Origin of the sequence: Flavobacterium aureirubrum (genome assembly GCF_038739835.1) — a bacterium.
GTDB classification, from domain to species: domain Bacteria; phylum Bacteroidota; class Bacteroidia; order Flavobacteriales; family Flavobacteriaceae; genus Flavobacterium; species Flavobacterium aureirubrum.
In genome coordinates this window covers 1-42,808 of record NZ_JBCGDO010000023.1, presented here as the reverse complement: position 1 = coordinate 42,808, position 42,808 = coordinate 1, and the positions used below count along the sequence as shown (strand labels likewise).

Sequence of the window (42,808 nt, the reverse complement as noted above, 5' to 3'; positions counted from 1 at the left end):
TATTAAACTGACTTCGCTCAATTAAATTTGGAATTTCACTTAGAGAAATCTGTTTAAAAAGTGAATTTTCACTATCAATAGACATAAATTCAGCTGTAAAACTCAATGCAACCACTTCTAAATCAGTCATTTTTGGCTTTCTACCAATTCCTGATTTGAACTCTAACTCAAAATTCAAAGAACTTAAAACTTCTAAAACTCTAAAATAATTTTTAACTATATTTGTCATAAATATTGGTTGTTTGGCGACTTCAAGATACTGAATTTCAGTATCTTGACCAACATTTGTTTAATTTATTTTACTTCAAATAATTTCACCCAACGGGTTAATTTATAATATTTACGACGGTTTGATTTAATAGCACAAAATTATTATTTTCGATTTTGAAATTGCGATACGAACCCAAAATAACTTTTATAATCTATAATTTGACAACGATAATAATTAAAAAAATGAAAGTAAATATTAAAATGCTATACTTAGGAATGTTAATTCCAACAGTTCTTTTTGCTCAAGTTGAAAATAGAGCCACATTGTCACATACCTATTATGCGCCGTCATCAAACGACAATTTAAATGCTGTTGAACAATCTAATATTGATTTTCAGTATTTTTTAAAAAGCAAAGTAATAGCAAAAAAAATTAGATGGGATAATAATTTTGCCTATCGTTCACTAGCTATAGACGATGCAGTAACCAAAAATCTATTTGATGTAGCTTATACTTCCTCATTTGTTTACACCAAAACAGCAAAAAACTTCTTAATTGGTTCAGCTCGAATAAATGTAAGAAGCCAATATAACACAGCGATTACTTCTGATGCTCTTTTTCCATCGTTGTCCTTCGGTTATATGAGACAATCGCAAACCAATAAAGCCATTAGATGGGCAGCTGGAATTAATTACAATAACGACTTTGGAAAAAATGTCATTCTCCCATTCTTTATTTTTAATTACGAAACCCAAAAGATGCGCTTCAATGCCACTTTGCCAAGTTCTATTTTGCTGCTATTTAGAGAAAATAAAAATTGGTATTATGGACTAAATGCTACATTAAACGCCTCAATTTTTGAGGTGGAAGACAATGCTTATGATAGACTACAAATTTTAAATGCGAACTTTTTTGCCTTCACACAAGTAAAACTTTACAAAAAGCTTTGGTTTGAAGTTAAACCGGGAATTACTTTAAGGCGTGATTTTAATTTTTTACAAAGCAATTTTGATCCTGTAAATGATGCTGCTAAAAATAAACTGGATCCAAATTTTGTGCTCACCTCAGGTTTACTTTATAAGATAAATTGATTGATGTAGTTCAAAGGCCAATATAAAATCTATTGAATAATTTCATTATTTTTTATTGTGTTCTAATTTAACGAAAACGTTTGAAATTTTAAGTTTTAAATACTATTTTTGTGCACTAAATGGATAAAAATACAATCATCATATTAAAAAAAGCTTATGAACTTTAATTTAACCGAAGAGCATTTAATGATACAACAGGCAGCAAAAGATTTTGCTCAAGCAGAATTGTTGCCAGGCGTTATTGAACGAGACGAACATTCTAAATTCCCCACAGAACAAGTCAAAATGATGGCTGAATTAGGTTTTATGGGGATGATGGTCGATCCAAAATATGGTGGTTCTGGTTTAGATGCTATTTCCTATTGCTTAGCATTAATTGAAATTTCCAAAGTCGATGCCTCTGCGGCGGTGATTATGTCTGTAAATAATTCTTTGGTTTGTGCAGGACTTGAAAAATATGGCAACGAAGAGCAAAAAATGAAATATTTAGTGCCTTTGGCCAAAGGAGAAGTAATCGGTGCTTTTTGTCTTTCTGAGCCAGAAGCAGGAAGTGATGCGAGTTCGCAAAAAACTACTGCTAAAGACATGGGCGATTACTATTTGCTAAACGGAACTAAAAACTGGATAACTAATGGAGGAACAGCCTCAACCTATTTAGTACTGGCGCAAACCGATGTTGAAAAAGGGCACAAAGGTATCAATGCTTTTATCGTAGAAAAAAGTTGGTCAGGTTTTGAAATTGGTCCAAAAGAAAAGAAAATGGGAATCCGCGGAAGCGATACCCATTCTTTAATGTTCACCGATGTGAAAGTTCCAAAAGAAAACAGAATTGGCGCTGATGGTTTTGGTTTCAATTTTGCCATGAATGTATTAAATGGCGGAAGAATTGGTATCGCTTCACAAGCTTTAGGCATTGCAACAGGCGCTTATGAATTGGCATTAAAGTATTCACAAGAAAGAAAAGCATTTGGCAAAGAGATTTTCAAACACCAAGCTATTGCCTTTAAATTAGCCGATATGTATGTAAAAATTACGGCTGCTAAATTATTAATTATGAAAGCGGCGTGTGAAAGAGATGAAGGCAAAGATATTGCGCACTCTGGTGCAATGGCAAAATTATATGCTTCAGAAATTGCTCTAGAAGTAGCCAATGAAGCCGTTCAAATTCATGGAGGAAACGGTTATGTGGCCGAATATCATGTAGAACGAATGATGCGCGATTCTAAAATTACTCAAATCTATGAAGGAACGTCAGAAATTCAAAGAATTGTAATTTCAAGAGGACTGGTTTCGTAGTATTGACTTTTTTAAAAAGTTAAAAGTTTTTATTAATTCAAACTATTTTACAAACCCTTTTAGGCAACTAAAAGGGTTTTGTTTTACCTTAGCATTCAGAAAAAAAATACATGAAAAACATTATCATCACAGGAACATCGCGCGGCATTGGATATGAATTGGCTTTACAATTTGCTAATGCAGGCCACCAAGTCTTGGCCATTTCCAGAAAAATTCCTCAAGTTTTAATCGAAAACCAAAACATCATTTGCCTTTCGGTTGACTTAGGAAAAGAAGAGGAGTTAGCTGAGATTGAAAAATTTCTTTCTCATACATGGAAAAAAGTCGACATTGTCATTCATAATGCAGGAAGTTTGTTGAACAAGCCCTTTTCGCAAACCACACAAGAAGATTTTGAAAATGTGTATAAAGTCAATGTTTTTGGAGTTGCCAATTTGACTAGAATCGCATTACCCTATTTACAAAAAGGAGGTCATGTAGTAACGATAAGTTCGATGGGAGGCATTCAGGGCAGCATGAAATTTCCTGGATTGGCAGCCTATAGTTCTAGCAAAGGTGCAGTAATAACATTATCAGAATTATTAGCAGAAGAATATAAAGAACAAGGCATTGCGTTCAATGTTTTAGCACTTGGAGCAGTGAATACTGAAATGCTGCAAGAAGCTTTTCCGGGCTATGAAGCACCAATTTCGGCAACAGAAATGGCCGATTATATTTTTAACTTTGCTTTGACTGGAAATAAATATCACAATGGGAAAATCATTGAGGTTTCCAGTTCAACACCTTAAAAATATAGTGTCGTTAGAATTGGAAAACAAAACCTGACGATAGAAGTGAGAAGTTGGACGATAGAAATGCATCATCAGACGATGGAAGTAAGCCTTCAGACGATGGAAGTAGACTGCCAGACAATAGAAGTAGACTGCCAGACAATAGAAGTAGACTGTCAGACGATGGAAGTAGACTGTCAGACGATGGAAGTAGACTGTCAGACGATGGAAGTAGACTGTCAGACGATGGAAGTAGACTGTCAGACGATGGATTTAAGAAAACAGACGATATTTGTAAGATTTAAGGTAATAAATTAGCAGAACATGAGCGAAGTTTTATCAAAATATTTACCAGAACATGCTGTAGCTAGTTGTTTTGAATTAATCAAAACCAATAATGTGCATTTAAAAATCGTTAATGAACGGCAAACTCGTCATGGTGATTATCGGAGAGCAATAGGAGGAAAGCACGAAATTACTGTTAATGCTAATTTAAATAAATACCGCTTTTTGATAACGTTGGTTCACGAAATCGCTCACTTGGTGGCTTATGAAAAATATGGTCGAATGATAAAACCACATGGCAATGAGTGGAAACATACCTTTCAACGATTGATGGTTTCGTTCATTCGTCCCGAGATTTTTCCACATTCGGTTTTGCCTTTGGTTGCTAATCATTTTAGAAATCCTTCGGCAAGTAGCGATACTGATGCTCGATTGGCATTTGCTCTGAAACAATTTGACGAAAGAAAGCCTGATATTCATTTTATTCACGAAGTACCAAGCGGCAGTATATTTAGAATTAAAAATGGGAGAATTTTTCAGAAAAAAGGACTTCGAGTAAAACGCTATGAATGTTTGGAAGTGAAAACTGGAAGATTGTATTTGTTCAATGCTAATGCGGAGGTGGAAATTTTACCTAGTTGATAGTTAAAAAAACTCTGCAAATTAGTACCTTAGCAACTTAGTTATTTTTTATAAAATGAACAAAAATTATTACGCCATATTAATGGCTGGCGGTGTGGGTTCGCGCTTTTGGCCAGTTTCAACAACAGCATTTCCAAAACAGTTTCACGACATGTTGGGTTCGGGAGATACTCTGATACAAAAGACATTCAGTCGTTTATCAAAATTGATTCCAGTAGAAAATATTTTGATTTTAACCAATGAACGCTATAATGATTTGGTTCTAGAACAACTGCCAATGGTTAAGCAAAAACAAGTTTTGTTAGAACCAGCGATGCGCAACACGGCACCATGTATTTTATATGCATCGCTAAAAATTCAGAAACAGAATCCTGATGCCGTTATGGTCGTGGCACCAAGCGATCATTGGATTGAAGATGAAACCGCTTTTGCTGCTAATTTGCAACAGTGTTTTGACTTTTGTCAAAAAGAAAATGCGTTGATGACATTGGGCATTCAGCCTACATTTCCCAATACTGGTTTCGGTTATATTGAGTTTGATAAATCCGATACAAATCCTATTAAAAAAGTAAATCAGTTTCGCGAAAAACCCGATTATGAAACGGCAAAATCATTTCTTGAGCAAGGCAATTTCCTGTGGAATGGCGGTATTTTTATTTGGAGTGTGAAATCAGTTACAGCTGCTTTTGGCAAGTTTCAACCGCAGATGAATGTTTTGTTTCAAAAAGGGTTTGAATGCTATAATACTGAAAACGAAAAGCAGTTTATTAACGATAATTATGCTATGGCAGAAAATATTTCGATTGATTATGCTGTGATGGAAAAAGCAGATAATGTGTATGTTTTACCAGCTACTTTCGATTGGAATGACCTTGGTACTTGGGGACAATTACATGAAAAAATTGATAAAGACGAGAATAATAATGGTGTTATCAATGCGAAAGTAATTCTTGAAAATGCGTCAAATAATATTGTTCGCTCTGACGCTAATAAAATTATTGTAATTGATGGTTTACACGATTACATAATTGTGGACAAAGAAGGTGTTTTAATGATTTATCCCAAAAGTAAAGAGCAAGATATTAAGCGAATTACGGCTTTGGCTAACAAATTATAATTATATCAAAACAATTTTACGCAACCAAAATTATTTTAATGTATCTTTCCGTTATATAATTAGTATAAAAATTTGTAAATGAATAATTTGAAGTTGGGTTTTTCTTTGTTTTTCTTGCTAATAGCTCAGTTGACCTTTAGTCAATTATCAAATTTTACACTTACTGTAACAAAAACAGATGAAACTTGTACTGCAAACGGTTCTCTAAGTTTTTCTGTTTTAAATACAACTAGTGGTTCTTCTATTGTTTATTCTATTTATCGACTACCTAATACTACAACTCCAATTGCCGTTTTAGCAACCAATACATTTGGTGGATTAATTGCTGGAAATTACCGTGTTGTTGCTACTCAATCATTAGGCACTCAAAGCGGTTCTCAACAGCAAGATGTCACTATAAATTATTCGGGTGTTACTTTAACTTATCAATTAACAAGTACCAACGAAATGTGTGGTAATGATGGAACGATAACTGTAAATATAGGCACTGGAACAGCAGTAAATTATGAAATATTTGCTGGACCAATGGTAAGACCGTCGCAAACTTCAAATGTTTTTACTGGATTAACTAACGGTGTTTATCAAATAAGAGTTTTTGATAATTGCGGTGAAGGTGTTGTTCAAACGTATACTTTATTAGAATCTAATACTAATTTAATTTTTACTTTGACAAATCCTGTTTTTATGTCTTGTAGCACTTTGAGGATTGGAGCCAATATAACAACATTTATACCTACTACAAACACACCTCCAGGAGTAATTAAATATCCATTGCAAGTAACAACTACTGTTTTTCCTCCTGGCGGTGGAGCATCTATTGTCTATAATCAAACCATAAATAGCGGGAATAGTTTTAATCAAACAATCACCTATTATAGTCAACCTTATAACTATACTTTCACCATAACAGATGGTTGTGGAACTATTTATAACTTGAATGGAACTGTTCAATTATCAATACCTTCTTCTTCTTATCAAGTATTACCACAAGATTGTACTTATAAACAAGTTCGATTTTCAAATGTAACTTCTGTTTCACTAACAGCAGCTCCAACAACTTATCCAAATCCGTTGCCTCAAAATTTTTCTTCTGATTCTAATAATATTGTAACAGTTTCCAATTTATTGGCAGGAACCTACGTTTTTAATGCAATAAATATTTGTGGAGTTCAACAAATTTATTCCATAACAATAATAATTACACCTTTTGCTCCGCCATCTACAACAGTTTATAATGTTAACTGTTTTACGGGTTCATTATTAATTTTTAATATTCAGCAATTAATTATGACTTCCTCGCCCACTTCTTATGGTATTGCCATGCCTTATGATTATACAAGTATAATAAATTCACAAAATTATACTGGTTTTTTAAACTTGCCAGTTGGAACTTATACTTTTTCATATATTGATTTATGTGGACAACTTGGTAACTTGGTAGTAGATATAGTACCTACTCCTCAAACTCCTATAGCTAATGTTTTAGAAGGTTGTCAAGATGGATTTGGTTCGGTTCAAATTACGGGATCATTTTCTTCAATAATTATGACTTCTGCTCCTTCTTCTTATAGCGCTTCATTGCCTAATAATTTAACGAGCAGTCTTATTTTGGGAAATTCGAAACTTTCCCTTGACATGCTTCCTCCTGGAGAATATGTTTTTCAATCAACAGATCCTTGTAATAATCCTTTCACAACAACTGTAACCATAGTAGGATATAGCGATACTTCTAGTGTTGTAATTTCACCAAATTGTGGTTCTTTTAATTTGAATTTAATTCATACTAGCACGAATGCAAGCAGTACCTCTTTTTGGTTACAAAAATTTAATGCTACTACAAATACTTGGGGTCATCCTCAAACTGGTATTCAATATGTAGTTGGAACAGTTCCTACTGGATTAAATTCGGTTTCACTTATTAACAATAGTATTAATTTCAATTTGGCTTTTTTGGGACAATTTAGGGTATTAAAAGTTAATACTAGTTATGCCGCTAATAATTCAGCTCCCGTTAATTGTTTTAAAGTCATTAATGAATTTGAGTTTACAGGATTACCAAGAATTACTGATGTTTATTCCATATCATGTGGAACCACTTTTGAAGTTCTTATTATAGCCGAAGGTTTTAATCCGCTACAATATAGGATAACTACAAAAAATGGTTTGCCTTTTATAGTTGATAATGGGAATTTGAATATCTTTTCAAATTTGCAACCAGCAACTTATAATTTTCAAGTGGAAGATGGATGTGGGAATATATTAAATAGCCTATTTGAAATTGTAAATTCAAATCCCTTAACAATAACTGCAGAGAATATTTCGTGTGATGGACAAAATACATCTTTAACAGTACCTAATTTTCCTTTTTTCAATTATCAATGGTGGAAAGGGTCTAATACAACTACAATTCTAAGTACAACAAACACACTCAGTTTTACACCTTTTAATGCAAATTTAAACAACGGAACCTACCACGTCAGAATAACCTATGCAGGTAATCCAAATTCGTGCTTAAACCAAGTGCTGGATTATACTTTTTCGATAAACAATATACCACCATTTGCTGGACAAGGCGGCAATTATGCTTATTGTGGAAATCAAGGAACTATAAATTTATTTACATTGCTAACTGGAAATTATGATGCTAATGGGGTTTGGACGGAAACTACCAATAGCGGAACATTAAATAATAACAATTGGAATTCTACTACTGTTCCACTTGGTTTTTATCAATTTAAATATCGTGTTACAGGAAATTGTAATTTGTTTGATGAATCGGTAATAAATATTACTTTACGAAGCAACCCCCAAAGCCCAACTGCAAGTTCAGATCCAGTAGTATGTAATAATGGAAATCTCAACCTTTATGCAAACCTTATTCCTAACGCCACTTATTATTGGACAGGTCCAAACGGATTTACTTCCAATGTGCGAAATCCCACTATAAACCCAGCTGATTTATCAAATACAGGAATTTATTTCGTTCAAGTTATTGATCAATTCAATTGTGTGTCACAACCTTCAAATGTAGATGTCACTGTTACCTTAAACCCAGAGTTCACAATAGATAGTTCCTGCATTGAGAATAGATTTGTAATGACGGCTATACCAATTCAAAGTTCTTATGATCCTGATACTGTTACTTATAATTGGACTGGACCAAATAATTTTTTTAGTGCATCAGCTATTTGTGATATAACAGGTCAGCAAACTGGCGAATATACCTTGATAATTACTAACGGTGAAGGATGTTCAGGAACAAATTCATATAATGCATCGCTTACTTTATGTTCTATTCCACAAGGTGTCTCAGCCAATAATGATGGTGATAATGATACTTTTAATTTATCAGGATTTGGAGGTGTTGAACTTAAAATATTCAATCGATATGGAATGGTAGTTTATGAACTTAATAATTATATAAATGAATGGAATGGGCAAGATTACAATGGGAACATGTTGCCAAGTTCTACATATTATTATTTGATAAAATTACCAACAGGGGAAACAAAAACGGGTTGGGTTTATTTAATATATTGATTTTATTCTTCTCCTTTATTCTGTGCTTTTCTGATTTTTTTGAAAAGATTGGATGAATACACAAAATCGGTTATCGCTTCATTATCAGTTTTGAAAATGTCTTTTTTAGTGCCTTCCCATGCTAAAATTCCTTCTTTTAGAAAAATAATTTTGTCGCCAATTTCCATCACCGAGTTCATATCGTGCGTATTTACTACAGTGGTAATATTATATTCAACTGTAATTTCATGAATTAAATTATCGATAACAATGGCAGTTTTTGGATCCAGTCCAGAATTGGGTTCATCACAAAACAAGTATTTTGGATTATTTACAATGGCACGAGCAATAGCCACACGTTTTTGCATTCCACCCGAAATTTCCGATGGTTTTTTAGTATTAGCATTTACTAAATTAACTCTATTAATAACAAAATTCACTCGTTCTCTAATTTCTTCTGCCGATTTATTGGTAAACATAGTTAAAGGGAAACCTACATTTTCCTCTACTGTCATGCTATCAAATAGCGCGCTTCCTTGAAAGACCATACCTATTTCTGTTCGGAGTGTTCTCTTTTCATCGGGTGTTAAATTGGCATAAATTCTTCCATCGAAAGAAATCGTGCCTTTGTCTGGCGAATGAATTCCTAGTAAACTTTTTAGTAAAACGGTCTTTCCAGAACCACTTTGACCAATAATTAAATTGGTCTTTCCAGTGTCAAAAATGGTAGAAATGCCTTTCAACACTTTTGAATTCCCAAAGGATTTTTCGATGTCTTTTACTTCTATCATTTAGGTTAAGAGTAATTGGGTTAAAATATAATTGACCAGAATGATGGTAACCGATGTCCATACAAAAGAAACGGTACTTGCTTTTCCCACTTCGAGTGCGCCGCCTTTCATATAAAATCCGTGAAATGAAGGAATAGTGGCGAGCAACATTCCAAAAATAAATGTTTTGATAAAAGCATAAGCCACATGAAACGGTATAAATTCTTGTTGTAGTCCTTGAATAAAATCACCGCTAGAACCAAAGCCGCCATAAACGGCAGCAACCCAACCACCGAGAATTCCAAGAAACATACTAATTCCTATGATAAACGGATAGAGCAGTAGAGCAATTATTTTTGGGAAAACCAAATAATTCAATGAATTTACACCCATCACTTCTAGCGCATCAATTTGCTCGGTTACACGCATGGTTCCAATACTCGAAGTGATGAAAGAGCCCATTTTTCCTGCCATAATTATAGAGATAAATGTGGGAGCAAATTCCAATATTACTGATTGTCTAGTAGCAAATCCGATGAGGTATTTTGGGATTAAAGGATTGGTAAGATTTAAGGCTGTTTGAATGGAAACTACACCACCAACAAAGAAAGAAATGAATGCTACAATCCCCAAAGAGTCAATAATTAAATCATCAACTTCCTTAAAAATTAATTTTCTCATCGCAGTCCATTTTGTTGGTTTGTTAAAAACTTCCTTTAACATCAAGAAGTATTTCCCAATTTGCGATAAATAGCGCAGTAGCATCATAAATTTTAAATATTGGTAAAAATAGTTATTAGTTGCGAGTTATGTGTTTTTACTTTAAAACAATTTTTCTTTCATCTTTTGCAATCTGTAATTCCGAATGAATTTAGCTTGTTCTGTCGTAACCAAAAGTGGTTTTTTTTCTGATTTTGCTTTCCAAAAACCTTTGATATAATCAATAAATAATAATGGCTTTTTCTTCAGTAAGGCTAATTTTGCAGAAGCAATTGCTGTTATCCAAAATCCGTAACCTAGAGTATAAAAAGCTGCACCTTGCTTGTATCGCGCGGTTTTGTTATAATTTGCTCCAGTTGGTTTAAGATGTTTTACTTTCAAAGTGGCATCGGTTATTACTTTCCAATTGTAAAATTTACAAAGTAATTCATCAACAGTATCCCAACCCATGGCTGGTTTTAATCCGCCAATTTGTTTAAAAGTTTCCTTTCTGTAGGCTTTAAAAGCGCCGCGAATATGGTCTTTATCCGTTAAGTTTTCTAGTATCCATGTGCCGTTTTTTTCGATATAAGCAAATCCGCCAGCCATTCCAATTTTGTTATCCGATTGAAAATGGGAAGTAATTGTTTCAAAATAATTGGATGGAAAAATCAAATCCGCATCGACTTTTACAATGAAATCGTAATCTTCATCTAGCGTTTCCAATCCTGTTTGAAATGCTTGAATAACTTTACTTCCGGGTAAATGTATTGCATCTGAGGTTTTGTTGACCAAATAAATAAACGAATGTTTATCACAAAACGATTGAATGATTTCTTCAGTTTTATCAGTAGAACCATCATTAACCACCACAACTTTTGAAGGTAAAACGGTTTGTTCCACTATTGATTGCAAGGTCAGCGAAATAAACTTTTCTTCGTTGTATGTAGGAATGATGATATAGTAGTTCATCGGAAAAATAATTGATATTGATTTTTGCAATTGATATTGTTATTGACGAACCGCATAAACCAAATAATACCTCGGTGTAAACCATCGCAATAACGGACGGAAACCGAATTTTTTAACAGGATGTGTAAATTTCACGCTATCTATAATTTTGAAACCTATTTTTTCTAATAACCAGTCTAACTGCCAGTCTTCAAACTCATGATAATGTCTATCCCATTTGTCTGTTTTACTTCTATAGGCTGGAGAAAACCATAAACGTAGCGGAATTGAAATTAGTATTTTATCACATTTTATGTTTTCTAAAACAGTATAAGGATTTAATAAATGTTCAAAAATTTCAAAACCAGTGAATACTTCATAGGTTGCTTTTCGCAGCGCTGACTGGTCATTGTCTATGTCTTCACCTGTAGTATTAATCACTTTATAACCATTGTCTTCCATGATTTTCGAAAACGGATTTGGAACTCCTAAGTCAAAAATGGTTTCAGAAGTTTTGACGTGTTTTTTTAAAAAATCTAATGTGATGTTGAAGCGTTTGCTAGGATATGTCTTCTCGTACATTTAGTTTGCAAGTTTTAAGGGTGTAAAGTTACAGATAAATTATACTTTGTATGACACTAGATTTAGTTCTTCCTAAAAATTAAAATCTCTAGGCTCACCATTAAGTTCTCTTCCACCAAGAATAGATTTCGTATACATGTCATCTAACTCGCCAAAAAAATCTTTATCGCCTCTTATGACAAAACCCATTTTCCGGTTTAGTAGATATTGTTCATAAGCTAAGGGCAGGTGTTCGGCTATTTTTTTTGCATAATAACTATTATAGGCTGCAACGACTGCCTCTTTTATATTGTTATTACTTTTTATTGGGATGGACTCATTCTGCTCTATTAACTCTCTAAATATATCCTCGTAGTGAAAAGTGTCTTCTGTATCATCCATAGCCATTTTGTAGTAGTGATAACGCTTTTGTGTTTCATAATCCTCGAAGTGGTCAAATAAATAAGCGGTTACCTCGTCGTTATATGAACTTAAATAGGGACGATTGTCTGTTAACTTAATCGGTTGGTCTTTTAGTTTTTCTTTGATTTTTTTATTCTCATGCTCACGCCATATTTTTATGTAAAATTCCTCTTTTTCACCCCTAATATCTGGAAGTAGTAATAGTTTTGACGACCCTGTTTTATTAAAATGATATTGGTACCATGTTGGTATGCTGTTATCGTCCTTTTTCTCACTACTAAGATAAACCTCTTTTATTGAGTCGTAATCTTGCCAATTTTCTGCAGAGAAACCGTTTGCAAAATCTATCTTAGATTTTAACAAAAATGTTTTGTACATTTTGATTTCTGCTTCTGATATGGGTTTTACGAGGGGACAGTTAAAAATTTCATTTTCCCACTTATGAAAATCGATACATTTTTCAATGAAATTTAATTTTATCTCCTCGGCACGCCATTGGCACTGCAAATCAAAAAGTTTTTTTTGTAGAATGGCTTTTAGGTGCTCATGGGCTATATCAATCCATTTAGAACGTTGCTCTTCATCTATTTGAATATACATATCACCATAGCGGTAGACTTGATACTTTTGGTTGATATAATGAACAATAAAATCCTCTGCCGATTTTTTTTGATAATTTGACAAGTAAAGTTGCAACTGCTCGTTTTGGTCTATTTCGTTGCGCCATTTGATTTTGAGTTCTTTCTCTTCTTCAAGTAGCTGCCGGTCTTTGGCTAGTTTTTCTTTGGTATACTTATCAATCTTAGAATCGTAATCTTGCTCGTCCATAACCTAGTAATTTTTTGTTATACTAAAATACTATTTATTTTAAAAAGCCAGTTTTTTTTTCAAATTTTTTATGATTTGATTTACATTTTATAAACTATGGCATTCACATTCATTCCTGCGCCAACCGATGCGAAAAGAAGGACATCGCCTTTTTGAATACTTTGATTTTCAAGTTGCCCTTTTATCAACATATCATATAATGTGGGAACTGTGGCAACGCTCGAATTGCCTAGTTTATGAATACTCATAGGCATTACGCCTTCGGGCATTTTTTGGTCATAAAGCTTATAAAAGCGTTGCACAATAGCTTCATCCATTTTTTCATTGGCTTGATGTATCAGTATTTTTTTTACTTCATTAATACCAACGCCACTGTTATCAAGACACGCTTTCATGGCTTTGGGTACATTACTCAAGGCAAATTCATAAATTTTTCTACCATGCATTTTAATAAAGCGAACATCAGGGTCGTGTGATTTATTAAATGAATTACCAAAAAATAAATAATAAGCTTCATCATAAGTAAAGGTGGCCGACTCATGTGCCAATATTCCACCTTCGTCCTCAGTAGCTTCAATTATCGTAGCTCCAGCGCCGTCAGAATAAATCATGCTATCGCGGTCATGCAAATCAACCACTCTTGATAACGTTTCTGCTCCAATAACCAAACATTTTTTAGCCATGCCTGCTTTAATAAAAGCTTGGGCTTGTATCACGCCTTCCACCCAGCCAGGACAACCAAAAAGCATGTCGTAGCAAACACATTTTGGATTTTTTATTCTTAAATCATATTTAACTCTCGACGCTAAACTGGGTAACAAATCGGTTTGGATGGCACCTTTTTTTACATTCCCAAAGTTGTGGGCAAAAATGATATAATCTAGTGTTTCAGGGTCAATAGTAGCATTTTCTATCGCTCTTCTTGCAGCAATAGTCGCAATATCAGAAGTTTGTAAATCGTCAGAGGCATAGCGACGTTCTTCAATGCCAGTGATATCATAAAATTTTTCAGTAATCACTTCATTAGGCAGCGGAAAAGCGGTGCCATCATCATTAAGGAAAACATGTTTTATAAAATCTTTATTGGTCACTATTTCTGTAGGAATATAGCAGCCCGAACCTGTTATTTTTATTTGCATGACAATCAATTTAATTGGCTAAATTAAATATTAATAATGTAATAACATACCTCGAACTACTATGCGCGCATATAATTACGAAATAAATTATTTTAGCACTTTTTTTTGCGTAATTTACATTATTTAAATCTTTTTATTGCATACTTACTATTGCTTTTGTTAAAAGAAGAATTAGGTCTTTTTTTCTTGTGCAATTTTAATTTGCAGGATCGTCGCAATGCTCAGTGCTTGTGTTTTAATTTGCTCCGCTTTTTCACCTTTAAAATTTTCGTCAACCGCTGTGTTAAAATGGTTGAGCCAGATAGTAAACAGTTCCTTCGATAAATATTCTTTAGCGTTTATGTCCAAATGAACTTGCGTCAAGTTTTTAGTATAACCGCCAGTACCCAAAATGGCTTGCGACCAAAACGTAACCAATATCGGCAAATGTGCTTCGATTTTAATCTTTACCACATCAGTAAAGATGTAGCTGATTTTTTCATCGGCTAACAGTTTTTTATAAAACTCATCAACCAGTAGGTATAAATCGTCTTGGTTTTGGATGTCGTTCATTTTCTTTTTTTTTGGAGCTATTTCCCGCTTTCCGTTACAATCTTTTCTTTTTTTAGTAGAAAAAAAAGAAAAGGATTTCCACTTCAATCGGGGCTAGAGCAGTAGTACAACTCATACCATGAAAAAACTATCACAATCTTCCAAACAAATATACAAATACTTGTTAGAAAGGTAGCTGTTATATATTCTGAACTATGCAACATCATAACGTGTCGGAATAACCAATCAAGTAAAATAGAAAATTATTCCGCGGCAACAACCATAAAGTGAGCCTCAGTTTTTAGTCCCAAGCCTTCGGCGGACAAAAAGTTGTTGCCCACCTTATCAACAAGCCCTATTGCGGATAAATTAACTCGAGAAAAAAACGACATATAACCCTTATTCAAAGTTGTTAATAACTTTATGATGCTTTACATAGGAACGGGTGTTAGCCGTTCGGTTTTTTTAAAATCTATATCCAATTCTTAAGTGTAAATTAATTGTCGCTTCACTTTCGTTGTCTAAATAACCAGCTTGTTTCGCAAAAATATAACGGTAACCAATTCCAATTCCGGTTTCATAGTTGAAATGTTTTCCAATATTTCTTCTTATTCCCCAAGTAGGTACAATTGAAATATCACTAATAATATTTATAGTATCATAATTTGAAATTACAAACCAATCTGGATGATAACTTGTTTTAAGTGAAATAAAATTTCCGCTATTTCCGTCAATTCTTTTCGATTTGCTTACTCTTTTATTCAGATTATAATACCATCTTGGTTCAGCAGTTATAACTGGCGTCATTAAAAATCCCGTTTTGTCATAAAAATCTCCGCCCCAAATTCCACTATCAAATCCTATTTCACTTCGTAATGCAATTTGATTAGTTAGTTTTTTTTCGTTATGTGCCCATATACCAAATAAACCTGTTTGAATTCCATATACAGATTTTTCAACACTCGCATTTTGAGATTTTATAGTTAAAGTTAAACTTATTAAGGCTAAAGTCAAAATTGTTTTTTTCATAAAGCTTGTTTTAAATTTTCTTATTTAATTGGTTTTCCGTTTTCGTTCCGCCAAACTGACAGCTAACGTTTAATTGCTTGATATTGTGACGGTTTATGGAAAGTTTTTTTCCATAACCAACCAAGCGAAGTTATGAAAAGTAAACAAACAATTTAAAGAAAAACTAGCCATGAGTTTTAGCAAGTGTTAGGCAATCGCCATATTAGATATTATACTTTTTTAAGGTTTCATTAAAATTTCTAGACTTTATAAAATTTTGCTTTTTCTTATTGACTTGAATTATTTCTAAAAAGCCAAGTTCAACGAGAGTTTTTAAATCTGTTCTAGCTGTATAGTTCGATATATTAAATCTCGATTCAATTTCTTTTGTATTAAAAACTCTATCGCCATCATCATTCATAATTTTAAGTATTTGAGATGTTCTATCGTTAACATTTGGAATTTTTATGAACTTTGCGGCTTGGAACACTTCTCTTTGTTTTCTACTTATATATTCTTTTAATGCATCATATGCTTTTTCCATAGTTTTTATATGGTAAGTTATGAAATACCCTAAATCATTCTGATCATTTTCGGTATATAAATATGCTTTTTCATATTGAGTTTTTGTGTCTTTAATGATTCGTGATATTGATAAGTATTCAGTTAACCAATATCCTTGTTTTAACATATACCAATAAAACAACGCTCTTGCAGTTCTTCCATTACCATCGGTAAATGGGTGAATCCAACCAATCATAAAATGAATAATACAGCCTTTTATAATTGGATGAATAAAAGTTTCGGTATCAGAATTGCAGAAATCACATAAATCTTTTATTAGTACATTTAATTCCTCTTTTAGTGGAGGCGTATGAACAATTTCACTATTTGAATAATCTAAAACATGTACTTCATCATTATCTCTAAATTTTCCTTCATCTTCAAAATCTTCTAATGTATTATTGGATATTAATTTATGTACATATAAAATTTTCTCTGGAGTAATATCTTCATTTTTATGCTGAACAATGTGTTTCATAGTAATGAAGTTATTCATAATCATTTGTTCAGATTTATTTTTAGGTTTTTTTTCTTGTTGAATTATTTCCTTTGCTTTCTTCCGAGTAGTATTTGCACCTTCCATTTGACTACTAGAGATTGCTTCTTCCATGATTGAACTAATTACGAATTTAGTTTTATCTGTTTCAGCTATTCCGATGTTACTTCCTAATGTACCTCCAATATGTAAATCGAATTGATGTAATGTTCTTTGCATATAATCGGTTATCATATAACTAAAGACATGATTACCAAATTTTAAATTGTTACTTCTTATATAGCGAAATAATTTTACAGCATTCCATAATTCTTCTGATTTACAATCTGTTGATTTATACTTAATTTTATCCCAATAAAGATAATCGTCCTGGATGCTTTTTAGTGTTCCATTACTCTGAAATTTAATCATTAACGAAATAGTATCATCATTTTTAATGTATGGTGGAGCAGTTTCAATCATATTCAGTTTATCTTTTTTAAAACAAAAATAGTAAAAATTGCGAGATTTTGATAAAATCTCGCAATTTTTACTATTTGGTTTCTCATGGTGTTGCATAACGTTTCGCCTTTAGTTTGCATTAAAATATATAAACAAAACTTTGATTCAACAATTACTATTTCTGATGAATCCCATGCCTCGCCATTTCTTGAAACCGCTGTGTTTGTTGCACAACTCCAACAAATATCCCAAAAAACACTTGCAAAAAAGTATAGAAAATGGTATTTTTAAACCATGCAAGGACGAAAAGAACTCAGCCCAAAAATGCTCTACCAAGTTCATCTACAGGACTTAATTCCCAAGCACAATTTCTATAGATTGCTTGATAAAGCAAATGTTTTTCTATTTTAATCTTCACCACATCAGTAAAGATGTAGCTGATTTTTTCATCGGCTAACAGTTTTTTATAAAACTCATCAACCAGTAGGTATAAATCGTCTTGGTTTTGAATGTCGTTCATAGAAGTAAAAATTAAATCCCAAACTCTCCTTTATTATTGCAGGCTGGAATTTGGGATTTTTATTATTCAAATTTAAATTTTTAAATATATGCTTCTATGGGAGCGCAACTACATACTAAATTTCTATCACCATAGGCTTCGTCAGCACGACGCACTGTGGGCCAGAATTTGTTTTCTGCAACATAATCCAGCGGGAATGCGGCTTGCTCACGAGTGTAAGGATAAATCCATGTATCTGCCGCGACCATCATTAAAGTATGGGGTGCATTCTTTAAAATATTATTTGGATTTTCTATCGTAGCCGATTCAATTTCTTTTCTAATTGAAATCATTGCGTCACAAAAACGATCTAATTCTTCCAAGTTTTCACTTTCTGTAGGTTCAATCATCAAAGTTCCTGCCACTGGGAAAGAAACTGTGGGTGCGTGAAATCCATAATCCATTAATCGTTTGGCGATATCGGTTACTTCAATTCCTTTTTCTTTAAAAGGACGACATTCCAAAATCATTTCGTGTGCCGCGCGACCCATTTCACCACTATATAGCGTATCATAATGACCGTTTAATTTTTCTTTAATATAGTTGGCGTTTAGAATGGCTACTTCGGTAGCTTTTTTCAAACCTTCTGCGCCCAGCATACAGATATAGCCATAAGAAATTAAACAAACTAAAGCAGAACCCCATGGCGCAGCAGAAATGGCCGTGATAGCCTGTTCGCCACCCGTTGGAATTACAGGATTTGTTGGTAAAAACGGCACTAACTGAGGAGCAACACATATGGGTCCTACGCCTGGTCCACCACCACCGTGAGGAATGGCGAAGGTTTTATGAAGATTTAAGTGACACACGTCTGCGCCAATAGTGGCTGGATTGGTCAATCCCACTTGTGCATTCATATTGGCACCATCCATGTAGACTTGTCCGCCGTTATCGTGAATGATTTGGGTAATTTCTCTAATCGCACTTTCAAAAACACCGTGAGTGGACGGATAGGTAACCATCAAACAGGATAGATTGGCTGCGTGTAAAATGGCTTTTTCTCTTAAATCTTCTACATCAATATTTCCGTTATCCAATGTTTTTGTAACCACTACTTGCATTCCGGCCATGGCAGCCGAAGCCGGATTGGTGCCGTGTGCCGATGACGGAATTAAAGCAATATTTCTGTGGTAATCACCGCGCGATTGATGATAGGCTCGGATAACCATTAAGCCGGCATATTCGCCTTGTGCACCAGAATTGGGCTGTAATGTGGTTCCGGCAAAACCCGTAATTACATTAAGCTGTTGCTCTAATTTGGCCAACATTTCTTGATAACCTTGGGCTTGGTCTAATGGTGCAAACGGATGAATGTTGTTCCATTGTGCCATGCTTAAAGGTAACATTTCTGAAGCGGCATTTAATTTCATTGTGCACGAACCTAGCGAAATCATTGAATGGTTAAGGGCTAAATCTTTACGTTCTAACATTTTGATGTAGCGCATCAAAGCCGTTTCTGAATGGTATTTATTGAAAACATCGTGCTGTAAAAAGTTTGATGTTCTTTCTAAACTAGCAGGAATTTGATTTCCGTTTTGCAATTCAGAGATAGTAGTAGCTTGTTTTCCATTGGCTTCCGCAAAAATTGCAACTATTTTATTTAAATCAGCAATGCTGGTAGTTTCATTTAACGAGATGGAAACGGTATTCTCATCGATATAATAAAAGTTTACTTCATTTCTTTCCGCAATGGCTTTCACATTTTTGGCTGCTGTTTTCACAACTATAGTGTCAAAATAAGCTGTATTTATTTGATATAAACCAAGTTTTTCCAACTCGTTTGCCAAAGTCACTGCCGATGCATGTACTTTATTGGCAATATATTGTAAGCCTTTCGGACCATGATAAACGGCATACATTCCTGCCATAACCGATAATAAAACCTGTGCGGTACAAATATTTGAAGTGGCTTTGTCGCGTTTGATGTGTTGTTCACGAGTTTGTAACGCCATGCGAAGGGCACGATTGCCGTCAGTATCCACGGTAACACCAATTATTCTTCCTGGCATGGAACGCTTGTATTCTTCTTTTGTGGCAAAATAGGCAGCATGTGGACCACCATAGCCTAACGGAATTCCGAAACGTTGTGTAGTTCCAAGAACCACATCGGCACCCATTTCGCCGGGTGAAGTCAGTTTTACTAAACTTAAAATATCAGCGGCAACAGCTACTTTAATTTCGTTGGCTTTTGCTTTGGCAATAAAACCAGCGTAATCATAAACTTGCCCAAATTTTCCCGGATATTGAAGAATGGCTCCATAAAAGTCATTCGAAAAATCGAATTCTTCATGATTTCCTATGACCAATTCTACGCCAATAGGAGTAGAACGCGTTTGTAGTACCGATAAGGTTTGTGGTAAAATTTCTTCAGAAACAAAAAATTTATTCACGTTATTTTTCTTTTGCTCGCGCGAACGAACGTCAAAAAGTAGTGCCATCGCTTCGGCAGCAGCCGTACTTTCGTCAAGAAGTGAAGCGTTTGCAATTTCCATTCCGGTGAGTTCGATAACCATCGTTTGGAAATTAAGAATGGCTTCTAAACGACCTTGTGCTATTTCTGCTTGATAAGGAGTGTAAGCAGTGTACCAACCCGGATTTTCAAAAATATTTCGCTGAATAACCGCTGGAATTATCGCTTGGTGATAGCCTAAACCAATATAGGATTGGAACATTTTATTTTTATCACCTAGCTTTTTGATGTGATTTGCAAACTCATATTCCGTCATGGCTGGTTCTAAATTGAGCGCTGATTTTAAACGAATATCATCAGGTATTGTTTCAAAAATTAGTTGCTCCATTGTTTCTGTACCAATAGTTTTCAACATCTTTTGTAGGTCATCTTCACTTGGACCTATGTGGCGTAATGCAAATGCGTCTGTTCTCATTAAATGATTTTTCTAATGTTAGTTTAGTTGTGTTTTGTAGTGAAGAAATCTATACAATTTCAGCGGTACAAAAGTAACCAATACTATTGTAATGATTAGTTAAACAATGTCTAATATTTTATGATATTTTATTAACTAAAGTTGTTGATTATTAACAACGAACCTACTAAAAATAAACCGGTCCTACTTCTTGATTTTGGCATCCGTCGAATAAAAAGTTGGTTTAAACGATTTTATGAAAAATTAGTAAACTGTTTTGACCTAAATTTCTACTTTCGACAAAAATTTTAAATAATTATTATGATGAGAGCACTATCATTATTTGCATTATTGTTCATTTCCTTTAATATTAATTCACAAAATGTGGTCATCAATGAAATCATCACATCCAATTCGACAGTACTTACTGATGAAGACGGGAGTTATGAAGATTGGCTTGAATTATTTAACCCTACAGCATCGCCCATTAATTTGCAAGGTTATGGATTGACTGATTTATCTTCAAATCCTTTTCAATGGGTTTTCCCTGAATACTGGATAGAGCCAGGAGAACATTTATTAATATGGTGTTCAGGTAAAAACAAAACCGATAGCAATTTCCCACTTCATACTAATTTTAGAATTAGCGCAGCAGGAGAAACTATCACCTTAACCCATCCCAATACAACAATAGTAGATAGTTATGCTCCCATAATTATCCCTCAAAATTATTCCTATGGAAGACAAACAGACGGTTCATCAACCTTAGTTATTTTTCCTTAACCAACACCAGGTGAAAGCAATACCACAACGGGATATAATGAAGTTTTATCGCCACCAACATTTTCTGTTGCAGGTGGATTTTTTTCAGAAAGTTTTAACTTAGCAATAAGTCATCCTGATCCTACTGTTACGATTGTTTATACAACTGATGGTTCAGATCCAAAAATTGATAATCTTAATGGGACAACCTATCAGTATAAAAATAAATATCCAATTGATCTTGGTCAACTTCCTATTGATGAGTTTTTTACTAATAGTTTTCAATCGTTTCAATATACAACACCTCTGACTATCGCGGATAGAACAAGTCAGCCTAACGATATTTCTACTATTTCATCCACTTTTGATTTTGATCCTTCTTATTATATTCCCGATTATTCTATCTTTAAAGCTACTGTTGTTCGTGCTAGAGTATTTAAAGCGGGTGCATTAGAAAGCAAAATTGTAACGCAAACTTATATCGTTTCTCCAGAAGGAAACCAGAAATTTAGTATTCCGGTAGTATAAATCAGTGTGGATGAAAATAAATTTTTTGACTACAACGATGGGATTTATGTAGCAGGTGTTGATTTTGATAATTGGAGAGTAGCTAATCCAGATATTGGTGCCTTGTATTACTCAGAGTCAAACTATGACCGCTCAGGCGAAGCTAAAGAACAAGTTGGACATTTTAATTATTTTGTAAACGGAAATGAAGTTTTAAATCAGCAAGTTGGTATCCGAATCAATGGTGGCGGTTCTCGTGCTTTTCAAAATAAGTCATTACGATTATATGCAAGACCTGAACTGGGTGCGGCTACATTTAATTACCCAATTTTTTCCGGTGAAAGCTATAATAGTTACAAACGTTTGGTTTTAAGAAATTCAGGAAATGATTTTTTTAACACCTATTACAAAGATGCTTTTACACACGAACTAATCAGAAAAACTGGACTTGATTTTCAATTATATCAACCGTCTGTTGTTCTTTTAAACGGTGAATATTGGGGAATGTTAAACATTAGAGAACGAATGGATAGACATTATTTCGAAAGAAAGTATGGTATTGTTGAGGCTGATATCGAAGTTATTGACGATGGTTATCAGGTAGATGAAGGAAGTGGTGACCATTTCGAGGCGATGTTTTCTTATTTAGAAAATAATTCATTGGCAGATGTTTCTAATTATAATTACATTAAAACACAACTCGATGCCGATAACTTCAGAGATTATTTTATAACCAATATTTTTATTCAGAATACGGATTGGCCAGGATGGAATACTCTTTTCTGGAGAAAAAACACCACATTTAATCCTCAAGCCGCTTATGGAAATGACGGACGATGGAGAACAGCAATCAAAGATACTGATGCAGGTTTTAGTTTAATGCTTGATATTAATGACCATAATACATTAGAATTTGCAACCGCTACTGGCGGAACGGAATGGCCAAATCCTGAATGGTCAACTTTGATAGTAAGACGACTATTAGAGAATGCCGAGTTTAAACTTAGTTTTATTAACCGTTTTGCAGATATGATGAACACCTATTTTCTACCTGAGCGAGTGATAGGTGTTTCCAATCAATTTGCGTCTGTAATTGAACCCGAAATTCAAGAACAAATCAACCGTTGGTCTGCACCTTCAAGTTACACTTGGTGGCAACAAAGTCAAGACGTAATTGAAAATTTTGCAGCTGTCAGACCAAATATTCAAAGAGAACATATTCGAACTAAATTTGGTATCACAGGTGACATCAATGCAACTTTAAATGTAAGCGATGCAACTCACGGATTTGTAAAAATTAATACGGTCGAAATCAATTCATCAACTCCAGGTGTAGCAGCCAATCCATATCCTTGGACAGGAATTTATTTTCAAGAAATTCCTATCACGTTAAAAGCAATTCCCTTGCCTGGATATCGATTTACCAATTGGAGTGGTGATTTTACAGGAACATCAGATGAAATTACGATTACTACATCATCAAATTTCACTATCACTGCAAATTTTGAAGCCGATGTTCCAGTAGCCGTAGAACAACCTATTTACTTTTGGGTTATTGATAGCTCAGTGGTAAATGATACACCATTGACCAGCTTAAATTCAACATTTGAATTACCGGCAGAAGGTGTACTGGAATATCAATCTTGCTTAGAAGGTTATCCATTTACTAGTACAAGTCCTTTATGGAGAAAAGCTTCCATGGAAAGGAGAAATAGTCCAACCGAAATAAATTATATCGCTGAGGCAAATAATAATGTTCCTTTTGCTTCTTCTAATATGAGAGGATTACAAATCAAACAACCATTTCAAAATGGCGAAAGAGAAAACGCAATGATTTTTAATTTATCTACTGTAGGATTTAAGGATGTAAAATTTGCTTTTGCAGCAAGAAATGAGTTAGCAGCAGATGGAATTATTGTAGAATATTCAACTACCTCAGGATTGCCAAACTGGACAACTACAGGATTAACAGAATCATTACTACCATTAGTACCGTCATACCAATTATTCAATATCGATTTTTCTAGTATTGATGCAGTCGAAAACAATCCAAACTTTAAAATTAGATTGCGTTTTTCTGGAACAAACATGACTGCAGATTTAGGTAACAGAGTAACGTTCAATAATTTTAGTTTAAAAGGAGTGGCGTTGACTTTAGACGTCAATACAAATGAACGATTGAATTTTAAAATATTCCCGAACCCTGTAAATGACATAATCAATATTGTTCATTCTTATGAAAATGTAAATTATAAATTATTTAGTTTTGACGGTAAGTTGATTAAATCTGGTGTGCTAGAAACATCTGAACTAAATGTTAGTGAATTAAGTCCAGGAATTTATATGGTTCAATTTACAACTGATGGAAAATCAGAAGTTAAGAAGATTATCAAAAAATAATTTTTAGTTAGATAAAAGTTATCCTTTAGTCAACACTCAAAGGAATAGATGAAAATTAAAACTAATTTTGTCTATTCCTTTGAGTGTTGTTTTTTTACCTATTATATTGATTGAAAACACTTAAAAAAATAGTTGATTTTTATATTAATAGCAGCATTCACGTGGCATTGTCTGTTTATGCTTTGACACGATTAACAGGTTGCTTGTTTGAAATTGAATTAATAGAAAGCGTTTCTTCGTTTGCCTTTTTTGGAACCATCGTAGGATATAATTTTGTCAAATACGATGCGTTAGCTCGAAGTCAAAAACTCGAAATGCGGTTGGAGTTGAAAGCAATTGCAGTTTTGAGTTTCTTCTCTTTATTGATGGCAGTGTATTGTTTTTTATGGCTCGAACGAAATACACAATTCATTGCATCAGTGTTTTTGGGTATAACCTTGTTGTACACATTGCCTTTTTTCCCAAATCGAAAAAATGCTCGAAATTGGGCTGGAATAAAAATTTATATCGTGGCTTTGTGTTGGGTTGGCGTGACGCTTTTTCTGCCGATAATCAATTCTAATTTACCTTTTACCCATTATGTTTTTTTGGTGGCAGCACAACGATTTATCTTAATTTTTGTGCTGATTTTAATTTTTGAAATTATCGATTTAAGATTGGATGATCCACATTTAAAAACCGTTCCGCAACAAATTGGCGTAACCAAAACCAAACGAGTAGGAGTTGTGTTGATGGTTTTGTTCGTGTTATTAGAATTTTTATCGACTGATTTTAAACTAGAATTTTTTGCTTTGAAATTAGCTTTGGCACTAACAACGATTTTGTTTTTGCTGTTTTCTAATGAAAATCGTTCACGATATTATGCTTCTTTTTGGGTAGAAAGTATTCCGATTTTTTGGTGGTTATTTTTGGTTGTTTTCAGCTAATTCTTTTAAAACGCTATTTCGTTCATTGATAAAATTGGTTAAATGTTTTTTTAGAAAAAGAACATCAAATAATTTTCCAAAAATGCCATATGGCGTTTGATACTCAATTTTATCAATCATCATTATAAATCCGTTTTCTTCGATAAAGGAATGTTCGTGTTTGAACGATTTAAATTTTCCCTCAACCATTTCATCCACAAAATAACTTGGAATTTCCATTGCTGAGATAATGCTTTTGTGCGTTAAGTAAAACCCGAAATGTTTGCCTCGCCAAGTAACAGTTTCACCCTTATTGATTAAACCTGAAGTAATTCCATCAATAGCCGTTTCATTAGATTTTGCTGTAGAAAGTTTGTGAACATCAATGTTTCTTGATAAGTCAAAAATTACTTGCTTGGATGATTTAATTTTTGTGGAAAGATGTATTGTAGTCATTATTACAATTTATAATATCCAATCAAATTATGAATGAACAGTAATGTGTTTACAACTGCAAAAAGTACAAAAAGAGTATTCATAAAATAACTTCCAACTTTAAATAAAGTACGTTTCGGAATATCATACATTGGATAATAGGCAATTTGAGTTGCTACTTTACCGACCCAATATGCTGCAATTAATCCGGTTAATGCAACGGCTAATGCGGATTGTTCTTTTAATTCGTTTGTAAATAAAATGGCAATTAATCCGAATGAAAAGTTCAATCCCTGAATATATCTTCCGTAGGTTTTTGCAATTTCTTGATTAAGTGGTTTCAATTGTTTTACATCATTATACCAATCAAAAACTTGATGACGGATATATGGATAAATCAATGCGGTAAATATTTGACCAATACCACTAGTGATGATTAGCCAGTTTGGGACAATGAAGTTCATCGTTTATCTTTTTTTTGGTTTTTGAACATCAAAAATTCTAAAATTTATGAAATCTAAATCAATCCAGCACGTTTCAACAACGCATCCGCTTTCGGTTCTTGACCACGAAAACGTTTATACAATTCCATTGGCAATTCGGTTCCACCTTTCGAAAGTACGTTATCTTTAAATTTCGTAGCTACTTCTTTATTGAAAATACCTTGTTCTTGAAAATACGCAAACGCATCAGCATCCAAAACTTCAGCCCATTTATAACTGTAATATCCAGACGAATAGCCACCAGCAAAAATATGCGAAAACGAAACACTCATACAATTTTCAGCAACATCAGGATATAATGCTGTACCTTCAAATGCCGCTTTTTCAAACGCTTTTACATCAGTAATTTCGGTTGGATTATTACTGTGAAAAGCCATATCTAAAAGTCCGAAACTCAATTGACGCAATGTTGCCATGCCTTCTTGAAAACTTGCACTTTCCTTGATTTTTTCAACATACTCTTGCGGAATAATTTCTCCGGTTTCGTAATGTTTGGCAAATAATGCCAACGCTTCGGGTTCGTAACACCAGTTTTCCATAACTTGGCTTGGCAATTCCACAAAATCCCAATACACTGACGTTCCAGACAAACTTGGATAGACTGTGTTGGCTAACATTCCGTGTAATCCGTGACCGAATTCGTGGAATAATGTTGTTACTTCGTTGAAAGTAAGTAAAGATGGTTTTGTTTCGGTTGGTTTTGTAAAATTACAAACGTTGGAAATATGCGGACGTTCGTTTTTCCCATCTTTTATGTATTGCGATTTGAAACTCGTCATCCAAGCGCCATTTCGTTTTCCTGGTCGTGGAAAAAAGTCGGCGTAAAAAAGGGCTACTAATGCTCCAAATTCGTCTTTTACTTCGTAAGTGGTAACTTCTTGGTGGTATTTATCGATGTCAAAAACTTCGGTAAAGGTTAATCCGAATAACTTATTTGCAATGGTAAACGCGCCATTCAAGACATTTTCCAGCTTAAAATAAGGTTTTAGTTTTTCATCATCCAAATTGAATAATTTCTGTTTCAATTTTTCAGAATAGTACGCGCCATCCCATTTTTCTAATTTTTCAATTCCGTCTAATTCCTTTGCAAATGCTGATAATTCAGCAAATTCACGTTCGGCAGCAGGTTTTGCTTTAACCAATAAATCATTTAAAAACGATTTAACTTTTTCAGGATTTTGCGCCATTCGTTCTTCTAAAACAAAGTGAGAATGGGTTTCATATCCTAATAAATTGGCTCGTTCAAAACGTAATTTTGCAATCTTTAATGTAATTTCTTGATTGTCAAATTCGTTGTTTTGAAACGCTTTTTTGCCAGCAGCAATAGCGATTTCTTTTCGCAGTTCACGATTTTCAGCATAGGTTACAAACGGCAAATAACTTGGAAAATCTAACGTAAAAATCCAGCCGTCCAATTCTTTTGCTTTGGCCAATGAGCGTGCAGCTTCAATTGTTCCTTCCGGTAAACCTTTTAAATCATTTTCATTTTTTATATGCAACTGATAATTATTGGTTTCTGCCAAAACATTTTCGCTGAAAGTCAGTTTTAGTTTTGCGAGTTCAGTATCGATTTCACGAAGTTTAGCTTTTTTTTCTTCTGATAATAAAGCACCGTTTCTGGAAAAACTTTTGAATTTTTTGTCTAGTAAAGTCGCTTGCTCTGCAGTAAGATTTAATGTGTTTTTCTGCTCGTAAACCGATTTTATCCTTTTGAATAAATCTTCATTCAAAGTAATGTCGTTACTGAATTCAGTCAATAATGGCGTTACTTCTTGAGCGATTTTTTGCATTTCGTCACAAGTTTCAGCCGAATTCAAATTAAAGAAAATCGATGACAATCGGTCTAATGCATCACCAGAAAAATCCAATGCTTCAATCGTGTTTTCGAATGTTGGAGCTTCTGGATTGTTGATAATAGCGTCGATTTCTGCTTTTGCTTTCGCAATGTTTTCGATGAAAGCAGGTTTGTAATCGTCCATTTTAATTTGAGAAAATGGAGCAGTATCGTATTTTGTATTGAATTTTTGTGTTAGTATCTTCATTGCTCGCAAAGGCGCAAAGGCGCAAAGTTTTTAAAGTTTAAAATTTTCTAAATCTTGATAGGTATTCCAAAAACGAAGTAATTCAATTGTATTGGAATTTATTTTGTAATAAAGTGTTATTTGTTTTGTAATCACCACTTTATTGACGTTTTTATAGTTTGTAGAAGTGAATTCAATATTGTTTTTGTCTAATAAAGCAATAGTGTAGTCAACCTTGTCGATAAAATTCACAACATCTTGAAATGTCCATTCAGCTTCAAGATAATCAATATTTTGCCAATAGTCTTTTTTAGCTTGCGGCGACCAAACAACATGCATTATTTGAAATACTTTGAATAGCGACTTCTAGTTTCTTCCATAACCATATTATGAGCAACTCCTTCATTGTTTTCTAATGAATAAATGGCTTCATCAATAGCTGCTTTTTGCTTTTCGGTTAAAGTGGATTTCGATTGTATCAAACGTATAATTTCTTCAATCAACTTGGGATTTTCAATATCCAAAATAACTTTTGCTAACTCAATTTTAGAGTTTTGAATATTCATGGCTTCTTTTTATCAAAGATAATTATTTTTTCAATTCATCCGAAGCTTTATTCACCGCTTCTTTCAGACTTTCTTTGTAGAAAATAATTTTATCGAGTACACATTTATCATGACTTCCGATGATTTGTGCGGCAAGAATTCCTGCGTTTTTTGCTCCGTTTAGCGCAACAGTTGCCACCGGAACGCCACCAGGCATTTGTAAAATCGACAAAACCGAATCCCAACCATCGATTGAATTACTAGATTTTACAGGAACACCTATTACAGGTAATGGTGACATCGAAGCGACCATTCCAGGTAAATGAGCCGCACCACCAGCACCAGCAATAATCACTGAAATTCCGCGATTGTGGGCGTTTTTACTAAAATCAAATAATTTGTCGGGCGTTCTGTGTGCTGAAACAATATCTACTTCGGTTTCTATATCAAATCCTTTTAAGATGTCGATGGCTTCTTGCATGACTGGCATGTCGGAAATAGAACCCATTATTATGGCTACTTTGCTCATTATTTTAGTTTAATGTTGTTTAAAATTGTTTCTATTGATCACAACTACCAACTGCGACTGATTACTGCGACTGACCACTGATTACTCTAATACTATTCTTCACTTCCTCAGCAATCTTTCTTGCTTCCATCATATTCTCATTTACAATCGTAACATGTCCCATTTTTCTAAAAGGTCTTGTTTCTCTTTTACCATAAATATGAGGTGTTACACCATCAATTGCCATTATTTTCTCGATATTTTCGTAAACTACTTGACCTGAAAAACCTGCTTCACCAACCAAATTTACCATAATTCCAGCAGCTTTGCTATTTGTATTTCCTAAAGGTAAATCTAAAATCGCACGCAAATGGTTTTCAAATTGCGATGTATAACTCGCTTCAATAGTATGATGGCCAGAATTGTGAGGTCTTGGTGCCACCTCGTTTACTAAAATTTCATCATTTTGTGTTTGAAACATTTCTACCGCAAGCAAACCAACATGGTTGAATGTTTCCGAAACTTTTAAAGCTATTTCTATTGCCTTTAAGGCAACAGTATCGTCAATTCGTGCAGGACAAAGTACATATTCTACTTGATTGGCTTCGGGATGGAATTCCATTTCCACAACAGGATAAGATTTTATATCACCCGAAACATTGCGAACCATAATTACGGCCAATTCATTTTTGAACGGTACCATTTCCTCAGCAATGCATTCTATATTGGGTAAATTTTCTACATCAGATATGGATTTGACTATTTTCACACCATTACCATCATAACCAAATTCTGTGCATTTCCAGACGAAAGGCATTTTTATGTTATTGTCTATAATATCAATTATGAGTTTTTTTGTGGTAGGGTAATGTTTGAAATTTGTAGTTGGTATATTGTTTTGGACATAAAAATCTTTTTGAATTCCTTTGTTTTGAATGTTCTTTAAGGTTTTTGGTGAAGGATAAACTTTCTTTCCTTCGGATTCTAACTTTTCTAAAGCAGCTACATTTACCAGTTCAATCTCGAAAGTTAAAACGTCTACTTGTTTTCCAAAATTGTAAACGGTATCAAAATCCATCAAACTTCCTTGAACAAATACATTACAAGCAATTTTACATGGAGCATCATTGCTTGGGTCTAAAACATAAGTTTGAATATCAAACTTTCGGGTTTCTGCCAAAAGCATTTTACCTAATTGTCCGCCACCGAGAATACCTAGTTTAAAATTAGAAGAGAAGTAATTCATTCGCTTTAGTTTTTGTTTCTTAGGTCTTATACATCAGCAGGGTTGTTCGCCTAAAAACTATTGTAGTTGTCGATGCAAAGATAATCACTCTACTTATAACTTCATTTCCTTAGGATATCAAATTTGCAAAAAAGTCGAAATACTTTACTATTGATACTCAATACTTGCGTAAATTTGCACCTTATTAAAAATAACTACAATGATACATCTACACGATAAAACTTTTGAACCTTTTATTTCATCTGATGAAATTGATTTTGCTATTAAAAACATGGCTAAGCAAATGGATGATGATTTCTTCGATGATATACCCGTTTTTATTGGTGTTTTGAATGGTGCTTTTATGGTTTTGGCAGATTTAATGAAACAATATCGAGGTATGTGTGAAGTTAGTTTTGTGAAACTAGCGTCTTACGAAGGAACTGAAACTACTCATGAAGTAAAACAATTGATTGGTTTAAACCAAAATTTAGAAGGAAGAACAGTTGTCGTTGTTGAAGACATTGTTGATACAGGAAATACCGTTGAAGAATTAAAAGCTATTTTTAAAGAAAAAAAAGTAAAACATTTGAAAATAGCTACCTTATTTTTCAAACCAGAAGCATACACAAAAGATATAAAGTTGGATTACGTTGGTATCAGAATTCCTAATAAATTTATCGTTGGTTACGGCTTAGATTATGATGGTTTAGGAAGAAATTTACCTGACGTTTATCAACTAGTACAATAATTTTTAATTTAAAACAATAAAATGATTAACATCGTTCTTTTCGGAAAACCAGGTGCGGGAAAAGGCACACAAGCTGAATTTTTAAAAGAAAAATACAATCTTACACATCTTTCAACCGGAGATATTTTTAGATACAACATCAAAAATGATACAGATTTAGGAAAATTGGCAAAAACCTACATGGACAAAGGCGATTTAGTTCCAGATGAAGTTACCATAAAAATGCTTGAAAGCGAAGTCGATAAAAATCCAGGTTCAGCAGGTTTTCTATTTGATGGTTTCCCAAGAACTTTGGCACAAGCTGCGGCATTAGACGCGTTTTTAGCAACCAAACAACAACAAATTACTGCCACAGTAGCTCTAGAAGCTGATGATGAAATTTTAATACAACGATTACTAGAAAGAGGAAAAACATCAGGAAGACCTGATGATCAAGATGAAGATAAAATCCGAAACCGTTACCAAGAATACAACGAAAAAACAGCACCCTTGATGGATTACTACAGCATACAAAATAAATTTCATGCTGTGAATGGAATAGGTTCAGTTGAAGAGGTAACGCAGCGTTTGAGCCAAGTAATCGACAATCTTTAATGGTTGAAATTTATGGGATAGAGTTGAATTTCAAATCAATAGAAATCCTTAAATAACTAACCACAAACAAGCAAATGGAAATACTTATCATTCTTTTTTTAATTCTTCTAAACGGGGTTTTCTCAATGTCGGAAATCGCACTTATTTCCGCACGAAAGAACAGGCTAGAAACGGCAGCTAAAAAAGGAAACAACAATGCAAAAGTCGCGCTAGACTTAGCCAATTCGCCTAATAAATTTCTTTCCACAGTTCAAATTGGAATTACATTAATCGGAATTTTAACGGGTATTTATTCTGGAGATAAAATCACGCACGATGTGAAATTATTTGTAGAAGGATTTGAGGCATTAAAGCCTTATTCGCATACGCTTTCTGTTGGATTAGTAGTGGTAGTACTTACTTTTTTCTCGCTAGTTTTAGGAGAATTGCTGCCAAAAAGAATAGGATTAAATTATCCTGAAGCCATTGCAAAAGGAGTTGCTGTCCCTATGAAAATGGTTTCTATTGTTACTATGCCCTTTATTTGGTTACTAACCGCGTCAACAGATTTTATTTTAAAAATTTTAAAAATTAAGCCAACCGCAGACGGAAAAGTTACAGAAGAAGAGATAAAAGCCATCATTAAAGAAGGAACAGAAGGTGGCGAAGTACAAGAAATAGAACAAGATATCGTGGAACGGGTTTTTCACATCGGAGACCGAAAAGTAAACTCGTTAATGACACACAGGCAATCTATTGTTTACCTTTCATTAGAAGACACAATTGAGGAATTGAAGGCTAAAGTTCTAGAAGAATTACACTCTGTTTATCCTGTTTGTAACGAAAATATGGACGACGTGGTAGGTGTAGTTCTGCTCAAAGATTTATTTACAAGTTTTGAAAAAGGCGTATTCGATTTAAATGCCATTACTAAAGAACCCGTTTATTTTATTGAACACACTTCGGTCTACAAAGCATTGGAAAACTTTAAAAAATCAAAAGTGCACTATGCATTGGTTACCGATGAATATGGCGTTTTTCAAGGGATTATTACACTCAATGATATTTTAGAAGCACTTGTTGGCGATGCTTCTGATTTTGATGAAGATGAATATAAAATCACCACCAGAGATGATGGAACATGGTTAGTAGACGGATTATATTCTTTACATGATTTCCTTACTTTTTTTGATATGGACGAATTAACGAATGACTACGACGTTACAACGGTAAGTGGCTTAATCATGACCGAAATGGGAAAAATTCCAAAAACTGGTGAAAAATTAATTTGGAATAAATTTGAAATTGAAGTCATAGATATGGATGGCGTGAAGATTGACAAAGTGCTTGTAAAAGCGATAAAAGAATAAATTAGTTTACAGTCATAGTTTGCAGTACTATTTTAGAAACTGAACACTGAGACTGAACACTGAGACTGAACACTGAAATTATGACAGAAGGAAATTTTGTAGATTACGTTAAAATATATGTTTCTTCAGGAAAAGGAGGAAAAGGATCGTCACATTTACATAGAGAAAAATTTATAGAAAAAGGTGGTCCAGATGGAGGAGATGGTGGTCGTGGTGGTCATATTATTTTAAAAGGGAACAAGAGTCTCTGGACTTTATTTCATTTAAAATTTGCACGACATGTAAAAGCAGGTCATGGAGGTGACGGTGGAAGCTCGAGAAGTACAGGTCACGACGGTGAAGATAAAACCATAGAAGTTCCGCTGGGAACAGTAGTTCGTGACAAAGAAACCGACGAAATTTTATTTGAAATCACCGAACACGGTGAAGAAAAAATTTTACTCAAAGGCGGAAAAGGTGGTTTGGGAAACTGGCATTTTAGAAGTTCAACGAACCAAACACCACGATATGCGCAACCAGGAATGCCATCTCAAGAAATGGATGTTATATTGGAACTTAAAGTTTTGGCAGACGTTGGTCTTGTTGGCTTTCCCAATGCAGGAAAATCAACTTTGCTCTCTGTTTTAACTTCTGCTAAACCGAAAATTGCAGACTATCCATTCACAACATTGAAACCCAATTTAGGAATTGTTGCTTATCGCGAATTTAAGTCCTTCATCATGGCCGATATTCCGGGAATAATTGAAGGTGCAGCTGAGGGCAAAGGATTAGGACATTACTTTTTGCGCCATATTGAACGAAATTCAACCTTACTATTTTTAGTGCCTGCCGATGCCGCTGATATTCAAAAAGAATATGAAATTTTGTTGGATGAATTACGTCGTTATAATCCTGAAATGTTGGATAAAGATAGACTGATAGTTATATCGAAGTGCGATATGCTTGACGAAGAGTTGAAAATGGAATTAAAACAACAACTTGACAAATCTTTTAGCGAAACTCCTTATTTATTTATTTCTTCTGTCGCAAATCAAGGGCTTGTTGAACTCAAAGACAAGTTATGGCAAATGCTAAATACGTAGTTATTTGTTGTAATCAATAGATTAACTCATAGTTACATTTTATTTTCGAGCGTCGTATTGAAAAAAAATGTATTTTTGAAATCTTATAAATGAAAATAATAAATTAATGAAAACAAGATTACTCCTATTTTTTGGCTTAATTATGGCCCAATCACTTTTTGCTCAACAAAGAACTTGTGGAGTTCACGAGGCTACACAGGCTATTTTAAATGATCCTACGCAAAGTGCAATTTATCTTGAAAACAAAGCGCGATTTGAAGAAGAATACCAACGTGTGTTGTCAAATTTAAATAGAAACGGTAATGTTACTAATGCTGCAAATGCAATTACAAGGATACCGGTTGCGGTTCATTATACAACAAGCTCTGCAAGCTTGGCGACAGCAACATCTGGAACAAATTTGAGTTTAAGAAATTGTTTAATTGCATTGGCTCAAACGCAGATCAATATTTTAAATGCTGATTATAATGCTACAAATGCCGATTTAAATTTATGGACTAATTCGCAAACAGGTTCAAGTCAGTTTTTTCCAGGTGTAGGAATTGGTGATATGGATATTCAATTTGAAATAGCAACACAAAACCATCCTCTTGGATCTGGTTTAGCCGAAGGTCAACCTGCTGTAACGTTTGGATATAATTTTGGTGCAGGACAAAACCGAGATGCCAACTGGACCGGTTACTTCAATATAGTTGTCAGAAGCTTGAGTGGCGGAATTTTAGGATTTTCGCCGCTTGGTCCACCATTAAATGGTTTTGGAGTAACTATTGACAATAATTATTTTTCTTCAGGAACAGGATGTTCAGGAACAGGTTCGGGTTCAGTAATACCGACAGCACCTTTTAATAGAGGTCGTACATTAACCCACGAATTTGGTCACTTTTTTAATTTGGATCACACTTTTGATGGCTGTGATGGCGCTAATTGTGCTTCATCAGGCGATTCGGTATGCGATACTCCTCAAACTGATACAGAAACCTATGAATGTCCTGCTGCTGACGCTACCTTTAGCACCTGTACAGGTGAGCAAGTACTCACTATGAATTATATGGACTATGTTGATGACGCTTGTATGTATATGTTTACTACCGGTCAAGCCACCAGAATGACAGCATGGCTCAATACCGTAAGAAGCCAAATAAGACCTAATGCTCTGAGCGATAATAGTTTTGTAAAAAACAATTTTAAAATATACCCAAACCCAAATAAGGGAACATTTACTATTGAATTTAAAGAGTTATTAACGGATTACTCAGTGGAGGTTTTTGATATTACTGGAAGAGTAGTTTTTGAAAACAATTATAATGAAAATGCAGATCTTTCTCAAAATGTAGTTTTACAAAACACTACTCGTGGTGTTTACTTTGTAAATGTTAAAACTGGAAATACTATTGTAACCAATAAAATTATTGTAGAATAGTTAATTGAAGATTTTTAATGCCATTGAATACCTTTTGGGAAACCGAAAGGTATTTTTTTTGACTTTTTTATTTTTCAATATTTCTTAAAAAAAAAGTATATTCGCATGACTTTTGTCAATTAACATGTAACAATTCCGTTTTTAGTTGACAAATTGTTATTAATACTCTAACATTTATATTTTATCACAATGAAAAAAATTATTTTATCCTTAATCGCAGGTATTATGCTTATGCCAATAAGCATGAAAGCAGATGAAGGAATGTGGTTTTTAATGTTCATAGAACGTTTAAATCACCGCGACATGCAAAAAATGGGTTTACAACTTACGGCTGAGGAGATTTACAGCATCAACAATCACAGTTTGAAAGATGCAATTGTTCAGTTTAACGGCGGTTGTACAGCAGAAATTATTTCAAAAGACGGATTGGTATTAACTAATCACCACTGTGGTTATGATGCCATTGCTGAACTATCAACAGCAGAAAAAAACCTGTTGAAAGACGGCTTTTGGGCAGAAAATAGAAAAGCGGAGATTAAGCCTTCGAGCTTATTTGTTCGTTTTTTCGTTAGAATGGATGATTGTACCAAGCGAATTTTAGCTAAAGTAAATGCTTCAATGACAGAAGCAGAAAGAGAAAAAGCAATCAATCAAGAAATTGCTCTTATAGAAAAAGAAAACAACGAAGGAGGCAAATATACAGTTTCTGTTCGCCCATTTTTTCAAGGAAATGAATTCTATTATTTCGTTTATCAAGACTATAAAGATGTAAGACTAGTTGGAACTCCTCCAGAGAGTTTAGGAAAATTTGGTGGTGATACAGACAATTGGGAATGGCCACGTCACACGGCTGATTTTTCCATGTTTAGAGTATATGCTGATGCCAACGGAAACCCAGCAGATTATTCTGAAAACAATGTGCCACTAAAACCAAAACATTATTTACCTGTAAGTTTAAGTGGAGTTAAAGAAAATGATTTTGCCATGATTTTGGGTTATCCAGGAAGAACCAACCGTTGGATGCCAGCAGGTGGAATTGAGCAAAACGTAAAATTTGCTTATCCAGCTTGGGTAGAAGGTGCGAAAACTGGAATGGACAATATGAAAAAGTATATGAATCAAAGCGATGCTTTGAATTTAGTATATGCATCAAAGTATGCTTCAACGGCAAATTATTGGAAAAATCGTCAGGGAATGATTGATGCTTTAACCAAATTTGGGACTGCGAAATCAAAAGCAGCCCAAGAAGCGAAATTTGACAAATGGGCCAATAAACCTGAAAACAAAGCAAAATACGGTAACGTAATTACAAACATTAATAAGTTCTATGCACTTACAAATGAAAAATCTCGTCACGATAATTATTTGCAACAACTGTTTAGAACTACAGCATTTGGAACAGTGTCTCGAAGCTTAGGAAGACAATTAGATTTATATCTAAAAGCTGATGCAACCAAGCGTTCACAAATGGCACCAGCAATCGCGGAGATGGCTACTGATATGTTTAAAGAGTTGCACATTCCCGCAGAGAAAGATATCTTGGCGGCACAATTAAATGTTTATGCAACTAAGTCAGTAGGATATCCAATTGCTCCATTAGTTAAAAAAATAGGCGATGAGAACAATAACAATTTTACTAATTATGTAAACGCAGCGTTTGACCTAAGCATATTTACTTCTGTTGATCGTATCAAAGCTTTTTTACAATTGCCAAATGAAGCCTTGTTGACAAATGATCCGTTATACGCTCTATCTGCTGATATGACTGCACATTTCTCCAATCGTTCAGAAGAAGTAATTAAAGCACAAAATGATTATACCACTGCGTTCCGATTATTGGTTGAAGGTTTAAGAGAATCTAAAATTGGAGCTATTAAATATCCTGATGCTAATTCAACCTTACGTTTGACTTATGGTAAAGTGCGAGCGCTTCCTGCTGACAAACGAAATGATGCTACAATTAACAATTACACTACATTAGCTGGTCAAGTTAAAAAATATAAAAAAGGAGATCAAGAATTTGATTTGCCAACACGTGTTTTAGAAATGCAAAAGAATAAAGATTATGGTCGCTATGCGGATAAAGACGGATCATTACACGTAAATTTCATAACTGATAATGATATTACAGGAGGAAACTCAGGTTCACCCGTATTAAACGGAAAAGGAGAACTAATTGGTTTGGCTTTTGACGGAAATATCGAAGCGATGGCAGGTGATGTTATTTTCGATAAAAATTTACAAAGGACTATTAATGTGGATATTCGTTATGTGCTTTGGGTAATTGAAAATTTCTCAGGAGCAAAACATATCGTTGATGAAATGACTTTGGTGAAGTAACTCAACCTATTATAATTTAAAAGCGTCCCGATAGTAGTTTTCTTATCGGGACGTTTTTTTATTGGATTTTTGCTATTTAACTCAATAGCTTATTTTTGATAATATTGGAAATACAGATATAAAGAAAATGTTTAGCGAAAGATTAAACAAGATTTTAAAATCCTAAAACCATTTCTAGTTAGTTATCGCATCCTACTATAGGTAATTCGTTTGAGTTTGTCTTTTAACTCCTTGGATGGTTTATAACTTATTTTGGCTTCTTTTATATTCGATTTGCCTAATGGTTCATTGGTTTCAGCTGCAGTTCCCAAAAGTCTGAGTTGAAAAGTGCCTAAATTATCAATTTTTACGATATTTCCATCGGATAAAGACTCACTTATCACTTCACTTAATGCTATGATAACCCCATAACAATCGGCTCTACTTACAGTGGAACGACTAGCAATAATTTTTGCTAAATCGTTTAAATCTACACTTCCTTTGCTTACAGCACAAGGATAATATTTTACTTCTGCTGGCGATACCAAATTGTTTTGCTTAGGTATCATTTTAAATTGTACAGGCATAAAAAATAGTTTTGTAATGACAAATATATCAAAAGATGTACTACTTTTAATAGAAAGTGGTACATCTTTTGTGCAATAGTCGTACATTTTTTAATAAAAAGGCGTACATCTTTTATAAAAGTTGTACTTATAAAATAGAATTATTATATCATAAAATAAAGAAGAGATGCTGACACCTTAGAAATAATTAGATATATAATTGTGTTTTTTACATAGCAATGCACTTGAAATTTATAAATAAGCAAAAAAATACTCCCATTTCGATACTTCAAAATGGGAGTTGATTAGTAAAAGTGCGCTAATGAACTAGTTTTTTGCTAACAGTGAAGTCAGGCAAAGTGCGCGCCTGTTAGGGAAAATGCATTGCGCGCATTTTGCCTAACGTCAGACTGTGAAAAAACATCACAATCCTTTTTCAAATATACTAAAATACTTGTAAGAAAAACAGCCTGTAGATTTCAATAATTTTTATTTTTTTAAACCATGTAAAGGAATTAGCGCGGAAGCGGGGACATATATTCCATACTCAAAGTTGTTAATAACTTTATGATGCTTTACATAGGAACGTGTGTTGTGTGCTGTTTTTTTTATTCATCATAATATTCTTTTCCGTCTTTGCTAAGCCAACCTTTTTTTCCATTCGGTAATTCAAACCTTGCAAAATTTTCGATAAAATTTTCTAGTTTTTTATATTTTATTTCTTTGACTAATGGATAATATGTGAATAAGTTATTTTTTGAGATTTTATATAAATCTTGATTTATTGAAACAATTGAATCTAAATTTTTCGGCAGCAGATTATTAAATTCCAAATTTTGTTCATCTATTTTTGGGTCAATTAAAAAATCAAGTGTATTTAAATTGTATTTACCATTTTTTAATTTTGTATAAACTAGCAAAGGAGTCTTTTTATGGTAATTTGTCATTTCAGAATACAGTGTAATTGATGTTGGTTCATTCAAATATTGAATACTGTCATATTCTTCAGAATTAACTACAACAAACTTATTTTCAAAACTTTGAAAGTTTTTTAAAATGTAATAAAAATCATTTGATTGAATATAAAATTGGTCATTTTCTTGAGTAATAAAAAATGAAGCATTCTGTGCTGGAAAAAAATGATTAAAACTTGGAAATACGGATACATCTTCATTTTTATAATCTTTACCAATTAAATTTATATTTCTCAACTTGTTGTTTTGAATAATCTGTAGATTTGGATAAAACCCATTAAAGCTAATTGCTTTTATCTTTTTTAAGTTTAGTTTTTCAAATGAATAATTGTAAATGTTGATTTCATTATTGTTATAACCAACTATAAAAAAAGAATTATATGCAATTGAATCAAACGCTTTTTTTATGACAATTTGATTGTAACAGTTTTTAATTTGTAATTTCTTGTTTTTTAAAGTATCAATTTTATAAAAATCTCTATTTAGCTCTAAATCTGATTTAAGTAAATGATGTTCATTTGCTTTCAGTTCTTTGTAAGTTATAACAGAATAATTTGTAAAAGCATTATTCAAATTATTATTTTCGAAAAAAAAGTTAAGTTTTTCTTTAGTTGGAATAATGTAACCTTCTGAATGGTATATTATTTTCCTTCCATTGCTAAAGTCTAAAATACAATAATGAAGTAAATATTTGTTTCTTGGTTTTTGCAACGAATCTTCTAAAATACCAACAGAAAAAAAATCTTTGTTATACTGAACAAATTGATAATTATCATCATCATTTACCTTTGTAACAAATTTTGCTTTTTTTAATTTATTAAAGTTGTATTTATTTATTTCTTTTGTAAAAATTGTTTTCGCATCTCTTTTTATTTTTTCAATTTCTTCGATTGTTGTAGAATTAAATTCATATTTGAAACCTTTAGACATTTCTTCGTAATCTTCCATGTTTTCAAAATCCAACTTATAAATTATATTTTCTTTTTTAATAAAAACCCCTTTTTCGGGATGAATAAACTGCAATTCGCCTTCTGTAATTTTATAGGTTTGTTGAGCGAAGGAGAAAACTGTAAACAGAAAAAATGATAAGTAAATGATTTTTTTCATTTATTAAATTATTGTTTGATTTCTTTATCTAAAATCAATATATCATCTTCGTTACTGAGATATACTTTAAAATTATGTTCACTAACAACTATTTTTAATTTAAGTAAATAATTTTTATAAATTGTAATGTCGTTTAACTTTGCGTCATTTGAAAATCTTCCAGACAAATATATTTCTAAATCAAAATCTCTTTTTTCAAATTGTATATTATCAATATAAAATTCTACCTTATTTTTTATTTTAATATTTTTTTGAAAATCATAAGATACTAATATTTTTTTGGGAAATTCTATGCAAATAGCATTCTCAGAAATTTCTCTGTCGTTAGCTCGATATGACTTAATTTTAAATTTATTGTAATTATATTTTAATATAATATTTGAATTTAAAAAATTAAATTTTTCAATTTTAGAATTGATTTCAAAACCACTTGTGCTATTGGAACCCTCAAATCCATGTGACTTATAACTTTGAATTAATAAATTATTCATGACTCTACTCAACTCATTTACAAAATAATTTAAACCTTTAGGTAAAATATATGAACGATTATCAAAAAAATCATAGAACTTTTTTGGAGTTAAAGTGGTGTCTTTTTGTATAAAATTTTTTGGACTAAATGGTGTATCGTTTGCTATAATTAATTTTTTATTTAGTTCCTTTTCTAATTTTTTTATTCCCTCATAGTCTTCATTTGTATATTCATTAGAACTTGTAATTGCATATCCGTTTTTTGCATCGATATCGTTATATTTTATGTTACCATCAAAAAGATTTTCATCAACCAGTATCTCTGAATTATCATCTTTTATAATTAGTATTCTATTATCAATAGTTTCATTTCTTTTAATTGAATAGTTTATTAACCATAAATTCCCATAATTTGTATCATATAATTTTAAAACTTTATTTTCTTTAAAAACATTTAAAGTATCAACTATATTATTATCGAGCTTTTTTATATCTGTTGATTTGATTTTAAGTTCTTTTTCCAAATTAATTTCTTTAATAATTTTTCCATTCGAACTGTATAAACCATAATGACCTACTAACTCTTTCATTGGATAATCATACCAATAACTGTAAATCATTCTAACATTGCCATTGTTATAATAGTTAATAACTGTTTTTATTTTATCTTCATACTCACTTGTATAAATTATGTTTAGTGGTATATATTTGATTGTTTCTTTATCTGTATTCAATGCAATTTTAATAACTAAATTATCGTTAAACTTTAGTGTTATGACATTTTTGTCTCTGAAAAAATTTGATTTTGACATTTTAAAATCACAATATTTTGTTTTTGGTATGACTTTGAGTAATATTTTTTTTAATTTATATTCATTTTCAGTTACACCATATTTTGATAAAAGTATTTTATCTCTTTCATGTTCCTTTTCTATAGTGTCTAATGTTGATGAATTAAATGCATCTAAATACCCTTCATATGAATTACAATAATTAATTACAGCAGATTTTAGGTTTGATATTGTTTTTAATTTTAATTGAAATTTTTTGAAATTTATAATTGGTGATTTGCCATATCTTGATTCAATTTGTCCAATAATTGATTCGTCAAAACATTCCTTCTGCCCAAAACTATAAATGGATACAAAGAAGATAATAAACACTAAAATTTTATTTAAAGTTCTCATATTTATGCGTTTCGGTAGAATAGCACGCAACGTCAGACTGCGAAAAAACCTCCACACCCGAGCAATAGCGAAAAGACAAAGTAAACTCTTTTTCAAATATACTAAAATACCTGTAAGAAAAGTAAAAAACCTATTTTTAACCTTTCGTAAAGTCCCAACACTTAGCAATAAACAAGCTCAATTTTTGAAATTATTTTCATCCCGAAACTTCGGGATAGTTTTTTGGAGGGTTGTGCAACAGTTACCGCTGTGCGTGTTGCACAACTCAAATATACAAAACCTTGTAAATAAATTTGATTTTTTTTAAATTTACTCATGCAAGGAAAAAAGACATTTACACCACAGTTATTTGTATCGGTAAATTTGTTGGATCTGGTTCCGGCAGATAATTTTTATAGAAAACTACTCACCG

The 42,808-nt window shown here is 33.1% G+C and carries 36 protein-coding genes and 2 pseudogenes; 16 read left to right on the top strand and 22 right to left on the bottom strand.

What is annotated here, in order from left to right; all coding sequences use genetic code 11:
• Positions 1 to 229 (bottom strand): annotated as a pseudogene (locus WFZ85_RS13865) (IS982 family transposase); the annotation flags it as partial.
• Between the two features lie 224 nt (positions 230 to 453).
• Between WFZ85_RS13865 and WFZ85_RS13860 the strand changes: the two are divergent.
• From WFZ85_RS13860 to WFZ85_RS13835, 6 genes are all read left to right on the top strand, one after another.
• Entirely contained in the window at positions 454 to 1,302 is an 849-nt protein-coding gene (locus WFZ85_RS13860; RefSeq protein WP_342696885.1) for a DUF6268 family outer membrane beta-barrel protein, read from the top strand.
• Positions 1,303 to 1,458: 156 nt separating this feature from the next.
• Positions 1,459 to 2,598: an acyl-CoA dehydrogenase family protein gene (locus tag WFZ85_RS13855; RefSeq protein ID WP_342696884.1), complete on the top strand. Its 1,140-nt coding sequence runs from the start codon at positions 1,459 to 1,461 to the stop codon at positions 2,596 to 2,598.
• Positions 2,599 to 2,708: 110 nt separating this feature from the next.
• Positions 2,709 to 3,386, top strand: coding sequence for an SDR family NAD(P)-dependent oxidoreductase (locus tag WFZ85_RS13850; protein ID WP_342696883.1), 678 nt, complete (start codon positions 2,709 to 2,711; stop codon positions 3,384 to 3,386).
• Between the two features lie 306 nt (positions 3,387 to 3,692).
• Entirely contained in the window at positions 3,693 to 4,295 is a 603-nt protein-coding gene (locus tag WFZ85_RS13845; protein WP_342696882.1) for a SprT-like domain-containing protein, read from the top strand.
• Positions 4,296 to 4,350: 55 nt separating this feature from the next.
• The gene (locus WFZ85_RS13840) at positions 4,351 to 5,412 is read left to right on the top strand and encodes a mannose-1-phosphate guanylyltransferase (protein WP_342696881.1); all 1,062 of its coding nucleotides are present in this window, start codon (positions 4,351 to 4,353) and stop codon (positions 5,410 to 5,412) included.
• Positions 5,413 to 5,490: 78 nt separating this feature from the next.
• On the top strand, positions 5,491 to 8,952 hold the full coding sequence (locus WFZ85_RS13835) for a gliding motility-associated C-terminal domain-containing protein (protein WP_342696880.1): 3,462 nt from the start codon (positions 5,491 to 5,493) through the stop codon (positions 8,950 to 8,952).
• Positions 8,953 to 8,954: 2 nt separating this feature from the next.
• Here WFZ85_RS13835 and WFZ85_RS13830 read toward each other — a convergent pair whose 3' ends face one another.
• The 11 genes from WFZ85_RS13830 to gcvP all read right to left on the bottom strand — a co-directional run bounded on the left by WFZ85_RS13830 (position 8,955) and on the right by gcvP (position 20,786).
• Complete coding sequence (locus WFZ85_RS13830) at positions 8,955 to 9,722, bottom strand: ABC transporter ATP-binding protein (protein WP_342696879.1); 768 nt, start codon at positions 9,720 to 9,722, stop codon at positions 8,955 to 8,957.
• Positions 9,723 to 10,469 (bottom strand): MlaE family ABC transporter permease, encoded by a 747-nt coding sequence (locus WFZ85_RS13825; RefSeq protein ID WP_342696878.1) that lies wholly within the window; start codon positions 10,467 to 10,469, stop codon positions 9,723 to 9,725.
• A gap of 54 nt (positions 10,470 to 10,523) precedes the next feature.
• Complete coding sequence (locus WFZ85_RS13820; protein ID WP_342696877.1) at positions 10,524 to 11,372, bottom strand: glycosyltransferase family 2 protein; 849 nt, start codon at positions 11,370 to 11,372, stop codon at positions 10,524 to 10,526.
• A 39-nt stretch (positions 11,373 to 11,411) separates the two neighbouring features.
• A complete protein-coding gene (locus WFZ85_RS13815; RefSeq protein ID WP_342696876.1) occupies positions 11,412 to 11,933 on the bottom strand; it encodes a methyltransferase in 522 nt (173 codons plus the stop codon).
• Between the two features lie 72 nt (positions 11,934 to 12,005).
• Entirely contained in the window at positions 12,006 to 13,163 is a 1,158-nt protein-coding gene (locus tag WFZ85_RS13810; protein ID WP_342696875.1) for a hypothetical protein, read from the bottom strand.
• An 80-nt stretch (positions 13,164 to 13,243) separates the two neighbouring features.
• Positions 13,244 to 14,302 carry a 3-oxoacyl-ACP synthase III family protein gene (locus tag WFZ85_RS13805; protein WP_342696874.1) on the bottom strand — a complete coding sequence of 353 codons (1,059 nt, stop codon included), beginning with the start codon at positions 14,300 to 14,302 and terminating at the stop codon, positions 13,244 to 13,246.
• Between the two features lie 171 nt (positions 14,303 to 14,473).
• Positions 14,474 to 14,854, bottom strand: a complete 381-nt coding sequence (locus WFZ85_RS13800) for a group III truncated hemoglobin (RefSeq protein ID WP_342696873.1) — start codon at positions 14,852 to 14,854, stop codon at positions 14,474 to 14,476.
• Between the two features lie 444 nt (positions 14,855 to 15,298).
• Positions 15,299 to 15,862, bottom strand: a complete 564-nt coding sequence (locus WFZ85_RS13795) for a hypothetical protein (RefSeq protein WP_342696872.1) — start codon at positions 15,860 to 15,862, stop codon at positions 15,299 to 15,301.
• Between the two features lie 202 nt (positions 15,863 to 16,064).
• Positions 16,065 to 17,459: a Fic family protein gene (locus tag WFZ85_RS13790; protein WP_342696871.1), complete on the bottom strand. Its 1,395-nt coding sequence runs from the start codon at positions 17,457 to 17,459 to the stop codon at positions 16,065 to 16,067.
• 196 nt (positions 17,460 to 17,655) lie between these two features.
• Positions 17,656 to 17,862, bottom strand: coding sequence for a globin family protein (locus WFZ85_RS13785; RefSeq protein ID WP_342696870.1), 207 nt, complete (start codon positions 17,860 to 17,862; stop codon positions 17,656 to 17,658).
• An 80-nt stretch (positions 17,863 to 17,942) separates the two neighbouring features.
• Positions 17,943 to 20,786: an aminomethyl-transferring glycine dehydrogenase gene (gene gcvP / locus WFZ85_RS13780; protein WP_342696869.1), complete on the bottom strand. Its 2,844-nt coding sequence runs from the start codon at positions 20,784 to 20,786 to the stop codon at positions 17,943 to 17,945.
• A gap of 300 nt (positions 20,787 to 21,086) precedes the next feature.
• Here gcvP and WFZ85_RS13775 point away from each other — a divergent pair, with 300 nt between their 5' ends.
• The 4 genes and pseudogenes from WFZ85_RS13775 to WFZ85_RS13765 all read left to right on the top strand — a co-directional run bounded on the left by WFZ85_RS13775 (position 21,087) and on the right by WFZ85_RS13765 (position 25,360).
• On the top strand, positions 21,087 to 21,548 hold the full coding sequence (locus WFZ85_RS13775) for a lamin tail domain-containing protein (RefSeq protein ID WP_342696868.1): 462 nt from the start codon (positions 21,087 to 21,089) through the stop codon (positions 21,546 to 21,548).
• Between the two features lie 81 nt (positions 21,549 to 21,629).
• Positions 21,630 to 22,055: pseudogene (locus WFZ85_RS16475) on the top strand (FN3 associated domain-containing protein); the annotation flags it as partial.
• Positions 22,056 to 22,061: 6 nt separating this feature from the next.
• Positions 22,062 to 24,434: a CotH kinase family protein gene (locus WFZ85_RS13770; protein ID WP_342696867.1), complete on the top strand. Its 2,373-nt coding sequence runs from the start codon at positions 22,062 to 22,064 to the stop codon at positions 24,432 to 24,434.
• A 110-nt stretch (positions 24,435 to 24,544) separates the two neighbouring features.
• On the top strand, positions 24,545 to 25,360 hold the full coding sequence (locus WFZ85_RS13765; protein ID WP_342696866.1) for a UbiA prenyltransferase family protein: 816 nt from the start codon (positions 24,545 to 24,547) through the stop codon (positions 25,358 to 25,360).
• Here WFZ85_RS13765 and WFZ85_RS13760 read toward each other — a convergent pair.
• From WFZ85_RS13760 to WFZ85_RS13730, 7 genes are all read right to left on the bottom strand, one after another.
• The gene (locus WFZ85_RS13760; RefSeq protein ID WP_342696865.1) at positions 25,337 to 25,795 is read right to left on the bottom strand and encodes an SRPBCC family protein; all 459 of its coding nucleotides are present in this window, start codon (positions 25,793 to 25,795) and stop codon (positions 25,337 to 25,339) included. The genes WFZ85_RS13765 and WFZ85_RS13760 overlap by 24 nt on opposite strands.
• A 2-nt stretch (positions 25,796 to 25,797) precedes the next feature.
• Positions 25,798 to 26,238 carry a hypothetical protein gene (locus WFZ85_RS13755; RefSeq protein ID WP_342696864.1) on the bottom strand — a complete coding sequence of 147 codons (441 nt, stop codon included), beginning with the start codon at positions 26,236 to 26,238 and terminating at the stop codon, positions 25,798 to 25,800.
• A 53-nt stretch (positions 26,239 to 26,291) separates the two neighbouring features.
• Positions 26,292 to 28,319, bottom strand: a complete 2,028-nt coding sequence (locus tag WFZ85_RS13750; RefSeq protein ID WP_342696863.1) for a M3 family metallopeptidase — start codon at positions 28,317 to 28,319, stop codon at positions 26,292 to 26,294.
• Positions 28,320 to 28,349: 30 nt separating this feature from the next.
• Positions 28,350 to 28,637, bottom strand: coding sequence for a type II toxin-antitoxin system RelE/ParE family toxin (locus WFZ85_RS13745; RefSeq protein ID WP_342696862.1), 288 nt, complete (start codon positions 28,635 to 28,637; stop codon positions 28,350 to 28,352).
• The gene (locus tag WFZ85_RS13740) at positions 28,637 to 28,864 is read right to left on the bottom strand and encodes a hypothetical protein (protein ID WP_342696861.1); all 228 of its coding nucleotides are present in this window, start codon (positions 28,862 to 28,864) and stop codon (positions 28,637 to 28,639) included. Before WFZ85_RS13740 ends, WFZ85_RS13745 begins: the two co-directional genes overlap by 1 nt.
• 22 nt (positions 28,865 to 28,886) lie before the next feature.
• Positions 28,887 to 29,372 carry a 5-(carboxyamino)imidazole ribonucleotide mutase gene (purE, locus tag WFZ85_RS13735; RefSeq protein WP_342696860.1) on the bottom strand — a complete coding sequence of 162 codons (486 nt, stop codon included), beginning with the start codon at positions 29,370 to 29,372 and terminating at the stop codon, positions 28,887 to 28,889.
• A 61-nt stretch (positions 29,373 to 29,433) separates the two neighbouring features.
• Positions 29,434 to 30,597: a 5-(carboxyamino)imidazole ribonucleotide synthase gene (locus WFZ85_RS13730; RefSeq protein WP_342696859.1), complete on the bottom strand. Its 1,164-nt coding sequence runs from the start codon at positions 30,595 to 30,597 to the stop codon at positions 29,434 to 29,436.
• A gap of 199 nt (positions 30,598 to 30,796) precedes the next feature.
• Here WFZ85_RS13730 and hpt point away from each other — a divergent pair, with 199 nt between their 5' ends.
• The 6 genes from hpt (at position 30,797) to WFZ85_RS13700 (ending at position 38,112) form a co-directional block, all read left to right on the top strand.
• On the top strand, positions 30,797 to 31,327 hold the full coding sequence (gene hpt / locus WFZ85_RS13725) for a hypoxanthine phosphoribosyltransferase (RefSeq protein WP_342696858.1): 531 nt from the start codon (positions 30,797 to 30,799) through the stop codon (positions 31,325 to 31,327).
• Between the two features lie 21 nt (positions 31,328 to 31,348).
• Complete coding sequence (locus tag WFZ85_RS13720; RefSeq protein WP_342696857.1) at positions 31,349 to 31,921, top strand: adenylate kinase; 573 nt, start codon at positions 31,349 to 31,351, stop codon at positions 31,919 to 31,921.
• A gap of 125 nt (positions 31,922 to 32,046) precedes the next feature.
• A complete protein-coding gene (locus tag WFZ85_RS13715; protein ID WP_413789740.1) occupies positions 32,047 to 33,270 on the top strand; it encodes a hemolysin family protein in 1,224 nt (407 codons plus the stop codon).
• Between the two features lie 80 nt (positions 33,271 to 33,350).
• Entirely contained in the window at positions 33,351 to 34,352 is a 1,002-nt protein-coding gene (gene obgE, locus WFZ85_RS13710; RefSeq protein ID WP_342696855.1) for a GTPase ObgE, read from the top strand.
• A 106-nt stretch (positions 34,353 to 34,458) separates the two neighbouring features.
• A complete protein-coding gene (locus tag WFZ85_RS13705; RefSeq protein WP_342696854.1) occupies positions 34,459 to 35,772 on the top strand; it encodes a zinc-dependent metalloprotease in 1,314 nt (437 codons plus the stop codon).
• Positions 35,773 to 35,961: 189 nt separating this feature from the next.
• The gene (locus WFZ85_RS13700) at positions 35,962 to 38,112 is read left to right on the top strand and encodes a S46 family peptidase (protein ID WP_342696853.1); all 2,151 of its coding nucleotides are present in this window, start codon (positions 35,962 to 35,964) and stop codon (positions 38,110 to 38,112) included.
• A gap of 182 nt (positions 38,113 to 38,294) precedes the next feature.
• Here WFZ85_RS13700 and WFZ85_RS13695 read toward each other — a convergent pair whose 3' ends face one another.
• The 3 genes from WFZ85_RS13695 to WFZ85_RS13685 all read right to left on the bottom strand — a co-directional run bounded on the left by WFZ85_RS13695 (position 38,295) and on the right by WFZ85_RS13685 (position 42,396).
• Positions 38,295 to 38,765 (bottom strand): HU family DNA-binding protein, encoded by a 471-nt coding sequence (locus tag WFZ85_RS13695; RefSeq protein WP_342696852.1) that lies wholly within the window; start codon positions 38,763 to 38,765, stop codon positions 38,295 to 38,297.
• A gap of 500 nt (positions 38,766 to 39,265) precedes the next feature.
• Positions 39,266 to 40,738, bottom strand: coding sequence for a hypothetical protein (locus WFZ85_RS13690; RefSeq protein WP_342696851.1), 1,473 nt, complete (start codon positions 40,736 to 40,738; stop codon positions 39,266 to 39,268).
• A gap of 8 nt (positions 40,739 to 40,746) precedes the next feature.
• Complete coding sequence (locus WFZ85_RS13685) at positions 40,747 to 42,396, bottom strand: hypothetical protein (RefSeq protein WP_342696850.1); 1,650 nt, start codon at positions 42,394 to 42,396, stop codon at positions 40,747 to 40,749.
• Between the last annotated feature and the right edge of the window lie 412 nt (positions 42,397 to 42,808).

Bases quoted from the DNA above. Each gene is read 5' to 3' on its own strand.
- WFZ85_RS13860 (WP_342696885.1), top strand. From the start codon at position 454: ATGAAAGTAAATATTAAAATGCTATACTTAGGAATGTTAATTCCAACA.
- WFZ85_RS13855 (WP_342696884.1), top strand. From the start codon at position 1,459: ATGAACTTTAATTTAACCGAAGAGCATTTAATGATACAACAGGCAGCA.
- WFZ85_RS13850 (WP_342696883.1), top strand. From the start codon at position 2,709: ATGAAAAACATTATCATCACAGGAACATCGCGCGGCATTGGATATGAA.
- WFZ85_RS13845 (WP_342696882.1), top strand. From the start codon at position 3,693: ATGAGCGAAGTTTTATCAAAATATTTACCAGAACATGCTGTAGCTAGT.
- WFZ85_RS13840 (WP_342696881.1), top strand. From the start codon at position 4,351: ATGAACAAAAATTATTACGCCATATTAATGGCTGGCGGTGTGGGTTCG.
- WFZ85_RS13835 (WP_342696880.1), top strand. From the start codon at position 5,491: ATGAATAATTTGAAGTTGGGTTTTTCTTTGTTTTTCTTGCTAATAGCT.
- WFZ85_RS13830 (WP_342696879.1), bottom strand. From the start codon at position 9,722: ATGATAGAAGTAAAAGACATCGAAAAATCCTTTGGGAATTCAAAAGTG.
- WFZ85_RS13825 (WP_342696878.1), bottom strand. From the start codon at position 10,469: ATGATGCTACTGCGCTATTTATCGCAAATTGGGAAATACTTCTTGATG.
- WFZ85_RS13820 (WP_342696877.1), bottom strand. From the start codon at position 11,372: ATGAACTACTATATCATCATTCCTACATACAACGAAGAAAAGTTTATT.
- WFZ85_RS13815 (WP_342696876.1), bottom strand. From the start codon at position 11,933: ATGTACGAGAAGACATATCCTAGCAAACGCTTCAACATCACATTAGAT.
- WFZ85_RS13810 (WP_342696875.1), bottom strand. From the start codon at position 13,163: ATGGACGAGCAAGATTACGATTCTAAGATTGATAAGTATACCAAAGAA.
- WFZ85_RS13805 (WP_342696874.1), bottom strand. From the start codon at position 14,302: ATGCAAATAAAAATAACAGGTTCGGGCTGCTATATTCCTACAGAAATA.
- WFZ85_RS13800 (WP_342696873.1), bottom strand. From the start codon at position 14,854: ATGAACGACATCCAAAACCAAGACGATTTATACCTACTGGTTGATGAG.
- WFZ85_RS13795 (WP_342696872.1), bottom strand. From the start codon at position 15,862: ATGAAAAAAACAATTTTGACTTTAGCCTTAATAAGTTTAACTTTAACT.
- WFZ85_RS13790 (WP_342696871.1), bottom strand. From the start codon at position 17,459: ATGCAACACCATGAGAAACCAAATAGTAAAAATTGCGAGATTTTATCA.
- WFZ85_RS13785 (WP_342696870.1), bottom strand. From the start codon at position 17,862: ATGAACGACATTCAAAACCAAGACGATTTATACCTACTGGTTGATGAG.
- gcvP (WP_342696869.1), bottom strand. From the start codon at position 20,786: ATGAGAACAGACGCATTTGCATTACGCCACATAGGTCCAAGTGAAGAT.
- WFZ85_RS13775 (WP_342696868.1), top strand. From the start codon at position 21,087: ATGATGAGAGCACTATCATTATTTGCATTATTGTTCATTTCCTTTAAT.
- WFZ85_RS13760 (WP_342696865.1), bottom strand. From the start codon at position 25,795: ATGACTACAATACATCTTTCCACAAAAATTAAATCATCCAAGCAAGTA.
- WFZ85_RS13755 (WP_342696864.1), bottom strand. From the start codon at position 26,238: ATGAACTTCATTGTCCCAAACTGGCTAATCATCACTAGTGGTATTGGT.
- WFZ85_RS13750 (WP_342696863.1), bottom strand. From the start codon at position 28,319: ATGAAGATACTAACACAAAAATTCAATACAAAATACGATACTGCTCCA.
- WFZ85_RS13745 (WP_342696862.1), bottom strand. From the start codon at position 28,637: ATGCATGTTGTTTGGTCGCCGCAAGCTAAAAAAGACTATTGGCAAAAT.
- WFZ85_RS13740 (WP_342696861.1), bottom strand. From the start codon at position 28,864: ATGAATATTCAAAACTCTAAAATTGAGTTAGCAAAAGTTATTTTGGAT.
- purE (WP_342696860.1), bottom strand. From the start codon at position 29,372: ATGAGCAAAGTAGCCATAATAATGGGTTCTATTTCCGACATGCCAGTC.
- WFZ85_RS13730 (WP_342696859.1), bottom strand. From the start codon at position 30,597: ATGAATTACTTCTCTTCTAATTTTAAACTAGGTATTCTCGGTGGCGGA.
- hpt (WP_342696858.1), top strand. From the start codon at position 30,797: ATGATACATCTACACGATAAAACTTTTGAACCTTTTATTTCATCTGAT.
- WFZ85_RS13720 (WP_342696857.1), top strand. From the start codon at position 31,349: ATGATTAACATCGTTCTTTTCGGAAAACCAGGTGCGGGAAAAGGCACA.
- WFZ85_RS13715 (WP_413789740.1), top strand. From the start codon at position 32,047: ATGTCGGAAATCGCACTTATTTCCGCACGAAAGAACAGGCTAGAAACG.
- obgE (WP_342696855.1), top strand. From the start codon at position 33,351: ATGACAGAAGGAAATTTTGTAGATTACGTTAAAATATATGTTTCTTCA.
- WFZ85_RS13705 (WP_342696854.1), top strand. From the start codon at position 34,459: ATGAAAACAAGATTACTCCTATTTTTTGGCTTAATTATGGCCCAATCA.
- WFZ85_RS13700 (WP_342696853.1), top strand. From the start codon at position 35,962: ATGAAAAAAATTATTTTATCCTTAATCGCAGGTATTATGCTTATGCCA.
- WFZ85_RS13695 (WP_342696852.1), bottom strand. From the start codon at position 38,765: ATGTACGACTATTGCACAAAAGATGTACCACTTTCTATTAAAAGTAGT.
- WFZ85_RS13690 (WP_342696851.1), bottom strand. From the start codon at position 40,738: ATGAAAAAAATCATTTACTTATCATTTTTTCTGTTTACAGTTTTCTCC.
- WFZ85_RS13685 (WP_342696850.1), bottom strand. From the start codon at position 42,396: ATGAGAACTTTAAATAAAATTTTAGTGTTTATTATCTTCTTTGTATCC.